Below are 57,671 nucleotides of genomic sequence, written 5' to 3' on the forward strand. Positions count from 1 at the left end.
CATGCCGTCGGCAGGGACGTTCTCGACCATATGTGAGATGTAGTCCTGCGGCAGGATCGCGCTTTCGAGGGAGGAGTCGAGCGGGCGCAGGTAGACGGTTCGCCCGGACTCGTTGCCGTCCCAATGGACACCGAGGACGTCGGCGATCGAGAAGTCAGCGGATGCAACGCCCTCATGGTTCACGATGCCGGTGTGGCCGCTGGCGTAGAGGCGGCCGCCGCGCTCGACGTAGCCACGGAACGCGGCCGCTTCAGCGTCGCTCATCACGTGCAGGTTCGGGAGCACGATGACGTCGAACCGATCGAGATCGTCGAGCTGGAATCGGGTGACGGCGCCGAACGGGATGTGCGCCCGCTGAAGGGCGCGGGCCGCACCGAGCCAAGACGTGAGGTGCGCCTGGTTCTCCGCGCGAAGTTCGCTCAGTGGAACGGACGGCAGAGTGGGATCGCCCATGGCCCGCTCGCTGAAGTAGACACCGACCTGCTCGACGTGCATTCCGCCGAGGAATTGCTCGTACGGCTCGAGCCGTGAGTACGCGCGCCCCATCTGCTTGTAGAGGTCGCGGTTGATGCTGCCGTCCGGGTTCACACAGTCCGTGTACAGCAGAGCAGAGTTGAGAACCATTGCGGCGAGAGCACGCTGGGTCATCGCGGATTCGCTCTTGACCTCGACATGCTCGCCGATCATCAGCACGCGGCCGGTGATGAACTCGGGCGAGGTGCCGGGAACGATCGCCGAGAACACCTTCGTCGCGAGCATCTGGTCCTCGCGGTTGCCGTATCGGTCGCCACCGACGAAGGTCTCGTTCCGCAGACTGTCGAAGTCACGGCCTGCGTAGGCAGGCGTGAACGTGAGCGTCGCGTTCGAGTAGAACGGCAGGCCGGGACTCACCTTCTCGACCGCGTCGTGCAGGAGGTCGCAGAACTCCGCGGACCAGCGCTCACGCGTGCGCTGGAAATGCACCCAGTCCGGATCTGTCCAGCCTTGGACCTCCGGCAGCTGACGGCCCTCTTCTTCCTCGTAGCGCCGCACACAGTGTGTGCACGAGCAGGTCCCGTCCCAGATCGCGATGTCGATGAAGAAGGCGTCGAAGGCGTACCCGGCGGCGAGCGCGGAGACCTGGGCGATCTCGTAATCGCGATACCCCGGGTTGTTCATGCAGAGGGTGCCGACGCGGCCAAAGAATGCGAATGGCGGGCTGCTGGACTCGGTCCGCCACTCGGGATGGTTGTGCCACGCCCAATTGTCCCAGGTCACCGACTGATAGGCGCAAACGCTGATGTCCCGGTCGTGCAGTTCGGTGACGAGTTCGCCGATCACGTCGCGGCCCTTGAGGCCCGGGTGCATCGGCCCGACCGGTGCGGGCCAGTTGTTCAGCCCCACGTGCGACTTGCAGTAGATCATCGCACCGCCCAGGTTCGCGTCCGCGTAGGCATCCGCAACTTCGACGGGGTCGAACTTGGTCATGAACAACGGATCCCAGTCCGGGATGTGCATGTCGAGCAACGCGCGACGGTAGGTCCGTGTGTACGGCAGGTGAGTCATCAGATGTTCGATCCCATCTCAGTGGTGCTTCCCAATCGTTTGGGACTCTATGACGCGAGACACACCGTTGGCAACCCCTCCCGCACACCCGTGCGTTCGGCTCGGTACACCCTTACTCATGCGTGCGCTACCATGACCTCGATGTGATCAATGAGATCGATTGGGGGATAACGGTGGACAACGCTTCCTCCAAGCAGGGGGGGTCGCGGGCCCGCCTCCGCGACATCGCCGCCCATGCAGGGGTACACATCTCGACCGCGTCCCGGGTCCTCAACGGCGATCCCCGCGGCGAGGTCAGCGCCGACACCACCGCTCGCGTCCTCGCCGCGGCGGACACACTTCAGTACAAGCCCAACTCCGCGGCACGCAACCTCCGACTGCGACGTGCGGGCGCTTTCGGCCTACTCATCCCGGACCTCACCCATCCCACGTACGCCACGCTGGTCCGCGGCGCACTCCAGGAGGCGGAAGGGCGCGGACTCGCCGTCCTCATCACCGAAGTCCCGGACGGCGCGGCAGCCATCGGACTGCGTCGACTGGTAGACGACCACCGCATCGATGGTCTGCTGATCGCCACGGCGAGCGACCGGTCCGCCCAGGCCGACTGGTTCGAGGGCCATGGCGTCCCCACGGTATATGTGAACCGGCGGGCAGAGGGAAAGCCGACGGTCACCGTCGACGACGAGGCGGGCGCAGCACTGGCGCTGAGGACCATGTACGACTATGGGCACCGCCGGGTCGGCGTGATCTCCGGCCCGCACGACGTGGACACCGCCCGTCGACGGCTCGACGGATTCATCTCCGCGGCAAATACTCTCGGCATTCCGGTTCCTGTCGAGTCCTGCGGCGAGTACACCGCCAACGGAGGCGCATCGGCACTCACCAGCCTGATGTCGGACCCGAACCCCCCGACGGCGATCTTCGCGAGCAACCTGATGTCCGGGATAGGCGCACTGTCGCGGGCCTCGGCGCACGGGATCCGTATTCCCGACGAACTGTCGCTCGTGGTGTTCGACGATGCGGAGATCGCGGATTTCACCGTGCCGGCGCTGACGCGCATCAAGATGCCCTTTGACGAGCTCGGCGCGCTTGCCGTGCGCAGCCTCATTGAAGTCCTCGACGGCCGGCAGGCACGCGATCTGCGCGTCGAAACTCCCCCACAGTTGATCGGCGGCGCGAGCCTCGGGCCCAACATGAACGTGGGCATGGCTCGGCAGTGACACACCCTCACGCGCGCCCCGGACAGCCGTCGTACACGGCCGGGGCGCGCGGCAGATCAGGCGAGCAGCTTGTGCCCGAGGGTGACGATCGTCTCCCGCGACAGCCCGAGGCCGGTGCGAAGGTAGTTGTCGACGGTCCCGTAGCGGGCCGACAGTTCGTCGAGTCCGGCCTGTAGGTAGCCGGCCTCCACACCCAGAAGCGGTCGGTAGATCTCCGCGACCGCTTCGCCCTGAGATGCGGTGAGCCCCTCGTAGCTCTTGGCAATCGACTCTGCCGTGTACTTGTTGGTCAGCAGGTAATCGCGCATGATCGTCTCCTCCGGCACCATCGCGATGCTCTGCAGCAGCGCCGACACCCATCCGGTGCGATCCTTGCCCGCGGTGCAGTGATAAATCTGCGCGCCAGGCGTCTCCGCCAGTTCGGTGAGCAGCTTCCCGAAGCTGGCACGTGCGGCCGGATCGGTCACGAAAGCACGGTTCGCGTCCGCCATGTACCGCCGAGCCTCGTCGGGGGACCGTAACTCCGCGATCTCGTTCAGGTTGCCGGAGTCGACTGGGACTCGGACATATGCGACGCCACCCGGGAGTCGGTCGGCCTTGTCGGCGACCTCGCCGTCGGTGCGCAGGTCATAGGCGGCCGTCAGGTTCAGTCCGGCGAGGACAGCGAGGTCGGGGTCGGACGGGCTGATGGCGTTGCTCCGGTAGAAGACCCCGGTCTGCATCCGAACACCGTACTTGTTCATGTACCCCCCGCCGGCGGCGTCACGGAAGTTGTCGAGCGACGCCAGCCGCGGGGTGTCGACTACATCCGGTGCACTGGAACCGAACCCGGACGACCCGAACGCCGGAAACGCGCCCGGGGCGGCCGCGGCCGTTCCGGCAAAGAGGAAGGAACCGGCGACCGCGATCGCGGCGGCGGTCCGAGCGGTGCGGAGCGGAATCGATGAGCGGTGCATCAGGATCGAGCCTTTCTGGTGTTGTCAGGGATCGACCAGCACCGCGATCGGCCCAATCGATTGGGCGATGCTAGGACGCAGACGTGAACGCAGCAAGTCCCGGTGGTGACGGCTCAGTGCCGTCACCACCGGGTCTGTTCCGACACCCAGGTTCCTCGTCGGCCCCGGCGAGTGGGATCTGTTCCAGCGCAGAAAGTCAGGTCACATCCGACTCGTCGTGCCACTCATCGGTCGGGACAGGTCGAATCCGCCCCGGTAGAAGAGCAACGGCCCCTTCGAATCGTCGACGCCGACATCGGTGACACTCGCCAAGACGATCACGTGATCCCCTGCGTCGTGCTCAGCGACAATCGTGGCTTCGATGTGCGCCAGCGCCCCACTCAGCCGGGGAGCAAGATTTCCCGCGGATTCCCACTCGACGTTGTCGAACTTGTTCTCACCACTGCGCGCAAAGCCCAGACATAGGTCCTGCTGGTCGTGCGACAGGATATTGATGCATAGACGTCGGCTCTTCTTCAGCAACGGCCACGTAGTGGAAGTCTTTGCCGGACAGAAGGACACCAGAGACGGATTCAGAGATACAGATGTGACCGACTGGCACGTGAAACCCAGGGGCGTATCGCCGTCGACGGCGGTGATCACTGTGACCCCAGTGCAGAAGTTGCCCATCGCGTTTCGCAGAATACGGCTGTCTACCGAGGGAGTATGGCCGACCATCACGTTCTCCTATCCGTATGCGATACGAGCACTCTGGCACCGTCGACTGATTGAGCACACGGCGGTTCCCGGTCCATGGGACTTCCCTGGTTAGGCCCCGCGATTGTGGAGCTGATCGTCGCCTTCCAGGCCCCCCTGGTGTGCCTGCCCCCGAATCATGAGGACAGGCACACCAGATCGACCGGGATCAGCGCGCCGCAGCAGGAACGGTCGTCGGCGGGTCCGTGACCTCAGTCCACCAGGGCGGTCGTGTCTGTCCGTACTTCAATACCGGAAACATCGACCTGCCTGATGTGCCGCGGCAGACAGAATGCAACAACGGCCGCGATGATCCCTGAGATTGCGACGATGATGAAAGCAGCTCGGTAGCCTTCAGACGTGTAGAACGTTGCGCCCTGGGTGATCTCATCTGCGAGCGGTGCGATGTACGAGTTGTTCAACACAGCGAACGCAATGACCGGAAGCACCGCGGGAAACACCGACTGCATGACGCCGACGATGCTGGCGGTACTGGCCTGCAACTGCGGCGGAACCGCCTCGAAGAGGAGGTTGGGAATTGTTGCGTATGCCATTCCCGTTCCGAGTCCGAACGCGGCAGAGAATGCGATCAGAAGCAGCTTCGGGTCGGATGAGACTGCCACACAGGTCGCCGCGGACGCCATCAGCAACGAGGCCAAGATCATCAGCGACCTGGGGCGGGTTCCACGACCGACCAACGTGCCGACCACGATTCCGCCGGCGACGACCATCGCGCCGATAGGTGCCTGGAAGATCGCGAAACCCTCTGCGCTGACGCCGTATCCGTAGCCGAGCCCGAGGGCCAGAGGCGTCATCGCCAGCATCGGAAGGAGCAACAGAAACAAGCCGCTGGTTCCGTAGACGAATCCGGCACCCAACGACGTGAGATAGACCGGCCGTTGCTTCAGCACGTTCAGGTCGATCAACGGTTCACGAATAACGCGGGCCGAAGCGAGCCAGCCAGCGAGCAGCACCACTCCGCCGAGCAGGAAGGCAAGTGTCGAGCCGGCCGCCCACCCCCATGTGGGACCGAAGCTGATCGCCACCAGAACGCAGGCGAGACCTGACCCCAGCACCACGGCCCCGAACAGATCGATACTCGCGCGAAGGCGAACCGGCGACTCGTCGGTGAAGGCTCGGATCGACACACCCAAGATGACGAGGACAATTGCCCCGAACCAGAACATGCTCCGAAAGCCGAAAGAGTCCAACAGCCATCCCGAGAGGAACGGAGCGGGGACTGCTACGAGGCCCATGCCACTCGTGGCAATGCTGACGGCCAGCGGGACGATCCTGGACGGATACACATCCCGAATCAATGAGTAGCTCAGGAAGAGTGTCGGCACCATCATGCCGGCGATCGCGCGCCCTACGATCAGTTGCCCGTAGTTCTGCGCGACGGCTGAGATAAGCCACCCGACCAACGAAATCGCCATACAGACCAAGAGCATCCGGCGTTTGCCGTGCGTATCGGCGAGCTTGCCGACAAGGGGTGCCGCAACAGAGCCGACGATCAGAAACGATGTGAGCAACCAGGCACCCTGTGTCGTCTGAAACTCCGCCGAGATCATGGGCATCGATGTCGAGATCATGATGTAGCTGAACGAGAGCAACTCGAGCAACAACACAATCGAGGCAAGCGAGAGCGCCAGCCGGGGTGTCCAACTTCCAGATCGACCATCGACCGGCATCGCGCCGGCCAGAGGTTCGGTGACCATATGTGACTTCCTTCCGAATACCCGGCAATCAGTGTCTCGCCCGCGTTGGTCCGACGAAGATGCCGTGAGTGATGGCAATGACGTGTTCCGCCAAACAGCGCCCCAGGCTCGACATGTCGCACACATCACACTTCCGCTGCCATGTGACGTGCCACGCCAGTTTCCGGAGAGTGGGAATTCCGGCTACCACCCGTGACTTCCGAGCAGGACGGAAGGGCTCAACCTCGCCAACAGCATGTCTCGGGTGTCGACGAACCACACAGATGACCGGGCAGGCACCTCGCACCGGGAACAACGGTTGGGGTCCCGCACAATGGAACCTGCGCAGAGAGCGCCGCCGCCGCTCGGCGCATCACAGACGCCACGACCTACCCGCGGCGGACCGCCGGGTCGAGTCACCCGGCCCTCGACCATTGGCCGGTGATCGCGCGGACCTCCCGCGAGCGCCGAGGACTCGGCAACGCTGGTGCGTTGGTCGAGGAAGGGTTCCGGGTCTCCGACCGAAGACGAGGCAATAAGAATTGCAGTGCAGAAGTATTCACATCCGCCGTGGCGACCGGTGGTGGGGGTTGGCCCGTATGTGACCACACTTCGCACTGCAGTGTTCAGGTGTGAGATACGCCAGGTATCAAAGGCCGAGTCCAGACTCGGACCCACTTGGTGGTCTGGTCAACCGGCGCTGACTCCACCATCCACGAGGAACTCGGCTCCGGTGGAGAAACTCGACTCATCGCTCGCGAGAAAGACGATCAAGGATGCGATTTCTTCCGGTTCGGCCAAACGAACCAGTGTGCTTGTCGCCTCCAGCATTTCCGGAGGGGCGGACTTGAGCTCCTCCGCCAGCATCGGGGTGCGAACACCCCCGGGATGCACCGAATTGACACGAACACCGGAATCGGCCAACTCGAGCGCACATGACTTGGTGAGACCGGTAACGCCCCACTTTGACGCCGTATAGGCGTGACGCCCAGCGACACCACGGATGCCGGCGTACGACGAGATGTTCACGATCGATGCCGGAGAAGATTGTTTCAACGTTGCGACGGCTGCCGAGATTCCGACCATGGACCCGGTCAGGTTCACATTCAGCATGCGGTCCCAAGCGCCACGGTCGAAGTCCTCGATGGGAGCGGGGGGACTCATTATGCCGGCCGCATTGACGAGGACATTGAGTTGTCCAAACGTGTGTTTCGCCGCGCTGACCGCATCCATCCACTGCGTAGCATCCGTGACGTCGAGGTGGGTGAACACCACCTGGTCGTCGAACTCTGCCGCCAGCGCGCGCCCCGGTTCGTCGACGATGTCAGCGATGACCACCTGTGCTCCTTCCGCAGCACACGCACGAACCGCGGCGGCACCGATACCCGAAGCGCCTCCCGACACTAGCGCGGTCTTGCCTTCTAGTCGTTTCACCTAGAAACCTTTCTGGGGTGGAGATGGACAATCGCGAACACCAGTCATCGCCCGCGAGAGTCAAGTGATATCGGATCTACATTCAGGCACTGAGTTCTGCAGACGGCAAGGAATGCAGGAGGTTTCGGCGCCGCTGTGCGTTCGTCGACTGACCCGAACACCGATCCAGGTTCTGCCAGATCGCCGCCGACGCCATTCGAATGGGTGCGACCGCTTTGTGATCGAACGACATGCGGGCTGTCGGACCACAGATCGAAATTGCCGCAACCGGTCGGCCCGGAGGGCCAACGGGAGCTGCGAGGCAGCTGAACCCTCGGATGTTCTGGCCACGCTCGATGGCGATGCCGGTTTCGCGGCTACGCTGCAACGAAGTGGTGAGGCTCTGGTCGATCCCGGTCTGCTCCTCATACGCGAGCAACGCATGGCCAATCGCCGACTTGTGGGCAGGAAAACGCCCTCCACGCCGAGTGGGCACACACGGACCGAGTCGGCCCTCGATCTTCTCCAAGTACAGCACGTCCGAGCCGGTCAGGACCCCGAGGTGGACGACCATCCCTGTGATCCGATGCAGTTCCTGCAGCAGAGGAAGGGCAGCTCGGTGCAGTTCATCTTGGTGAAGGGCCAGCGAACCGAACTCGACCAGTCGCAACCCCAACTGGTAATTCCTGCCGGTACGTCGCAACCAGCCCAGGCCTACCAAACGATCGAGCATTCGATGCGCCGAGGACCGAGGTAAGCCTGTTCGATTGACGACGTCTGTCAGGGTGAGCGCCTCCTCGTCGAAAGCTTCCAAGAGGAGAGCTACGCGCTCGAGAACAGTCGATGGCGACTCGGCGGAGCCGGCTTGTGGCGCGAGGGTGGTGACAGACATCTGGTACTCCCTAAAAGTAAGCGAACACGTGAGCTGGGGTGTTCCAATTTGGAAGTATGTCATAGCGGCGCCAGTCTGTGAAGTGGCGCACACTAAGTTGCCCAATCCCGGGCCATCACACCCGGTCGCCGACAGCCAGTTGTCTTACGATCGAGCCGTCACGGAACCACACGAGCACGGTGGCGAGGCCGAGGCGAGGTGCCTGTCAGCGGTGGCTGAACTTCGGCTCCCGCTTCTCGACGAAGGCCGCCATTCCTTCGGTCTGGTCGTCGGTGGCGAACGTTGAGTAGAACAAGCTCCGCTCCGCACGAATACCCTCGCCGAGGCCCGATTCGAAGGCGCGGTTGACGGCCTCCTTGGCCAGCGATGCCGCGATGAACGACTTGGACGCGATGGTCCCGGCGACTTCCTTGGCCGTAGTCAGGCAGTTCTCCTTGGGCACCACCCGCGACACCAGACCGAGCTTGTCGGCCTCGTCGACCTTCATGTTTCTGCCGGTGAGGATCAGGTCCATCGCCTTGGCCTTGCCGACCGCGCGGGTGAGGCGCTGGGAACCACCGATGCCGGGGATCACGCCGAGATTGATCTCGGGCTGACCGAAGACCGCATTGTCGCCGGCGATGATCACATCGCAGATCATCGCGAGCTCGCAGCCACCGCCGAGTGCGTATCCGTTGACGGCCGCGACGACCGGCGTGCGGACGCGGGACAGGCCGTCCCAGGCACTGAAGAACTGCTCGCCGACCACGTCGCTGTAGTCCTTGCCCGACATCTCCTTGATGTCGGCGCCCGCGGCGAACGCCTTCTCCGACCCGGTGATCACGATGGCTCCGATATCCGGATCATTGTCGAAATCGACAGCGGCGCCGACGACTTCGGTCATCAGAGTGGTGTTCAACGCGTTGAGCGCCTTGGGTCGGTTCAGCGTGATGATGCCGACCCGGCCGTCACGCTCGACGATGATGGTCTCGTGCTCAGACACTCGAATCCTCCTGAGGTGCAACGTTGATGGCGAGCTCCAGGCCGTCGGGCAGGGGCGCGAAGAAGGCGTCCACCTCCGCGGAGGTGACCGCCGCGTGGCCGGTGTGGCGCCACGCCGGGTTGCGGTCCTTGTCGATCACTTGAGCGCGAATCCCCTCGGCCATATCGGGATTGAGCAGGCTGCGCAGCGACACCCGGTACTCACGTTTGAGCGTCTCGACCAGCGACGGGGTCGCCTCGCGCAACGAGCGCAGTGTTACGGCCAGCGCGAGCGGACTCTTGGCGGCGATGGTGGCCGCGGTCTTGTCCGCCTCCTCCGTCCCGACGGCTCGGCAGCGATCGATGATCTCGCCGACCGTGTCCGCCGAGAAGGCCTCACGAATCCAGTCGCGCTGCGCCGCGATCTTCGACTCCGGCGGCTGTTGGGCGCACTTCGCGATCGACGCGTCGAGCGAGGTCTCACCGATCGCCTTCCGGAACGCGTCGAGGTCGTCGGCCGGTACGTAGTGGTCGGCCAGGCCGAGCGCAATGGCGTCCGGGCCGGACAGGTGGCCGGCGGTCAGTCCCGCGTAGATACCGAGATTGTCGGCTGCGCGCGCGAGGACATACGTCCCGCCGACATCGGGGACGAAGCCGATGCCGACCTCGGGCATCGCCAGGCGGGTGCGGTCGGTGACGATCCGGGTGTTGGCATGCGCCGAGATACCGACGCCACCTCCCATGACGATGCCGTCCATGATGGCGACGTAGGGCTTGGGGTAGCGCGCGATGTCGGCGTTGAGGCGGTACTCGTCGCGCCAGAACGCCGCCGACGGTGACGCAGCGGCCTCCGCGTCGTCGGCCGAACCACCGCTCAGCGCCGACGCGTCACGATGGATGGCGACGATGTCGCCGCCGGCACACAGACCGCGTTCGCCGGCTCCGGCCAGCACGACCGCGGTGACCTGCGGATCTGCCGCCCAGTCGCGCAACAACTCGTCCATCGCGGTGACCATGGACTGGTCGAGTGCGTTGATCGACTTGGGTCGGTTGAGCGTCAGGGTCGCCACCCCGGCGTCGATCGCGGACACTACGGACGGCTCATCCGCCATGGCTGATCTCCTCACAGATTCGTCCGGCTACAACTCAAATAGTTGCATATCCTAGTAAGTGAATCCAGGGCGGGTACCGGTAGCTCAGTCCCGGGCGCGCACGAACACCTCCATCGTCGTCGACAGGACCTCGCGGTCATCGCCGTTCACCAGGCTTCCGGCGCAGGTCACCAGCGCACGACCGGGTTTGTCGAAGGTGACGGTGTCGATGGTCATCGACCCGGTGAGGGTGTCGCCCGGCCGGACCGGGCGCAGGAAGGCGACGTCGACCAGACGGCGTCCGGCGATTACCTGCCAGCCGTCGAAGACCGCACGGACGGCCAGGCGCTGGAACACCGCGAGGGTGTGGATGCCGCTGGCGATGAGCCCACCGAACGCACCGACATCGGCCGTCGCGGCGTCGACGTGGAAACCCTGCGGGTCCCAGACGGTCGCGAAGTCGATCAGACCTGCCTCGGTGATGGTGAAACTGCCGAACTGGTAGCGATCTCCTGCCTGAAGGTCATCGGCGAAGGCGCGTCGGGTATCCGTGGTCACGGCGGCCACGCTATCCGGCGCCCGGAACCGGGCGATGCAGGCCATCGCAACCTCTGCTCGCCGAGAGGCCGTCACCCTCCGACCCCTGAGGAGACCCGGAGCCTGCGGAGGCCGTCACCCCCGACCCCTGAGGAGACCCGGAGCCTGCGGAGGCCGTCACCCCCGACCCCTGAGGAGACCCGGAGCCTGCGGAGGGTCGTCACGAAGGGCCGTCGAATTGGCCCCGTTCGCACCGAGGTGGCCGCAGATGCACTTGCCGCCAACCTCTTCCGACGATCCCGGCCCTGTCAGTCAGTCCCCCAACCTACGGTGAGCTCACCGGGACAGTGTCACGAGGTCCCACAGTCGATAAGGAGAAACCAGATGACCATCCGCGTCGCCGTCTGCTACGGACACCCCAGCGATCCCGCGGCCTTCGATCAGTACTACGAGCAGGTACACATTCCGCTCGCATCCAAGGTGCCCGGCCTGACCGAGTACACCTGGGGCAAGGTCGCCACCCTGGACGGTTCCGAACCGCCCTACTACGCCGTCGCGAATCTGTATTTCGCCGATCAGGACGCCCTGATCGCGGCCGCGGGCTCCGAGGAAATGGCTGCCGCCGGCGCCGACGTCGCGAACTTCGCCACCGGCGGGGTCACGATGTTCACCCAGGAGGAGGCGTCGGTTCTGCGGTAAACCGACCGGGCGCAGATCACGCGGCGGCAGGTCTCGTCCGTCGACCCGTAACGGGCGACGCCTCATCGCGACGACGACCTGAGCGCCGAGACCGTGCGGGATCGGCGCCGACCTGAGATCTACCCCGTCGCAGGTGCTTCGTCGGCGGCGTGGCGTCCGATGTGGATCTCGTCGTCGTCGACCTCATTCGAGCGCCGATTGCGCCAGACGCCGAGTAGATACAGCGCAAGCCCGCCGAGCATCCAGCACAGCAGCACCAGGATCGAGTGCAGGGCGCCGTTGCCGTTGAAGAACGCCACGTCGCGCAGCATGGTGCCGGTGGCGCCGGGCGGCAGGAGTTGACCGATGTAGCCCCACGGCGTGGGCAGCATCTCGGGCGCGCTCGCCAACCCCGACAACGGGTTTCCCAGGAAGATCAACAGGATTCCGGCAATCGCCAGGCCGGCCCCGCCGAGGAGTTCACGAAGTCCGAGAACGGCGAAGCAGGTGGCGGCGATACCGAGCATCGCGGCCAAGCTCGTCACCCAGTAGCTGCCGTCGAACGTGCCGATCACATACGTCAGAGTCGCCACCAACACCAGACCGCCGACCACCGACACCCCGAGCGCGGCGAGGATTCGCGCTCCAGGTGTGTGGATGAGCAGCATGATCACCATCGCGCTGATCCACCCGCCGAGCGCAAGGGGCAGCGCGCCCGCGGCCAGGCCCGCGCCTCTCGGATCATCGGGCGGGAACGAGCGGATGTCGACGGTCTGCGACGACCCGCCGGTGGCCTCCGCGACGTTGGTTCCAATCGTCGAGATCGCCGTGGCCACGGCGGGACTCGCGGCCGACGCGACCATCGCGTTCACGTCCTGGCCGTCGACGATCAGCGCACCGTATATGTCACGCTGCTCGATTGCGTCCTGAGCCGCGTCGGCGTCGTCATATCGCGTGACGTCGAAGCCGTTGAGCTGCTGACTCATCCGATCCGCCTGCGCCGAGGATGCGACCACCCCGATGGGGACGTCATGCGGCGCAGAGTTCGCGGCGGGAACCGCGAACGCCGTGACCATCGCGGCGAGCAGCGCCGCGACGCCCACGATGAGGCCGATGATCGTGCGGGGTGACGGCGATGTCGGTGCGCCGCCCGGTGAAGGGAGCATTGCCATGACAGGTCCTTAAGAAACGGTTCGTTTCCTAAAACCGTAGGCTAGTGTCATTGGAAACGCAACGTTTCTTATTGGAGAGTGTGAGATGGGCACGACGCGTCGGCGCGGCGAGGACCTCGAGGCGGCGATCCACGCCGCCGTCCAGGGCCAGTTGATGGAACACGGCTACGCGGCACTGACCTTCGAAGGCGTGGCCGCCGCCGCCGAGACAAGCAAGGCGGTCCTGTACCGGAGGTGGCCGACCAAGGCGGCGATGGTGTTCGCCTCGATGACCGACAAGGACAAGGCGCCGCTCGCCACACCGGACACGGGATCGCTCGTCGGAGATCTCACGCAACTCCTGCGCGACGGCAACGAATTGTTCTCCTACCGCGGTCGGGACATCATCCTGGGCGTCTTGTCCGATACGGACGAGGACACGGCGCATGCCATGCGCGAGATGATCTTCCGCCGCTCGGCCGAGATTGTCCGTCCGATCGTCGAGCGGGCCTGCGCTCGAGGAGAACTCGGCACCGACCCGATACCCACGCGCGCGCTGGCCCTGCCCATGGATCTGCTGCGGAACGAAACGCTGCTACGGCGCAAGCTCGACGACGACGGGATCGGGGAGATCGTCGGGGTGTGCGTGGTGCCGCTGTTCGAGAAGTTGAGCGGGCGGGATGCGGGCTAAGTGTGATCAGCCCTGAAGGAACCGATCGTCGCATCGAGCATCGCGAGTTGAGACTTGCGCGTCGTCGCCCCTCGATCGAGCACCGCGCTCACCTGCAGCCCGATCATCATGTTCATCAACGCATTAGCCTGCACCGCAGCGTCGCACGTGTTCGCCTCGCCGTCAGCGATCGCCTCATCGATGTGACGAGCCATCAGCGCGCGCCACTCCCGCACCGCGGTGTTGTTCACGGACTCCATCTGACGGTCGGTGAGCGCGCGTTGCCACAGTGAGATCGCGATCCGCGCTTCCAGCCGTGCCTCCTCGGTCGACGGCATGATCTCCAGGCACACTTTGCGCAACGCCCGCAACCCGCGTAATCCGCGCGAGGAGGCGGCGATCCGGTTGTTCGTGGCCACCAGGACGTGTTCGAAAGCACTCTGCAGGATCTCGTCCTTGCCCGAAAAGTAGTGACTGAGGGCACCGTTCGAGTAACCTGCCTCAGCCGCGAGGTCACGCATATTGATGCCGTCAATCCCGCGGGCGGCGATGAGCCGCCACGCCGCACTAATGATCGCCTCCCTGCGTTCCGCATGATCCACCAGCCGCGGCATCGCCCCTCCGTCGCATCCCGTTGTTTCTACAAGCGTACGGCAATGCGACGGCGCGCCGAGAGATCCGGCCGGCCCTCGTCAGCTACTCACCTGAGTAGCGCTCCGCCGTCCATCAGCACCGATGTCGACGGATGGCTCTGCGTAAACCGGTTCGGGAGGTCGGCGACGAATACATTCTCGGTTCGGGTCCGGGTGATCCGCCATCCGTCCGGGGTCAGGCGGAAAGCGTTGTTGAGCCGACTCGACCGCAATAGTCCGGTGCCGTCGGAGAACAGCCACGGCTGCATGTGTATCCACTGCCCGGAGGCCTCGTCCCCGTCGACGTGAATCTGCTCAGAGGTGAGGTAGTGCGCGTTGAGCGCCAACTTCGGATCGCGATTCTCATCCCAAAAACGCTGAAAGTGTTCACGAATGGCCTGTTTGCCCTCGGCGTGGCCGAACTGTCCGTCGTAATACTCGCCCACACCCTCCCAGACGGCGTCGTCGGTGTAGAGGTCGACGATGAGCTCGATGCGGTTCGCGTCGTCGTGCACACCGAACTCGGGACACGGTGTGTCGCAGAGGAACATGTACCGCGCCTGGATACGCCTGATCTCGGCCTCGGCCTCGAGCGTCGCAACCCTTCGGGCCAACGCGGCAACTGCGTCCGTGCTCACGCGTGAACCCCCTCTACCACAGAGTTCTCGAGAGTCACGACCACCTCACGTGCGCGCGCCAGCCACTGGTTCACCCGACGGCCGGTGTGACCCGCGGGCAGCTGCGCGAGCCGTAGCGTCATCGAATACGAACCATTGCCGTCGCGGATCGGCAGCACCAGTGAACCGATGTCGTAGGTCTCGTCGTCCGCGATCAGCCGCGGCCGGTAGTCGACGGCCGACCCGGCGATCGACTCACGGATTCGGCGTTCCTGTGATGGCGTGAGTCGTCCGGTATCGTATTCGCGCGTGGCACGGCGCAATTGGTCATAGGCCGAATCACCCTCGGAGGGGAGGAAGGAGACCAGATACCCGTGATCCCGGACGAACGTCAGACGGTCACGGTGCAGCTGTTTCACCTCATCGGGCACGCCTGCGAGTTTGCCAACCCAGCGATCCTGGAGTTCGCCGTCGCAGTCGAACAGGTAGGTGTCACCGATGGGTGGCACCATCGGGATGCGGCCGGCCAACCCGAGTTCGCGATCGATTCCGGGACCTGTCGCCGACAGCACTGTGGCCATCTCGTCGGAGCTCACCGCAGTGAACACCGATACCTCGCAACCTATCTCCGTTGCGAGTGCCTCCACCTCGGCGCGCGCCGAGTGCGCCGCATGGATGGCCGGGAGGATCTCGTGGTCCATTCGCGCCATCAGTGAGCTGCAGACGAAGCTGCCGTAGCCACCCTGGAAGAAGATCAGCGGCGACACCGGGTTCGTCACGGCCATGTCGTGGACCTCACACAGGGCTATCCAGTGGTCGCCCGCTTCGACGGTGTTCGCGATCCGGGCGTCGATCCACGCCACCGAGTCGGTCAGCACCGGGTCGCCCGACGGCGAGGGGAACCAGTCGATTCCGTCGAGCTTGTCCTCCCACCGCTGCGCGACGGTCAGCACTATGTCCTCCTGTTCGCCGCCGAGGATGTTGATACACAGCGACGAGCAGTCGAGCATCTTGGCGAAGGTGCGTGACGTCTTCATCGGCATGAAGGACACCAGAGGCGGGTCCAGCGACACCGAATTGAAAGTGCCGACGACCATCGCCAGGATCTCGCCTGTGGCATCCCTTCCGGTGACGACGACCACCCCGGTTGGGTAGTGGCCCAGAACGTCTCGGAACACTTTTCGGTCAACGGAACTGGCGGTGGATACAGAACTGGACATGAGAGACTCCTCGTACTCGTGGGAGGTCAGGCGCGAGCGAATCGCTGTTGCAGGGTGTGGGCCAGACGTTCCGGCCGGAGGAAGGCGATGCATAGCGCGCCACCGACGAGGAGCACGATGCCGGTGATGGTAAACGCTTGATGCACACCCTCCGCCATGTTGGCGGCCATGTCGTCGGAGGGCTTCTCGCCCTTCGGCGGGGAGACGTATCCGGCGCGACCCATCAACCAGCCCACCAGGATCGGTGAGATGACGGCGCCGAAGGAGGCGACACCTCCGAGTGTGGCCATCATGATCGGCCGCTGCTTGACACCGACCGCGTATCCGATCGCCGAAGCGGTCATCGGATATGCAAGACTGCAGCCTCCAGCGATACAGAGCAGCACGACGGCGACGGGTCCGGACGTCGCCTGGATCGAGATGAAGCACAGCCCGGCGACCACCGCGGCACATCCGAACGGGACGGCGATGGCGAGATGGGCGGTACGGCCGTTGCGCAGGAGACGATGGCCGAGCGCACCCAATCCGAGCAGCACGAGGGCACCGATCACCCATGGGAAGGTGGTCACGGTGCCCACCTCGGAGAGGGACATCCCGACGACGGTGCCGAGGTACTGCGGCAGCCAGGTGGTCAGGAAGCCCTGCACCCAGAAGTTCGATGCCCCGCCGATCACCGCGGAGATGAAGGCGATGCTGACCAGCGCTCGCCAGATCACGACCGGCTTCTGATCGTCGACTGCCTCGGTCGCGATCTCGGTGCGATCGTTGTCTCGCTCGTCATCGACCTCGTCCTGGTAGGACTCCGGTTGTTCGCGCTTGTCCTTACCGTGAGGGCCATCGGCACCGAGAAGCAGCCACGAAATCGTCCACAGGAGCCCGACTATGCCGAGGACGCCGAACGCCCACCGCCAACCCCACGCCGCGATCACCCACGCGAGCGCCGGTGCAGCGATGACGGGGCCGAGGGTCGACCCGGCGGCGACCAGATTCGACGGAAGCGCTCGCCGCGCCGGTGGGAACCAGCCCTGGGCGGACGTCAGCGACATCGCAGTTGCCGGGCCCTCCGCACCGCCGAGGACGATCCGTGTCACCAGCAAGACTGCGGCGCCGCCGCCGAGGAGCATCGGGAACTGCAGTACGGCCCAGGTGAGCCCCATTGCGAACAGAATCCACTTGACCGAGTACTTCGCGGCCAGAAACCCGGTCACCACGGATACGACCGCATAGAGGAAGAAGAACGAGCTGCCGATGAAACCGAACTCGACAGCAGTCAATCCCAGTTCTGGCATCGCATCCGCGGAGACGAGCCCGAGCACCGCCTTGTCGGCAAACGCCACGATCTGAAAGAGCACCAGCAGGGCGGTGACCAACCACGCGCGCCGGCTCATTCGTCGAAAATCGACGCGTCGCGGCGGCGCGGCGTCGACCGATCGGATCTCCGTTGTCTTGGTGGCCATCATGTTTCCTTTGGCAGTTCGACAGAGGACTCCTCCGTCACGGCTGATGAGCTGACGTGAATCTAGGTCGCGATCTCCCTACAGAGATAGGAGGGAAATCTTTACTGTTGCGGCAGGCACGATGCGGGCACACTGGTGTGCACCGGATGAAGGAGGATCGGTGAGCTCGGCCTACTGGACTCAGCCCATCAGCGACCAGGTAAGCGCTGTAAACTCAGGGCGCGTCTCATCGGAAAGCCTTGTCGTGCAGGTGCGCGACGAGATCGAACGTCGCGAAGCCGACCTGTCGGCGTGGGTCGGCCTGGTCCGCGACCACGCCGATGCCGCTCGCGCTCAGGATCATGCAGGTACGTCGTTGCCGATGCGCGGCATCTCGCTAGGCGTCAAGGACCTGATCGACGTCGCCGGAATGCCCACTCGTGCCGGTTCGGTGACCACATCGAACGCTCCGGCCGACACAGATGCCGACTGCGTCAGCAGGTTTCGAGATCTCGGCGCAATCATCCAGGGGAAGACGGTCACCACCGAGTTCGGATACTTTTCGCCCGGACCGACACGGAACCCGCACGCCCCCGACCACACCCCCGGCGGATCATCGAGTGGATCGGCTGCCGCAGTCGGTGCCGGCGTCATCCCCGTCGCGTTGGGAACCCAGACGGCCGGCTCGCTGACTCGGCCCGCAGCCTTTTGCGGTACGGCCGGAATGGTGCTGGCCCAAGGATCCACCAGCCTCGCCGGGATCACCGGCCTCAGCGAGTCTCTGGACAGTCTCGGCATCCTCACTCGAACGAGCGTCGACCTGCACTACGCCTACACGGCATTCGCGGGCGCGCCCACACGGACGGTGGCCCCCGCCAGAACCGCGCTCGTCTGGGACGGCAGCGAACTCGGCACCCTGCACCCGACCATGACCCGCCTGCTGCAGATCGTTCCCGACCTCCTCCGGGAGATCGACGTGGAACCGGCGACCCTAGATTGGGACGATCATGTTCGTACCCTGGCGGACGATCATGTGACCGTGATGTCGAAAGAGGCGGCCGCGACACTCCGTGCGGTGTACGACGAACAGGCAGATCAGCTCAGCCCGCAACTGCGTGAACTCGTCTCTGACGGGCAGCGCGTGCAGGCCGATGCCCACAAGGCAGCGCTCGTCCGGCGCGACCGCTCCCGCGCCGAACTCGACCAACGGCTCGGGATGGACACGATCATCGTTGGACCGGCAGCGCTGGGTCCCGCACCACGTGGGTTGACCGCCACGGGATCCCCGGTGCTCAGCCGCCCGTGGCAACTCCTCGGGTCACCGGTCGTCGTGGTTCCGGGACTGCGAACCGAGGAGGGGCTCCCGCTCGGCCTACAGCTCATCGCGCAACCGGGTCGAGAGGATGTCCTGTTGCAGACAGCAATCCGTCTCGAACGAGTACTGCGAGCGACACCAGCCATCCAGGAACAAGAGTGAAAAGGTCACGAAGAGAATGAGTACATCAACGGCGCCGACGAACGACCCGGTCATGAAGCCACGCCCGGTGACCCACCACCGCATGTTCCTGACCTGCTACGAGGACACCTTCAACTACGGGTGGCATCACGTCGATCTGTTCGTCCACGACGAGTACGGCCGCGAAGTCAACTGGGTGCACTGGACCGTCGAGGCCGACGGCCCGGAAGCTGCCGACGAGTCCGTGCGTAGTGAGGAGCCCTGGCTGCTGCGCACCAGCGAGTGGCAGCACCAGGTGAGTGCCCTCGGGATGAACTACTGGACCGCCGACGCCGCCTGGGCCGAGTAGATAGAATCGCGCCATGACTGAGTCATTGGCCGCTGCCGAGCGTCCGGCGACGGTCTATGTCGTCGATGACGATCCGGAGTTGTGCGAGTCCGTAGACTGGCTGCTCGACAGCATCGGGATCAAGCCCACGATCTGCCACAGCGCGGACCAGTTCCTCGCCGCCTACACCGGTGATCACCCGGCGTGCATCATCCTCGACGTCCGCATGCCGCAGATGAGTGGAACGCGACTGCAGGAGAAGCTCAACGAGTTCGCGCCGCATGTGGCGATCATCTTCGTGTCCGCTCACGGCGACATCCGGATGTCGGTGTCCACCATGCAGGCCGGCGCGATGGATTTTCTCGAGAAGCCGTACGACCCCCAGCGTCTCCTGGACGCTGTCCAACGTGGGGTTGAGGAGGCACGCAAGCGGTTTCAGGCCTTCGAGTCGCGCCAGTCGATTCAGGCGAAGGTCGATGTGTTGACACCGCGCGAACGGGAGATCCTCGCTCTGGTGATCGAGGGGTTGCCCAGCCAGAACATCGCCCGCCGCCTGGGGATGAGCGTGAAGACTGTCGACGTGCACCGGACCCGCATCAAGAGCAAGACCGACGCAGACAGCATCAACACGCTGGTGCGCGACATCCTGCGGTTCGACGTGAACGTTCCCGTCGATTCGGCGTAGAAGGTAGACCGTCGATCCCTGACGTGCGCTCGCACCCAGGAGCGAATCTCAGTAGTAGTCCAGCACGATCCGCTTCCCGAGCGCACGGGAGACGCAGACCGCCATGACCTCACCGGATTCCTTCTCCGCTTTCGAGAGAACATTGTCACGGTGCTCGGGCGAGCCTTCAACGACCTGCATGATGCACGTCCCGCAGATCCCTTCCTCACACGATGTGTCCACGTCGCAGTCGTTGTCGAGTAACACATCCGCGATGCTGCGGTCGGCAGGCACCTCGAACGTCTCGCCGTCGAGCTCGACCTCGAAGGCGGAGTTCTCGCTGGTCTCCGGTTGGGCGGCAGCATGGAAGTTCTCGGAGTGCACCGCGTCAGCAGGTACGAATCGTTCCGCTGTCGTGATCACCTTCGCCATGAACCCCTCGGGACCGCAGACGTACACGTGGGTGTCGGTGGGGATGTCGGCCAGCGCCGCCGACAGGATCACCTCCTGCTCGTCGCGCGGGACACCGACATGGGCGTGCAGTTTGTCCGGGCAGCGGTCTCGCAAAAGGGGCAGGAATGCGGCATCCTCTTCGGTCCGAGCGAAATAGTGCAGCTCGAAACTGATCCCGGTGACGTCCATGCAGCGCGCCATACTCAGCATCGGGGTTATCCCGATACCTGCCGCAACAAGGACGTGATGTGCTGCCGGCGAGACGATCTCGAGGAGGTTGCGTGGCTCACTGATCTTCAGAGCGTCACCGACGGCCAGTTCGTGTAGCGCCGCCGACCCACCGCGCGAGTTCTCTTCGCGCTTCACAGCCACCGCGAAGGTCTCCTGGCCATCAGGCCGGCTGCACAACGAGTACTGCCGCGTGATCGCGGTCGGGCCGACCACGTCGACGTGGGCTCCCGGTGAGTACTTCCCGATCGGTGTGCCATCGGGGTTGGACAGATAGAACGTCTTGACCGATGGCGTCTCCTGGACGATGTCCGAGACGATCACATCCATGAGGGCCATGGTGTCTCCTGATTTGGGTAGCGGGCGGGTGTGTCGAAGGTTCGAGATCTAGCGGACGTAGAGTCCACCGTTGACGTCCCAGCAAGCGCCGGTGACGAAGTGGGCGTTGTCCGCCGTGAGCAGAGCAACCATGTCCGCGACGAACGACGGATCACCCATCCGGCCGACCGGAATTCCGGCGATGACCGCGTCGAGACGATCCGGCGGAACGGTGGCCTTCACGATGGGCAGGTCGTGCGGCCCCGGGGCGATGGAGTTGACGGTGACGCCGTGGCCGGCGAGTTCGCGCGCGAAGATCTTGGTGACCGTGAGGATTCCACCCTTTGACGTCGCGTAGTGTGCGCCGGTCGCGGTACCACCGTTCTGCCCCGCGAGTGACGCCATGTTCACGATCCGGCCATACCCCTGTGCGGCCATCGCCGCCCCAATCACCTGGCAGCCGAAGAAGACGCTGTCCACGTTTGTCGTCAGGACTCGGTTGAAGTCGTCTTCCCCCAAGGTCATCAGGTCGGCGGCCTGTGTCACCGCCGCGTTGTTCACCAGGATCGTCGGAGTGCCCCACACCTGTTCGCAGTCTGCGAGGGTCGTGACGAAGTTCTCTCGATGTGCCACATCGAGTTCCACGGCGCGCGCCGTGGAACCGTCCGGAGACAGATCACGTGCTACCGCATCCGCGGCGTCCACCGCGATGTCGGTGAGGAGAACCCGGTGACCGTCGGCGTGCAGACGTCGCGCGATGTGGCTGCCCATACCGCCCGCGGCGCCGGTGACCACGGCGATTCCCTTGCTGCTGTATGTCATCGTGGCCGCCCTAGACCAGGTAGCCGGACGCGCTGACGGCGTCCTCGCTGTCGATGAGGCGGGCGACCTTCAGCGCGATCTTGTCACCGTCGTCGTCGAGCACGACCTTATGGGTCATCTCCGCACCGATCGTGGAGAACTTGTCACGCTTGAAAGCGTTGAGGATCTGCGCCGACTTGATGGTGACGGAGGTGTCACTGACCTCGTCGACCGTGAATCGGGAGACGATCCGGACGGTGCGTGCGGCGGCAACCGCGGACGGCGCGTAGCCCTGCATCATGCGCTGCACACGTAGTTCCCGCATCCGCTTGTCGTCGTACACCATGTTGAGCGACGACTCGAAGTCGTCGGTGTCCGGGTCGATGGGGATGACATAGAGGGCCTCGTCCGTGTACATGGTCTCCCACGTCCGATAGTCCTTGGCATCGAGGACTGCGGCCTCCTGCCAGACCAATTGGATCGCTCGCAGCACTCGCGGATCGGTAAAGGACAACACCTCAGTCATCGGTCATCATCTTCTTCCACATCTCGTAGGACGCACGCATGCCGGTCTCGTCGGTGACATGTGAGGTGGGCCAGCCCTCGTCGGTCAGGTACTCACGCTTCTCGCCACGGTTCACCAGGATCGGCATATTCGGATTTCCGCCGGCGCCGATCTGCACGCGATCCCAGCCCTCGGCGTCGTCGGGGCTGCCGAAGCCGAAGGGACCCTGGAAGTGCTCGTGGATGCGCAGCCGTTCGCGGTTGATGCTCTCCGGGCCGCCGTCCATGCCGATCGCCATATGCCACACCTCGGTCTCGTCGACACTGATCGGGATGAGAACCCGGAAGAACGACGACGACATCGCGATGTTCGGGAACATGTTGAGGTTGAAGCCACATCCGTGCATCGACCTCATGTACCGCCGGATGCGTTCGGGGCTTTCGCCGGCCTCCGTGAGCTCGTCGACGAGATGCTGGAAGCGCGGCTGGATCTCCTCGCTCCCGTCGTCGATGTCGAGGTCCGCGTGTGCGGCAGCCATGATCGCAACGCTGTGCCCGTTGCCGAGCGCATGGGTCTCGGCCGCGGGGTCGTCCATGAACGACATCATGCTGGCGGTCTCGGCGTCCACCGAGGCCATCCACGACTTGTGCACCATCGGGAAGTGGTAACCGTCGGTGGTGTTCTCCAGCTGGATCTTCCAGTTGCCCTTGAACCGGAACTTGTGGCTCCCCAGTACCTTGGTCGGAAACCCATTGGACTGCTTGAGGAATCGTTCCATCCAGATCTTCGCGTCGCCGAGGAAATCCTCGAGTGGCTCAGCGTCCAGATTGAAGGTCGCGAAGATCATGCCGAGGTAACTCTCGGTACGCAGCTTCTGCAGTGGGAAGTCGTTCTTCTCCACGACGCCCTCATAGCCGTCCGGGTACGGGATGCCTCGTAGCCGGCCGTCGAGAGTGTAGGACCAGTTGTGGTACGGACAGGTGAAGCCGTTGGCCTTGCCGCTGCGCTGATCACACACCGTCGCACCGCGATGGCGGCATCGGTTCAGAAGGGTGTTGAAGTTTCCCTTGCGATCGCGGGTCACGATCACGGGCTGATCACCCACCTGGGTGGTCTTGAACGAGCCGGCGTCGCGAACCTCACTCTCATGGGCGACCCACACCCAACTGCGATGAAAGATCTTCGACATCTCCTCGGCGAAGATCTCCGGGTCGGTGTACAGGCTGCCCGCGACCCGATCGTGCTGGGCCAGATCGGCAAACGCCCGGGTGGGCCGTTCGGTGGTGGTCATGTGTAGTCCTCGTCTGATGGCGGCCACGGGTGGCTGCGCACGGGTTGATGGCTGTGGTCAGAGTTCGACGTCGTCGCGGATGGTCAGTTCGCGTCCCATCCGGGCTTCGATCTTGAAGTACTTCCACAGGGCGTAGTCGCCGATCATGGTGGTACGCAGCAAGTTGCAGGCTTCGCGTACAGTCGGCTGATCGCGGACATCGGCAAGGACGTAGCAGGTCCACGGCCAGCCGTCGGAGGGGCCCACCATGTGTGCGTCGTCGTCGAATGTGCCGATGATGTCGACGCCGTCCATCTTCTTGAGATTCGACAGCATCGTGGAGATACCCACCCACACGGGGCCGATCTCCGCCTTCGGCAGATCGAAGAAGTTCTGGTTGTTACCGATGCAGAACAGTGTGCGTAGCGGTTCGGTGGCCATGTGGTGGCTCCTCGTGTTCGGTGCGGTTTGCGTCAGGTCAGCGGGATGGGATCAGGGAAAGCTCGGGATGCCGGCGTCGAGTCCGAGCAGTAGCGATCCCGAGGCTTCGAAGGTGTTGGAGGCCAACATGGCGTGCTGAGCAGGGACGAGCCCGTCCTGCAGGAAACGTTGCAGGGGGTGGGTTTCGTAGATCGCACCGGTGCCGGCAAGGTCGAAGGCACGCAGCACGACTCGACGTCCGGCGTGCGCCGCGTGAGTCGCGCTGAGCCGCAGGAGCGCCTGGTCCTCGGTGGAGATCTCCAGACCGTCCACAGCCTTCGCCCAGACCGATTCGGTGGTCTCGTAGAAGAACGCTCGGGCTGAACGCAGCTCGGCCTCGGCCTCGGCGACGCCGACCTTGTACACCGGCCGGTTGCCCTTGCTCGCGCCTCCGGTGATGGAGGTTCGGCTGGATCCGACCTCGATGGCGTAGTCGAGGGCGCCGCGCGCGGCACCGAGGGTGACCACGGCCAGCACCTGGGCCGCATATGCGAGCGCCGGGTACCGATTTAGCGGCTCATCGATCTGCGGGGCACCGCCACGTACGAACGTCATCTCGGTTGGAACGAACAGCCGGTCTGCGCGGATCGCGTGCGAGCCCGTCGCTTTCATTCCCGCGACGTCCCAGTTGTCGATGATCTCGACATCGGCGGGGTCGACGAGCGCGGTGAGGGGCTTGCCCGCCGATTCGGGTCCGCCGGCCAGGCCGATTCCGAGGATGTCGGCGCCACGGCATCCGCTGGCGAACTGCCACAGTCCCGAGCAGATGTAACCTCCGTCGACCTTCTCGGCCTCCTGCATCGGGAACAGACCACCGGCGTATGCGACGTCGGGACCGGCGGCGTAGATCTTCTGCTGGGTCGCGGCCGGCAGAGCGGCGAAGTAGACCAGTGACGAACCGAAGCTCGACACCCAGCCGGTGGCCGGATCCACCGCCGAGACCCGTTCCACCATCTTCATGAATGCGGCCGGCGGCATCGGCTCCCCGCCGAACGCGGCCGGCGTCGACGCGCGATACATACCGGCCCGCTTCAGGAGCGCAATGAAGTCTCGCGGCACGAATCGCTGTTCCTCGAATTCCTCGCGGCGATCGCGAAGCACGTCGAGTGCGTGATCGAACGCGGCTGCCCGCTCCGGACCCGCAGGTGCGGCAACCGCGCGATCGGCGATGCTCTCCGTGGTCATCAGGTGTCTCCATTCAGATTCGAGAATCCTTATGGGCGTTACACTATGGACGAGTCGTGATCGGCGGTATCGGGAGTTCCTCCGCGAGGGCTAAGCAATTCCTTACTTGCACCATCGGGCGAACCGGTCGAGGCTCGGTGTTCAGACTGGTTCGAAGGCGAGGTGAGCGATGTTCCCGGCACGCCGTGACTTCGAGCAGATGATCCTGAACACCGGGACCGGAATCCTCATTCACGAGGCGGCGTCCAAGAACATCCTGTGGGCCAATCCGGCGGCCTGCCGAATGTTCGGCTTCACCCTGGAAGAGCTGAAGCCCTTGAAGGCACATCACATGAGTGCGCAGGAACGCCAATACCGACGTGAGGTCGGGGTCGCATGGCTGCAATCGGCAGTCGTCCACGGTTCGAGTCGAAAGCAGTGGAAGTACCGCACCAAGGATGGTGTCGATTTCCTGACCGACGCCCGTGCGACGCTGGTGCGATGCGAGGACGGACCGGTGGTGATGGTGGAGTTCCGCAATATTTCGGACGAGGTCGAACTCCAGGAAGAGCTCACCTGGGTGTCGGAGTCGCTCCAGCGGATCATGACGCATACTGCGGCCGGTCTGGTGATACTCGACGACGACAACTGCATCGATGACATCTCGCCGCTGGCGGCCCGTCTCTTCGGACGTACACCGGCCGAGCTCTCTGGTGTCCACCTGGAGGACCTCGGCAAGTGCGAACCCCGGCTGACCAGCGATCATGTGGTCGAGCGCCTGGCCGCCGGAGCCGGCTCCGTCAGCATCCTCCAGGAGATCGGGAAGGACGACGGAACCACTTCCTGGCTGGCCGGCGAATTGGAGATCGTCGCGCACGACGGCATCCGGTCTCGCGTGTTGACGATGCGCGATGTGACCGACCGGGTGGAGTGGGAACGGCGGCATGCCTACCAGGAAGCCAACCTCCAGTACCTCAGCCGTTACCACGCGATGGGTGACATGGCGATGATCCTGGCCCACGAACTCGGACAACCTCTGGCAGCTTCCACCAACTACCTGAGCGGCTTGAAGTCGCGGCTGGCAGCCGAGACAGTCGACGCGCGGAGCCTGTCGTACGGCATCGATCAGATCGAGCGGCAGCTGAAGCGGGCCGGTGAGATCGTCACCTCTGTGAAGCGCTACGTGCGACGGATCGAGAGCACCGCGGTCCTGATGGACCTCAACGAGACGATCGAGGAAAGCCTCTACTTCGTGCGACTACGCGCCGCTGAACAGGGCGTTCGTGTCTTCGCCGAGATTCCCGAGCGCGACCTGTACGTCCACGGCGAAAGCGTGCTCATCGGGCAGGTGATCATCAATCTCTGCGTCAACGCGATCGAGGAGATCGTCAGACCGACCACCGAGGTCAAAGAACTCGCCATCGAGACCGGCCAGGCCGACGGGCACGTATTCGTGTCCATCCGCGATCAGGGTCGCGGAATGGGCACAGCGCCCACCAATCGGCTCGCCTCCGGCGCCTTCTCCGCCAAACAAGACGGCGCCGGCATCGGGCTGATCATCTCCGAGCACATCGTCGAGCGGCACGGCGGCGCCATCGAGTACCTCCCGAACGACCCTCGCGGAACCGAGGTACGCTTGGTTCTACCATTGGCAGATAATAACGTCTGATCAGCGACTCGAAGCTGCGGTAAAGGTACCTGTAGCACAGCGTTGGTTTGATCTAGTGGTCGCCACACGCGCACGCGATTAGGTTTGGCTGCACCGACAACGACGTCGTGATCAATCGGCCGCACCGACGTCCAAACCTGCTCCCGACCAGAGACATTCGCCGTCGCTCAGTGACGCGGGTCACGAGGGAGGGGCACAGCGGTGCCACATCAAGGAGATGTCATGTCCACTCCCGAAGTACTCGTCCTCGGATCCGGCACCGCCGGTTCGGTGGTCACCCGCAGGTTGATCGATGCCGGACACTCGGTGACCTTGGTGGAAGCCGGTGGACTCGACGCCAACACGGCGATCCATGACCTGTCGCGTGTCGGCGAACTGTGGCTCGGCCCGGAGGACTGGGGGTACTTCTCGGCACCTCAGGAGCAGGCACTCGGTCGCCGACTACACGTGCCCCGCGGAAAAGTGGTCGGCGGCTCCAACCAGCTCAACGGCACCATCTGGGTGCACGGCTCGCCCTGGGACTACGACCAGTGGGCGGCTGCGGGCAACACCGGGTGGGACTGGGAATCGGTGGCACCGCTGTTCAAGCGGCTCGAGCGCGGAAGCACCGCGGAAGGTCTCGTTGACGCTGTAGAGCCCGATCTCTCGCCGATCCAGCAGGCCATCCTTGACGCGGCGCAGGCGTGGGGGCTTCCGCTCAACGCCGACTACAACTCCGGCGACCAAGAAGGCGTGTCGCGGATGAAGCTGAACCTGCGTGACGGGAAGCGGTTATCGACGTGGGCGGCCTACATGCGGACCCAGTTGGAGCACCCCAAACTCACCCTCGAACTCAACGCACTGATCGACTCCCTCATCGTCGACGATGGCTCCGTGGTGGGAGTTCGGATCATTCAGGATGGCCGGCAACGCGAGTTGCGTGCCGACAAGGTCGTGCTGTGTGCCGGTGCACTGGGTTCGCCCGGGATCCTGCTACGCAGCGGTATCGGACCAGCCGACGAACTGCGGGCGCTCGGGATCGACGTCGTCGCCGATGTCCCCGGCGTCGGCAAGAACCTTCAGGACCACTTCCTGGTGCCGGTCATCTTCGGCACCGAACGGCCGATCGCGCCGCCGAACCCGTTCCAGCCGGTGACCCAGACGCACTGGTTCTGGAAGAGCCGCCCAGACCTCGAGGTGCCCGACACCCAGCCGATCAACTTCAGCATCCCCTTCTACTACGACGACGGAATGACCGGACCTGTTTCGGGTTTCACTTTGCACGCCGGCTTGATCCGGCCGCACAGTGCGGGCAGCGTCACTCTGTCGAGCACCGATCCGACCGCCCACCCGGTGATCGATTTCAACGTGCTGGCAGACCGACGTGATCTCGACGCCCTCATCGCGTCGGTGCGTCAGTGCCGCGAAGTCGGCCGGCAGTCACCGCTCGCCGACGAGTGGGGCGCCTATGAGGCCCTGCCGGGCACAACCGCCGACGATTCCGACGAGGCCATCGAGAAATGGGTTCGCCGCGGCGTCAACACCTACCACCACCAGGCCGGTACATGCCGGATGGGCACCGACGAGATGGCAGTGGTATCACCAGATCTCCACGCGATGTGCGTCGAGAACCTCGTCATCGCGGACGCCTCCGTGATGCCCGCGGTCACCACCGGCAACACCAATGCGCCGACCGCGATGATCGCGGAGCGCGCCGCCGAATTGATCAGCGCTTCCTGAAACACAGTCCCCAACAAGGAGTACCGGAAATGATCGACCTGTCCACCCTCAACACCGGCCTGTTCGTCGGCGGTGAATGGCGCGCTGCCGCCGAATCGTTCACCACCTTCAACCCGGCCACCGGGCAGCCGCTCGCCGAGCTCGGGTCGGCGAATGCCGCCGAGGTCGACGCCGCGGTTGCCGCCGCCACTGCCGCGTTTCGTGGCGAATGGGGCGCACTCGCCCCGTCGCGAAAGGGACAGCTGCTCAACAAGTTGGCCGATCTCGTCGAGCGTGACCTCGACCAGCTCGCCGCCCTCGAATCGCTGGACATGGGACGTCCGGTCGGCGCGAGCGCCGCCCTGATGATCCCGAATCTGATCGGCACCCTGCGGTACTACGCGGGCTGGGCCGACAAGATCAACGGCGAGCTGATCTCCAATGACGGCTACATGGGTGGCCCGGTGCCCACCCACGCCTACACGCGTCGGGAGCCGCTCGGCGTCGTCGCCGCGATCGTGCCGTGGAACGCCCCGCTGATGATCCTGGGCTGGAAGCTCGCACCAGCGCTAGCGTGCGGTAACACCGTCATCATCAAGCCGGCAGAGGACGCCTCGCTGTCGATCCTCCGCCTCGCGGAGCTGATTGCCGAAGCCGGCTTCCCGGCCGGCACGGTCAACGTCCTGCCCGGACTCGGCAAGGTCGCCGGCGAAGCCCTCGCCGTCCATCCCGGCATCAAGAAGATCTCGTTCACCGGATCGACCGAGACCGGCCGCGCGATCCTGCGCAATTCCGCCGGCAACTTCAAGCGGACTGCGCTCGAACTCGGCGGCAAGGCACCCCAGATCATCTTCGACGACGCCAACCTCGAGGCAGCAATCCAGGGTGCCGCGATGGGCCTGTTCTTCAACCAGGGCGAGGTATGCGCCGCCGGAACGCGAATCCTCGCGCACCGCAGCGTGTACGACTCGGTGCTCGGTGGACTGAAGGGCGCGGCAGAAGCCCAAGTCATCGGCGACCCGTTCGATTCGGCCACCACCATGGGCCCGCTGGTCAGTGCACGCCAGCGTGATCGCGTGGTCGAGTACCTGAAGAAGGGCGCCGACGAGGGTGCCGAGCTGATCGCAGGTGGTTCCGCACCGGACCGTCCGGGCTACTTCGTCGAACCGACAGTGCTCGCCGGCGACAACAGCATGACCGTGGCCCAGGAGGAGATCTTCGGACCGGTCGGCATCGTCGTGCCGTTCGACTCCGACGACGAGGCCGTCGCGCTCGCCAATGACAACCAGTACGGACTGTCGGCGACCGTGTGGACCAATAATGTGTCTCGAGCACACACGATCTCGGGGCAGATCGAGGCCGGAGCCATCGGTGTCAACGGTTGGTCGCCGCTCGCGCCACAGCTCCCATGGGGCGGCGTCAAGGCCAGTGGCGTGGGCCGCGAGCTCGGCTACGAGGGCATTCTCGCCTACACTGAGACCAAGACAGTCACCGTGGTGCTGTAAGGAACCGACTTCTCCGAAACACGACCGGGGTGCGCGACGGCGACAAGCCATCGCCCACCCCGGTTTTCGTCGCTATCGGTCGTTGTAAAGGTATTCCCGACTCCACAGACCTTCCGGAGAGCTGCTCGAAGCAGTAGCGTGCATCACAACACTTCGTTCTACGTTCGTAGAACTACAGCCCTCCGCGCTCGAAGGAAGCCTCGATGATCGACCACTCCCTCACCAACTCCCCGCCGTCATCCGGTACCTCGCTCCGCGGCTCGATCGGCGTCGCCGGGATCGTGTTCCTCGTCATCGCGGCCGCCGCACCGCTGACAGCGGTGGCCGGATCACTTCCGGTGATGATCGCGATCGGCAACGGCGCCGGTGCACCGGCTGCGTACATTCTCGCGGCAGCCGTCCTGCTGGTGTTCAGCGTCGGCTATGCGGCGATGAGCAGCTCCGTCACCGACACCGGCGCGTTCTACGCCTACGTCAGCAAGGGCCTGGGCCGGTCCACCGGTCTCGGTGCAGCCGCGCTGGCCCTACTCGCCTACACGACCATCCAGGCCGCGATCTACGGCCTGGCGGCATCCACCATGCAGAGCGTCGTCGTCCGCTTCGGTGGTCCCGACCTCCCCTGGTGGTTCTGGGCGTTCATCCTGATGGCACTCGTCGCGGTGCTCGGTTATCGCAGCATCGATCTGGGCGCCAAGGTGTTGGGAGTGCTGCTCATCGCCGAGATCGCACTCATCGTCGCGCTGATCGTCGGGGTCGTGGTCAAGGGAGGTGCGCACGGCGTGGACGCCGTCTCGTTCACCCCGGATGCCTTCCTGTCCGGCTCGCCGGGCATCGCGCTGATGTTCGCCATCGGCTCCTTCGTCGGCTTCGAGGCCACCGCCATCTATGGCGAGGAGGCCCGAAATCCGAAGCGCACCGTGCCCATCGCGACCTACACCGCCGTGATCTCGATCGGGGTGCTCTACGCGCTGGCCAGCTGGGCCGTGGTGCTGGCATTCGGCAGCGACAACGTGGCCACCGAGGCCCAGTCGGACACCGCCGACCTCACTTTCATCGCCACCTCGGAGTTCCTTGGTTCGGTCGCCGCCGACATCCTGATGGTGATGCTGGTGACCAGCCTCTTCGCCGCACTACTCGCCTTCCACAACGCCATCGCCCGGTATACCTTCGCGCTGTCGCGCAACGGCTTCGCACCGCAAAGGTTCATGTCCGTGCACAGCCGGCACGGATCACCGCACGCTGGCTCGGCGCTCCAGACGATCACCGCATTCCTGCTCGTCGGCGTATTCGCTCTCGCCGGGGCCGATCCCGTCCTGCAACTGTTCACCTGGATGGCCGGCGTGGCGATTGTCGCGATCCTGCTCCTCATGATCCTCACCAGCATCGCGATCATCGCCTACTTCCGTCACTCCGACACCGACAACCGGCTGTGGCACACCAAGGTGGCCCCGGTGCTCGGTACCGTCGGACTGCTCGGCATCACCGCACTCGTGATAGCGAACTTCACCACGCTGATCAGCGGGTCCGCCGCTCTCGCCGGAGTCTTCCTGGCAATCATCGCCGCCACATTTGTCGGCGGTTGCCTCGCCGAGCGGGTGATCAGGCGCCGCGAGCTGGCCTCCGCCTGATGCCAGGCCGACCTACGACTCAGCCCGCCCCGTAAACCCGAACACAGCAAGGACTTACCTCATGACCACCAACCGCCCCTCGGTCGTCGTCGTCGGCGCCGGCTTCGCCGGACTGATCGCAGCACGCGAACTCGAAGCCGCCGGCGTCAGCGTGCGAATCGTCGAAGCCCGCGACCGCGTCGGCGGCCGAGCATGGACCGACGAACGGCTCGGCGGGCATCCGCTCGAGATGGGCGCCACCTGGGTGCATTGGATGCAGCCGTTCGTCTGGACAGAGATCACCCGCTACGGGCAGGAGATCTATCCGAGCCCTGATATCGCCGACGCCTATTGGGTGAGCCAGGGAACAGTCCACCGCGGGACCGAGCACGACCTCGACCAGGCGCTGACCCGCCTCCAGGACAAGATCTTCGAAGGGTCGCGTGAGTTCTTTCCCTACCCGCACAATCCATTCGCCCTATTGCAGGACCCGACCGCCGATCCGGAACTGCTGGATCGCTTCCGCCGAGCCGATGAGGGAAGCGTTCTCGACTGTCTGCGCAACGGCGACTTCACGCAGGAGGAGATCGACCTCGCCGATTCGTACTGGTCGGCCGGCTACCAGGGTTCGACGAAGACAGCATCACCGCTCATGGCCAAACACTGGGCGGCACTGAGCGACCACCGCAGCTCGCTGATGGACGAACAGACGCTACGGTTCAAGCTCACCAACGGCATGCGCGGCCTGTATGAATCCATCACCGCTGACCTTCGCACCGAGGTGTCCCTTAACACCGCCGTTGAGCGGATCTCTCACCGCAACTCTGGTGTCGAGGTGACCCTCAGTGATGGCAGGGTGGTGCCCGCTGACGCTGCGATCGTGACCGTGCCCATCGGAGCGTTGAAACATGTTGCGTTCGATCCGCCGCTTCCATCAGCCCAGCAGAAGGTCATCGACGAGGGCACCAACTCCGTCGGCTTCAAGATCTGGATCAAAGTCCGGGGACACCACTCGATCATTGCCGGAGCACCCGGCGGCCATCCGATCTCGTTGCTGCGCAGCGAATATTTCCTCGAGGACGAGGACGCGACCATTCTGGTCGGGTTCGGCTCCGACCACACTGCCATCGACCTCGACGACAAGGCATCCGCGCAGAAGGCAATCAACGTCTGGCGCGACGACCTGATCGTCATCGACTGCGGCGGGCACGACTGGGTGGCCGACAAATGGTCGGGCCAGACCTGGGCGACCTTGCGTTCCGGCCAGTTCTTCGACGGTTGGAGCAACTTCGACACGGACGACGCCAGCCGACTGCGCTTCGCCGGTGCCGACTACGCCAAAGGGTGGAACGGCGTCGTCGTGGACGGTGCGATCGAGTCCGGTATCACCAATGCGCGCAAGGTCATCAAGACCCTCGCCCGCGAACAGTTCACAAGACTCTGACCTGATGGGACGCACGAAGCAGGCGGCACTACAACGCCCCGTCGCTGGTTTGTGTCCTCGCCATGTCGACGGTAGCAGTAGGCCGTCGGGCCCTTGCTCGCGTTCGGGTTGTCTGCGCAGTCGACGACCCCCTCGCCCGAGACCGGCCCGTTTGCCGATCGCGTCGCGTCACCAAGGCGACCACCAGCGCGACGAACGAGCAGATCGGAATGGGCTGTCCAACAACGACGAAGATCGCGACATCTCCGAGCACGGCGGCCGGGGCGGCCACGATCACACCCGTGGGGGGCATCGGCGCTCGGCCGGGCGAACCACCGCGAACCAGGAACCACACGCGACCCCATGGCTTGCCGATCGAGAGCCAACCCTGAAAGGCGATCAGTGAGGCCATGATCACGGTCCCGGCGATCAGCTGGGGTGGTGGCGAACCGCCCGCGTCGTTGAGCGCCGGTGACAGGATCGCGATACCCACGAAGAGTTGGACCACGGTGATTGCGAACTTCACCGCCACCCACCAGTGGTGGAAGTATCCCCACGACGTCGTCGCGCAGAGCAGGAATCCGGTGGCGGCAGAGGCGTTGGCCGACACCACCAGGACGGTGGTATCCAGGAGATGAGCGGCGGCGGAATCGGCACTGTTGTGCTGCAACAGCAGGACCATCAGCGCAAGAGCCTGGCTCATCCAGCTCACGGATGAGAGCACATGTAGCCATACCAGGACCTGTCGGGCCCGGCGGATCGGAGTGGAGACAGCCATGCGAACACGGTCGCACGCACTCTGGCGCAACACATCCGGGTCCGACCCTGGATGATCCCTGAACTCTTACCTGGCAACCGCATGGGGAACCGGGCCATCCACGTAGGGAACCTCCCTGGTGAATGTCAGTTCTCATGCGGTTGGGCGGGCGGGTTCTACTCGGTGTATCCGAGCGCCTTGCGAATCAGCAGCGCCTGCTCGAGGCTCGGCTCCGTCGGAGTTCCGTCGAGCATGATGTATTGACCGCCGGCGCACCCGATGCGCTCCACCTTCCCCGCATCGAGAATGTCCTCATCGATCGGGATCCGGTCGGAGATGTACGTGTACCAGCCCACGTACACCTCACCGGGGACACGCTTGATCGGCTGCTGCTTGTTGAACTCCGGGGTCCCCGCTTTCAGCCAGTCCGGGTCCCAGGCCTTGACGATCGCCTCCACATAACGGATTACGCTGGCGTGCAACTCCTCTGATTCACGACTTGTGGACACATCGACGTAGACGATGATGCGATTACGCGATCGGATGTTTCCCGCGACCACGCGCACATCGACAGGAAAATCTTCGGGCCCGGCTTGTCGAAAGACAGCGAGTTCATGGATCTCGTCGCATGCGCTGACGATCTCGATCGCGGTAGCCAGTGATGCATCGTCGCAGATATCGATGGGCTCAGCATCAACCAGCGGACTGTTGGCACGTGGGGTGACCTTCGTCCACCGTCCTGCCGGGTACTCCGGCATCGCCGCGAGCATTCTCCGACTGGCGGCGAGGATCTCGGCAACCGAGGCCGGACGCGCACTCCATCCGCCGATGAGGGCGATCTGCGTCATGACATTCATCCTATTTGTTGGGCGGCTTTAGGCGGACGGTGATCCGGTCGTTGTACTCTTTGTCGTCGATTTCGTCCTGGACATCGCGTAGTTGCCGTTCGTCCGACACCACCCACTCGACGACGGCGTCGTGCTGTTCGGCAGCGCGGTACTGGGCTTCTAGCTGGTTCCGCATCTCGATGGCCGGCGGCGACCAGCGGTTGAGGTCCCCGTTCTTGTCGTATGCGATCTTCGGACGGCTGTACTTGGCCTCGATCCACTTCTCCTGAGTCGTCGCTGTCGGCGGCTCCATACTGTCGACCTTGACTGTGCCCGTCTTGCGGGTCTCCGAGGGCACTTCGTATGTCACGCCTGGCGGGATCCCCGTCACCTGTTCCTGATAGTCCTTGGCTTCTTGCGACCACCCGTTCGTCGACTCGGTCACCCACGTGCCGCTGCCTCCTCCCGATGTGCCGATCGTGGGCGGCGGAGCCGCCGGCGGCGCCGGTTGGGTCGGCGTCGGTGTCGGATCGAGCGGCGGTGCAGGCTGAGTCGGCGCAGGAACCGCCGGCGAACCGGTTGCCGGCGGTTCAGGCGCCTGCTCGGTTCCGGGCGTCGACGGCTCCGCAGGTTCCGCCGGTGTCGACGGCGCCGGGACTTCCGCGGGCGCATTCTCAGGTGCCGGTGCCGGAGAAGTGGGATCGTCTTCGAACTGCTCGACGATCCATTCGATGGCATCGATGCCCTTGCTGATCCCATGGCCGATGGTGTTGATGAGGTCCCAGTACGCTCCCCAGCCGCGCCCAGTTCCGAGTTGCTGCGCCGACGGATCAGGCGGCGTTTGTGCCTCCGGTTGTTCAGCCTCGGGCCGCGGCTTCCCCGTGATGTTCGGTTGCCTCGGCGAGGGTTCGTTCGGGTCCGCCTGCTGCATCGGCGGTGACAGAATCCGGGCCGGTGGGTCCTCGTCGCGCTTGGGTTCCTGCGGCGTCGGTGTCGGCGTCGGAGTGGGGGCCGGCTCCGGATCGGGCGCGGGCGTCGGGTCGGCCTCTTCCGGTTCCTCCTCCTCGTCCGAATCCTTGCGCTTGTCAGAGTCTTTCGACTCGCGCGACGAATCGGGGTCATCCGACTCGCCTGCCTCGGGCTCGGAGGGCGACGTCGGACGGCTCGGAAAGCGCGGTGTTGTCGGGCTCGGTGTCTCGGCCGTCGGCGGAGACGCACGCCGCTCACGTTGCTCTTGCCGTTCCTCGCGCTCTTCCCGCTTCTTCCGCCCCGAGTCGCGGTTGGGGCGGTCCCGGTCGTCGGGTGTCTTCGCGTTGGGCGAGTATTTGTTCGGTCCTCGGTTCTGCGAGGGGCCTGTCGACCGGTCAGGCCTGTCGTCGCGATCGTCGTCCAGTTTGTCGCGGCTGCTGCCGTTGGGCGACTTGGTGTTCGGCGAGTATTTGTTCGGCCCTCTGTCCGGCTTCGGGGTCGACTGGCGCGGGCTGTTCGGCTTCGCCGGCGTATCGCCGCCGGGCGAGCTCGTACCCGGTGAGCCGGACCCTGCTCCCGGCGAGCTCGGTGAGCTGTCGCTGGGTGGCGACGAGTTGCGCGGAGCCGAATCGCGCGGTGCGGACGGCTGCGGCCGCGGGTTGATGGTGCGGGCGTCACCGCCGCCACCCTGGGACGGGCTGTTCGAACCGTTGTCGCGGTCCCCTGGCTGCGAGGTGGGAGCATTGGGGGTTCCGTTCGTCGTCGCCGCGATCGAATGGGTCGTCGGCAGCACGACGACCAGGACCGCTGCGATCGCGGTGAGGATGAGACGAACCAGGACAGCCTTCGATCGATTCTCGCGCAACATAGTGCCCGCCTTCGTATTTCGCCATCTTGAGTCGCTCTGACCGTAGGTGGCCCCGGGCTGCACGACCGCCGGCAGACAGGAAGGTTCGGATGCGCGAATGACATCGTCCGGCCGATGTCGAAGCAGCGGGAACATTTGGGGATCTGACGCGGATCCAACAGGTACGGGTGGACCACGCCCCGAGGCTTGGAACGGTTTGCACCCGGGCACGGGTACGCGATGTCATGATCGAGCTGATTCGCCCTGAGCCGAGGAGAGCTGATGGAATCGTCGTTCGTCGCCGTGGGACTGCCCATCGCCCTGGCGGTCATCATGTTCGGATTGGGGTTGTCGCTGACTGTGGCCGATTTCCGGCGGGTTGCTCACAACACGCGCGCAATCGCGGTCATCCTGGGCTGCCAGATGCTGCTGCTGCCGCTCGTGGCGTTCGGCTTGACGGTCGTGTTCGACCTCGAGCCCTATCTCGCTGTCGGCTTGATGATCCTGGCCGCGTCTCCCGGCGGCACCACCTCGAGCGTGTACAGCCACCTCTTCCGCGGTGACGTCGCACTGAATGTGACGCTGACGGCGATCAACTCGCTCCTCGGCCTCATCTCCCTGCCGATCGTCGTCAACCTAGCGCTGAACCACTTCGTCGGCTCCGACGAATCCGTCGGCATGCAGCCTGCCAAACTCCTGCAGGTCTTTGCCGTCGTCCTCATCCCGGTGATCCTCGGCATGGTCGTCCGACACCGCCGTCCCGAGTTCGCCGCACGGGCCGACAAGCCGGTGCGGATCGTGTCGATAGTGCTGTTGATCGGCGTCGTCCTCGGGGCACTGCTGGGCGAGGAGAAGGCCATGGAGTACCTGGCCCGCGTCGGAGTCGTCACGACCCTGTTCTGCGTACTCTCGCTACTCCTCGGCTACCTCGTGCCGCGAGTTGCCGGACTGACCCGCGGCCAGTCGATCGCCAGCGGTTTCGAAGTCGGAATCCACAATTCGACGCTGGCCATCGCCGTGGCGCTCACCGCGCTCGACAACTCGGAGATGGCAATCGCCCCGGCGGTCTACGGCATCCTGATGTTCCCGCTGGCCGCTCTGTTCGGGTTCGCGGTGCGGAAGCTGACGCGGCCTCGCGAACCGGTCGGCGCCGAAGGGACTCGATCCTGATTCGCTACCGCGTCGGCCGGAAGTCGACTTCCATCTCCGGCCCGCCCCGCTCGAGGTAAGCCGCGAGATTCTCCGGATCGTAGGTGTCGACCTGTGCTCTGCGCTGGGTCGCGCTGCTCGCCGCGAATTCGTGCTCTTCGTCGGCGTGCGCCATCGTCCGCGAGAAGGGCTTGAACACCTTGTAAAAGCCCTTCCGGGATTCCTGCAGCGGTGTGGCGAACGCGTTCGTGCCGAGGAGGAACGTCGTGATCGCGTCGACCACGGTCGCCCGGATCCTGGTGGCACCCGAAAGACCTTCGGACTCGCCTTCGGTGAAGCAGAGTCCGTGTCGGCGTGCGCGATCCATCATCCACACCAAGGGGATGTCGCTGATCTGGCTGTCCTCGTACCCACCACCGACGCTGCAGTGAACACCGGAGAACCAGACCTGTTCGATGATCTGGTCGGCGGGCCGGTCCGGCTTCGGGGACCACAGCGTCGGCTCGAACGGTCGGCGCTTCTCGTCGATGGCCAGTGCGTGGTAGGCCGCCTTCACCGTGGAACTCAGTTGGGTGTCGTGGAATGCCCAGCGCTTGTTGATCCTGTCGAAGAGCTTCCATCCGTCGATCGGGATTCCCAATGATCCGACCGTGTCCCACACCCCGATGAACTCGATGGGTGTCTCATACGAGTAGGCAGCTCGGAACTCCGAGGCCCGCTGCTGCGCGGGCGCCGACGATCCGTCACGGTCGCGGTAGAGTTCGAAGGCCTCATCGATCCGGTCCTTGTACTCCCGCTTGAGTATTCCGCTGTTCCGGATGAATCCGGCGAGGCTGCGGGCGGTGTAGGCGCCGCGGCTGAATCCGAACAAGAAGATCTCGTCACCGGGCTCGTAGAGGTCGACGAGTTCGCCGTATCCCTTCTTGAGGTTCTTGGACAGACCCCATCCAAGCGCTCCGCCGCGGATCTTCTGCCACGGCTTGGTCCCGACTCCGGCGACGTACATCGGCTTCTGGGTGACGCCATTCCGATCCGTGGGCGCGATCGCATTGTGGATCTTGACGACATTCGTCGGGTTCTTCTGCCCGAAGGCGTTCCACGTTCCGTCGCAGCACACGATCAGGCGCTTGGCCATGGTGTTCGATACCCCCGTCTCAGGCGTGTCCGATTGGCTTCGGAAATCCTATGCCCTGGCAGCCTCGCCCCGCGTCCGGTGAACGGTCGACGCTCACGAGGAACTCCTGCCGGCCATTGCGTTCGCACGCTCGAGCACGGCGTCGCGGATCGACTCGGGTGCCACGATGTCGCACGAGACGTCGAAGCACGCGGCCCAGATCAGGGTCGCGGCACGGGAGCCGTCGGCGAATCGCAGACCGACCCGCACCGCGTCGCGGTCACCAACTGCTTCCACCTCCGTCAGGGTCGCGATCCGGCCGAGACGGTCGATGTCCGCGCGGGCACATTCGACGATGACGTCGACCGATTCGAACGACGCCCGGAACTCCCGCCGGTGCCGTTGCCAGATCTCCTCCAGATCGACCTCCGCCTCGCGCTGAGCCGGCTCATCCAGAACCTCGACGTCGGACATGCGCGAGACTCGATACATTCGTTCGCGGCCTTCGGAATTCGCGACGAGATACCACGTGTCGCCTGCGACGATGAGCCCGACCGGATCGAGGACTCTTCGACGCGGCTCCGCATCGGGCCGCTGATAGGTCAACCGGATCCGCCGTCCCTCGAAAACCGCTTGCTGCAGCTGCCCGAGCGCGTCCTGACGTTGCGGACTGCGGACAAAGCCCTCCGGCCGCACCAGAACGCGCTGCGCCGCACCGACCGCCCGATCCCGATGCGCCTCCGGCAGAGCCGCGGCGACCTTGCGCATCGCGCTCGCGAACGCCGGCGAGTCGAACCGGCCCGTCCCGGCCAGCAGCGACGTCGCCTCGTCCACCGTCAGTCCCGTCAGATCCGTGCGATATCCCGACAGCAACGCGAACCCACCATGCCGCCCGCGCTCGGCGTAGACGGGTACCCCGGAGAGTGACAGGGCGTCGATGTCACGCAGAACGGTGCGTTCGGAGACCCCCAGTTCTTCCGCGATCGCCGCCGCGGTCATTCGACCGTGCCTCTTCAACAGCATCATCACCGCGATCAGTCGTTCCGCCCGCATGTCCCCAATCTTCGCCCAAAACATGACAGGAGATGTCGTGATTAATGCCTTCACTGGTAGTCACCAGCCACAACGAGAGGAATCGTCATGACCGCACCAGCCGATCCGCGACCCGCCTACGCAGCAGCCACCGCCTGGGTGGGTGAGCTGCTGTCCGCGGTGTCCGACGACCAGCTCGACTCCCCGACTCCATGTGAGGACTTCGACGTCCGGACTCTGGCCGCACACCTCGTCGCGACGGCGAACAAGGCTGTCGCCCTGGGGTCGGGAGCCGACGCCTTGGCCTTGCCGTCGTTCGCCGACCGGCACGATGCGGCTGCATATGTCGAGACCGTCGGACGTGCCGTCGACATCTGGTCCGACGACGCCTCGCTCGCGCGCACCGTCACGGTGCCGTGGGGCGAGGTACCGGGAGCCGCAGCGCTGTGGGGGTACGTGAGCGAGACGTTGGTCCACGGGTGGGATCTGGCGGCCGCCACCGGGCAGCCGGCCGAGGCCGACCCGGCGATCGTGGAGCCGGTGCTCGCCGTCGCGCAGCAGTTCATCCCGGCCGAGATCCGCGGGGATGACGCCGTGCCGTTCGGTGCGGTCGTCGAATCCCGCACCGAGGCCGGGCCCACGGAACGCCTGGCCAACTGGACCGGGCGGGAGTCGTCGAAATGGGTGAGTGCGGTGGCGTGAGGGGGGTTCGCGGCCCCACCGCGGATCGAGTAGCCGGCGAGCGGCAGCGAGTCGGCGTATCGAGATCACTGACCAGCACAAACACCACAGCGGCATACAGTGGAACCTTGTGTCCACCGAACGTACGCCCCGACTGAGTACGGGCGGCGGACCCGCGACGGGAGTCTTCGCGTCCCTCGCGAATCCCAACTACCGGCTCTACTTCGGTGGCCAGACGCTGTCCATGACGGGCACGTGGATGCAGATGACCGCGCAGGCGTGGCTGGTCCTCGAGCTCAGCGGGTCGGCGTCGGTCCTAGGTGCCATCGTCGCGCTGCAGGCATTGCCGATCCTGCTCCTCGGACCTTACGCGGGGGTCATCGCGGACCGTGTCGACCGCCGCCGCCTGATGATCGCCCTACAGACCATCATGGGTCTGCTGGCCGGTGTGCTCGCGGTGCTCACCGTCGGCGGCTGGGTGCAGATCTGGCACGTCGCCGTCCTCGCGCTCCTACTCGGACTCAACAACGCATTCGAGAACCCCGCCCGACAGGCATTCATCCACCAGGTCGTCGGTGAGGACCTGATCCGCAATGCGGTGACGCTGAACTCGGTGATGGTCAACGCCGCCCGGGCCGTCGGACCCGGGGTGGCCGGCATTCTGGTCGCGACGATCGGCGCCGGATGGTGTTTCGCGATCAACGCAGCGAGTTTTGTCGCGGTCGTCGTCTCTCTGGTCGCGATGAACACGGCCACCATCGAGTACGAGGCGCCGGTCGCGCGGGCCAGAGGCCAACTCCGAGAGGGCCTGCGGTACGTGCGTGGTTCGCCATCGCTGTGGATTCCACTCGTGATGATGGCTCTCGTCGGCACGCTGACCTACGAGTTCCAGGTGTCCATCCCGGCCGCCGCGGAAGGCACCTTCGCCGGTGGTCCGCAGGCTCTCGGTTACATGACCTCCGCGATGGGCGTCGGAGCCGTGGTCGGCGGGCTGTTCGTGGCGGCCCGCGGCACCACCGGCCTGCGACCGTTGACCATCGCGTCCGCAGGGTTCGGTGTCACGATGACCGCGACCGCGCTCGCCCCGTCGCTGCCCTTCGCGATCGTCGCGCTGTTCTTCGTCGGCTGGCTCAGCGTGACGTTCATGTCCACCGGTAACGCCACCTTGCAGCTCACCGCGACCCCGCAGATGCGTGGCCGCGTGATGTCGCTGTGGTCGGTGGCGTTCATGGGTTCGACGCCGATCGGCGGCCCGATCATCGGCGCGATCTCCGAGGCCACCGACGCACGAGTGGGTCTCGGCGTCGGTGCGGCAACGTGTTTTGTGGCGGCGTTTCTCGGAGCTATCGCGTGGCGGCGACAGGGCGGCAATCGCCCCGTACGACTCCGCCCGACCGGGGAGCCACGCTGATACAGCGTCGTCAGACCGGCTCGAGAATTCCCATTCCCGCGAGACGGATCGAGCTTTCCGTCTAGTGTGATCCCCCACACAGGTCCAATTCCAGGGGGGAGTCGGCATGTCTGACCGATCGGTGCTGCCCGGCGACGAGCATCGAGGACGGCCCCGCGGCCGAAACGGCATGTCATGCCTGATCGCCGTGATCGCGATGGTGCTGTCGATCCTCGGCACTGCGCCGGCCGCCGCGGCCACCCACTACTTCCCCGACATCTCCGAGGTCGCGGTACCCGAGGCCGAGTGCGGTCCGGGTTCGCTGCCCGAGCCCGGCCTACAGGGCGACGTCAGCGCCGAGGACCGCAATTCCGGACGGAGCCGACAAGGCTATCGGTGCAACATGTCCGAGGTCGGGCATGTGCGTGGCGCAGGCGGCGGAATCCTCTCCGTCACATTCGATCACTGCAGCTACACCGGCAGCCTCTTCCCGGGCACCAACCTGGTTCCGCAGCCCGGTGTGCAGGTCGTCGACGTCAAGAATCCGCGTAAGCCGCGGATCGTGGGATCCCTCACCGAACCCGCCATGCGCGGCGGCACCTGGGAGACCCTCAAGGTCAACAAGGAACGAAAGCTACTGGCCGCCACGTCCGTTCCGCTGCTGTGGGGTGGCGGATTCATCTCGATCTACGACATCTCCGATTGCGACAAGCCGAAGCTACTCAACCGCGGACCGGGCACCGCCACACCTCTACCCTTCACGTCACACGAGGGCGGCTTCTCCCCCGACGGCCGCACCTACTGGGCGTCGGGGATCTTCCCGGGCCACCTGACCGCCATCGACATCGCCAACCCGGCCGCTCCGAGGGTGATCTGGCAGGGCCTCCACAGTTTCCTCGGGCACGGCTTCGGCATCACCCCGGACGGCAACCGGATGTATCTGTCCAACGCCGCCGGCGTGACCGTGCTTGATATCAGTGCGGTGCAACGACGTTCGCCCTATCCGCAGGTGCCGCATGTCGCCGCTTATCTGTGGCCGGACGGCCAGGTCAATCAGCACACCATCCCGGTCACCTACCGCGGCCGACCACACATCATCACCGTCGACGAACTCGGCTCCGGTGGCGTCAAGTTCTTCGATGTCAGCCGGGTGAACAAGCCCGGTTACGTCGCACAGATCAAGCTGGAGATCAACCTGCCGAGCAACCTCGACACCAACCTGCGGTCCTCGATGGGCGGCAGCATCTTCAGCAGCAACCCGCACTACTGTGCGGTGGACCGACCGGAGAACCCGACCGCACTCGCGTGCGGCTGGGAGTCCTCCGGAATCCGGGTGTTCGACATTCGGAACATCAAGCAGATCAAGGAGATCGGCTACTTCAATCCACCGGCACAGAAGAACGCGACAATCGTCGACCTGCCGAACTCGCCGCACGTTCTCGCGTCGGCGTCGGGCGTTCCGGCGGTGGAGTTCCTGAGCCTCGGCATGTCGATCGCCAACGGAAAGGTCGCATTCCACGAGATGATCGGGCCCCGCAGCCACATGCTCGTCGGCGGCGACATGTCCACCGACTGGTGCATGTCCCCACCAGAGTGGCACGGCAACCAGATCTGGACGACCTGCTCCGACGGCGGATTCTATGCCCTGCAACTGAGTCCGCGGGTCTACACCCCACCCGACGATCAGGATTCGAACATCGGATGAGCACCACTGCGGTACGGATCGTCGGAGTTGTCGGCGTCGCCGCGCTCCTCCTCGCGATGGGCGTTGCGATCGGCGTGGCCTGGGAGAATCATCGCGACTCGGGTGAGCACCGCACGCCGAGTGTCACCGACATCGGGTTCGCGCAGGACATGGCGACTCACCACGACCAGGCGATCCTGATGTCCCAGAGCCTCTCCCGTGACGTGACACCGCAGGTGCGCGGGCTCGCCGACCGCATCGTCGCGGCGCAGACCGCCGAGGTCGCGACCATGCGCGGCTGGTTGACCTGGTTCGCCGCGCCGATGACGTCCGACGAACCGATGTCGTGGATGGGCGATGGTCCCAGCCATCGACACGGCCCGACCGACCCCGACGGGCCTCCCATGCCCGGGATGGCCAGCACCGACGAACTCGGCCGGCTGGCCGCCGCCCACGGTCGCGCTGCGGAAGTCTTGTTCCTGCAGTTGATGATTCGACATCATCACGGCGGCCTCGACATGGCACAGGCCGCCTACAACGACCCGCGATCGAGCTCGGCAACCAAACAGCTCGCGCTCACCATGATCGGCGAGCAGGGCGACGAGATCGGCCAGATGACCCTGATGCTGCGCGAGCGCAACGCACAGCCCCTGCCGATGTAGGACCCGAACCGCCTAGAAGATCTCCGGCAGGTCCGTCGACACACGATCGGTGAACGTCGCCGGCCGTTTTTCCAGGAACGAGGTGACGCCCTCGGCGACGTCGGCCATGGTGCCGCGGTAGTAGATCGCCTTGGAGTCGGCGCGGTGGGCGTCCCAGGGGCTCGCTGCGCCGGCCATCCGCCACAACAGTTGCCGGGTCAACGCCACCGATACGGGCGCCGTCGTCGACGTCATCTCCCGGGCCACCGCGACGGCCGTCGAGAGCACCTCGTCCTTGGGCACCACCTGCTGCACAAGCCCTTGTTCGTGGGCCTCGGCCACCGGCACCATCTTCGCGCCCATCGTCCACTGCAGCGCGGTGGGCAGACCGACGAGTTTCGGCAGGAACCATGTCGATGCCGCTTCCGGGACCAGACCGCGCTGCGCGAAGACGAAACCGAACTTGGCGTCGTCGGAGGCGATGCGAACGTCGGCGGGCAAGGTCATGGTCACGCCCACGCCGGCGGCCGCGCCGTTGATGGCCATCACCACCGGTTTGAGTGATTCGAAGATACGCAGCGTGACCTGCCCGCCCATGTCGCGGGGGATCTCGCCCGACTCCTGCTGCTCGAGTTCGAAAGTGGTTGCACCGCCACCGAGGTCGGCGCCCGCACAGAAGGCACGGCCGGTCCCGGTGATCACCACCGCACGCACCGAGTCGTCGGCGTCGGTCTCGTCGAAGACGGCGATCAGCTCCTCCCCCATCTGGTGGGTGAAGGCGTTGAGCCGGTCGGGCCGGTTGAGGCGGATGATCGCGACGTCACCGTCACGTTCGAGAACGATGTGCTTTTCGGCGGTCTGCTCGGTCAGAGAGGTCACCGATCCAACGTACTCGACGACCGAGCGATCGTTCGTGAAGTCTCGCGAACGCGGACCCATTCAGGCGTGCATCGGCTGTCCGGTCGGACCCATCTGACCACTGTCGAAAACTATTCTGAGCGCAGTGTCGATTTCACTCGACCTCGTTCGACGTCAGGGTAGAGGGTTTCGACAGGGACCCCGTTCCGCACGACAATCCGAGAGAAAGGCAACACGATGAAGTACATGCTGATCATGCGCGCAACCGAGGCTGCCGAAGCCGCTGCCGCCGAGGTCGACTTCCAGGAGATCATCAACGCGATGGGGCGCTTCAACGAGGAGATGATCAACGCAGGGGTGCTTCTCTCCGGCGAGGGACTCGCGGATCCGTCCGAGGGATTCGTGGTGAGCTTCTCCGCAGACGAGGACCCGCTGGTCACCGACGGTCCATACGGTGAGGTCCACGAGATGTTCAACGGATTCTGGATTCTGCAGGTCTCCAGCAAGGAAGAGGCCGCGCAGTGGGCCAAGAAGGCCCCGCTCGGCCCGGGCACCAAACTCGAGGTGCGCCGCGTCACCGACGAGTCCGACTTCGAGGACTACGCCGACAACGAGTACGTCCAGAAGGAGAAGGGGTGGCGGGAGGAACTCGGCACCAAGTGAGCGACGACGACATCCGGCGGTCCGTCGATGCGGTGTGGCGTATCGAGGGCGGCCGGATCGTCGCGACGCTCGCACGCGTCGTCGGAGATGTGGGATTCGCGGAGGATCTCGCACAGGAGGCGATCGCCGAGGCACTCGAGAAATGGCCAGGCGCCGGCGTTCCGCGGAACGCCGGCGCCTGGCTGACCGCGGTCGCCAAGCGCCGCGCGATTGATGGGTGGCGACGGCAGGAGCGCCTCGACGACCGCTATCAGATGATCGCCCGCGATCTCACCGACGTGGCCGAGGAAGAGTGGGAGCCGGTTCGCGACGACGTCCTCAAACTGGTGTTCGTCGCATGTCACCCGGTCCTCAAGCGGGACGCTCAGGTCGCGCTCACGCTCCGTGTCGTCGGCGGCCTCAGCACCGAGGAACTCGCGCGCCTGTTCCTCACGACGGTGCCGACCATCCAACAGCGGATCGTGCGGGCCAAGAAGACCTTGTCGGCGGCTCGGGTGCCCTATGAGGTACCCGAGCCGGCTCAGTGGCCGGAGCGCCTCACGGGCGTGCTCGGTGTCATCTACCTGATCTTCACCGAGGGGTATTCCGCGACCTCGGGCGACACCTGGATGCGCCGGGACCTGGCCGCGGAGGCATTGCGGCTCGGCCGTGTGCTGTCCGCGCTGGTGCCGTCCGAACCCGAAGTGCATGGGCTGGTCGCGCTGATGGAGCTGCAGTCGTCGCGGTTCGCGGCGCGCGTCGGCGCCGACGGGCGTCCCGTTCTGCTCGCCGATCAGGACCGGCGACGTTGGGACCGTGGCCAGATCTCCCGCGGGCTCGCCATCCTCGACCAGGTCGACACCCTGGGTCGCGGCCGCGGACCGTACGCCCTGCAGGCCGCGATCGCCGCCTGCCACGCGCGCGCCACGTCGGTCGATGCCACCGACTGGGCGCAGATCGTGATCCTCTACGAGGCCCTGGAAGAGCTGACCCACAATCCGGTGGTGACGTTGAACAAGGTGGTCGCGGTGTCGATGGCAGCGAGCGCCGACGACGCGCTCCTCCTGCTCGACACCGAGGTCGATACGAAGAAGCTGGCCAGTTCACACCTCGTGCCGAGCGTGCGCGGCGAACTGCTGGCGCAGCTGGGCCGCACCGAGGAGGCACGATCCGAACTGCGCCGGGCCGTCGAGCTGACCGCGAACGGCGACCAGCGCCGGGTGTTGGAGGAGAAGATCGCGGCGCTGTGACGGCCCACCCCGCCGATCGAGAAGCCCGAGCCCCACCAACCGCTGATCGAGTAGGCCGAGCCGCTAGGCGAGGCCGTATCGAGATCCGGTGCGGCTCAAGCGGTCTCGATACGCCGCTCGCCTAGCGGCTCGCGGCTACTCGACCACCGGGTGGGGGCGGGGGCTCGCGACTACTCGACCATCGATGAAGCAGCTACTCGACCAGCGAGGAGGCGACCATTACCCAGGAACGACGAAACCACCTTGCTTCGAAAGCAAGGTGGTTTCGCCGTTGTGGAGTATCTGAGCGGAGCTAGCTCGCCTCGCCCTGGCTCTCGCCGGCCTTGGTCAGCTCGGCGGGAGCGTCCGGGAGCTCACGCGGCTTCTCCGAGCCCGTGAAGACGAACTTCGCGTTCTCGCCGTCGTCCTCGCCGTCCCAGCCTTCGACGTCGACCAGCACGATCTGACCCGCGGTCAGCTCGTTGAACAGGATCTTCTCCGAGAGCTGATCCTCGATCTCTCGCTGGATGGTGCGACGCAGCGGCCGGGCACCGAGCACGGGGTCGAAGCCGCGCTTGGCGAGCAGCCCCTTCGCCTTGTCGGTGAGCTCGATCGCCATGTCCTTGTTCTTCAGCTGCGTCTCGACGCGGGTGATCATGAGATCGACCATCTCGATGATCTCCTGCTGCGTGAGCTGGTGGAACACGATCACGTCGTCGATACGGTTCAGGAACTCCGGCCGGAAGTGCTTCTTCAGCTCGTCGTTGACCTTGAGCTTCATCCGCTCGTAGTTCGACGTCGAGTCGTCACCGGACGTGAAGCCCAGACCGACGGCCTTGGAGATGTCGCTCGTGCCGAGGTTCGAGGTGAAGATCAGCACGGTGTTCTTGAAGTCGACCGTGCGTCCCTGACCGTCGGTGAGACGGCCGTCCTCGAGGACCTGCAGCAGCGTGTTGTAGATCTCCTGATGCGCCTTCTCGATCTCGTCGAACAGCACCACCGAGAACGGCTTGCGGCGCACCTTCTCGGTGAGCTGGCCGCCCTCTTCGTAGCCGACGTAGCCGGGAGGGGCACCGAACAGCCGCGACGCGGTGAACCGGTCGTGGAACTCACCCATGTCGATCTGGATGAGCGCGTCGTCCTCGCCGAACAGGAAGTTCGCGAGCGCCTTGGACAGCTCGGTCTTACCGACACCGGACGGGCCGGCGAAGATGAACGAACCGGACGGGCGCTTCGGGTCCTTCAGGCCGGCGCGGGTACGGCGGATCGCCTTGGACACGGCCTTGACCGCATCCTCCTGGCCGATGATCCGCTTGTGCAACTCGTCCTCCATGCGGAGCAGACGGGTGGTCTCCTCCTCGGTGAGCTTGAACACCGGGATTCCGGTCCAGTTGCCGAGGACCTCGGCGATCTGCTCGTCGTCGACCTCGGCCACGACGTCCATGTCGCCGCTACGCCACTGCTTCTCCCGCTCGGCACGCTCGTTGACCAGCTGCTTCTCCTTGTCGCGGAGATTGGCGGCGGCCTCGAAGTCCTGCGCGTCGATCGCGGACTCCTTCTCCTTGCGCGCGTCGGCGATGCGATCGTCGAACTCACGCAGGTCCGGCGGCGCGGTCATCCGGCGGATACGCATGCGCGCGCCCGCCTCGTCGATGAGGTCGATCGCCTTGTCCGGCAGGAACCGGTCGTTGATGTACCGGTCGGCCAGCGTCGCGGCCGCGGCGAGTGCACCGTCGGTGATGGACACCCGGTGGTGGCTCTCGTAGCGGTCGCGCAGCCCCTTGAGGATCTCGATGGTGTGTTCCACCGACGGCTCACCGACCTGCACCGGCTGGAACCGGCGTTCGAGGGCGGCGTCCTTCTCGATGTACTTGCGGTACTCGTCGAGGGTGGTCGCGCCGATGGTCTGCAGCTCGCCACGGGCCAGCTTCGGCTTGAGGATGCTGGCTGCATCGATCGCGCCCTCGGCGGCACCCGCCCCGACCAGCGTGTGCAGCTCGTCGATGAACAGGATGATGTCGCCGCGGGTGTTGATCTCCTTGAGCACCTTCTTGAGGCGTTCCTCGAAGTCACCGCGGTAGCGGCTGCCCGCGACCAGCGAACCGAGGTCGAGGGTGTAGAGCTGCTTGTCCTTGAGCGTCTCGGGCACCTGGCCATTGACGATGGCCTGCGCAAGGCCCTCGACGACGGCGGTCTTGCCGACGCCGGGCTCGCCGATCAGCACCGGGTTGTTCTTGGTGCGGCGGCTCAGCACCTGCATGACCCGCTCGATTTCCTTCTCGCGCCCGATGACGGGGTCGAGCTTGGCCTCGGCGGCGGCCGCGGTCAGGTTGCGGCCGAACTGGTCGAGGACGAGCGAGGTCGACGGGGTGCCGGACTCGCTGCTGCGACCGCCGGTGCCGGCTTCCTGCGGCTCCTTGCCCTGGTAGCCACTCAGCAGCTGGATGACCTGCTGGCGGACCCGGTTGAGGTCGGCACCCAGCTTGACCAGCACCTGAGCGGCAACACCCTCACCCTCACGGATGAGGCCGAGCAGGATGTGCTCGGTGCCGATGTAGTTGTGGCCGAGCTGCAGCGCCTCGCGCAGCGAGAGCTCCAGGACCTTCTTGGCGCGCGGCGTGAACGGGATGTGACCCGACGGTGCCTGCTGGCCCTGGCCGATGATCTCCTCGACCTGGCTGCGGACACCCTCCAGCGAGATCCCGAGCGACTCGAGCGCCTTGGCGGCCACGCCCTCACCCTCGTGGATGAGACCCAGGAGGATGTGCTCGGTGCCGATGTAGTTGTGGTTGAGCATCCGCGCTTCTTCTTGCGCCAGGACGACGACCCGGCGTGCGCGGTCGGTGAACCGTTCGAACATTGTTCTCCCTCGTTTGCTAGCGCCCCGGCCGTCGGTGGCAACCGCAGTGGCGACAACTGCGGAAGCGGTGTCGGAAACGTCGTGTCCCTGTGTGACGACCAGCCTGCTTCCACTCTAGTGGTCGCTCGAGGTGCATCCACAGTTAACGCCCGTCAGCAACGATTCATCTGTCCGACATGGCGGGGGTCTGCGCAGTACAACCGCGCACGTCGGCGCTGTGTTCCGTGTCTGATACGCCGAGAGCGAACGGGCCGCCCGAACGCCGAAATGGCCCGTTCAGGGACTTGGCGTCGAACCCGCGCCGGACGCGGTGAACAACGGTAGCCTTCCAGAAATGAGTGATGGCGCTCGGCCGCATCCCTCCGACCGGGACACCGGTCCGCATCCGGAAGCCTCCACGGGCTCCGTCAACAAGGTCGTCTTCGCCGCGTCCGCGGTCATCGTCCTCGCGTTCGCGATCTGGGCGTTGGCCGCCCCGGAGGCCGCCGAGAGCGTGATCGGCGACGTTCGCGATTTCATCACCCGCTGGTTCGGGTGGTGGTACTTCATCCTGGCCACCGGCATCGTCGCGGTCGTGGTGTTCGTCGGGGCCAGCAAGTACGGCCGCTACCGCCTCGGGCCCGAGGAGTCGCGCCCCGAATACAGTCTGTTCACCTGGACCGCGATGTTGTTCGCGGCCGGCATCGGCATCGACCTCATGTTCTTCTCGGTCGCCGAGCCGGTGACCCACTTCCTGGCTCCGCCGACCGGACCTCCCGAGACCAACTTCGCCGCCCGCGAGGCCGTGACCTGGACGGTGTTCCACTACGGCGTCACCGGCTGGGCGATGTATGCCCTGATGGGTGGCGCGCTGGCGTACTTCGCCTTCCGCCACAACCTGCCGCTGACCATCCGGGCCGCGCTGTATCCGATCTTCGGCCGGCGCGTGGAGGGCCGCTGGGGTGACGCCATCGACGTCGCAGCTGTGCTGGGCACCATCTTCGGGATCGCCACGTCGCTCGGCATCGGGGTGGTGCAGCTCAACTTCGGGCTGGAAGAGATCTTCGGGATCTCGCAGGGCAAGGGAGCGCAGATCGGGCTGATCATCCTGTCCGTCGTCGTCGCGACCGCATCGGCGATCTCGGGTGTGGACCGCGGAATCCGCCGACTCTCCGAGATCAACGTGATCCTGGCGATCTTCCTGCTCGTCTACATCCTGATCGCGGGCCGCAGCGACTTCCTGCTCAACGCGCTGGCGCTCAACGCCGGCGACTACGTGTCGACCTTCCTCGACCGCACGCTGGACACGTTCGCGTGGGATCAGATCAATCCGCCCCCGAACAATGACGCGCAGGCGTTCGTCGACGGCTGGACACTGTTCTTCTGGGCGTGGTGGGTCGCGTGGGCACCGTTCGTGGGATTGTTCCTCGCCCGCATCTCGCGGGGTCGCACGCTTCGGCAGTTCATGTTCGGTGTGCTCGTGGTGCCGTTCAGCTTCATCCTGTTGTGGGTGTCGATCTTCGGCAACAGCGCCCTCGAGGTGGCGCGCGGCAACGCCGACTTCGCCGAGATCACCGCCACGGCGCCTGAGGCGGGTTTCTATTCGCTGCTCGAGGAGTACCCGGGGTCGACGCTGCTGATCGGGGTCGCGACCATCACGGGTCTGCTGTTCTACATCACCAGCGCCGACTCCGGGTCCCTCGTGATGGGTAACTTCACGTCACGATTGCCCGACCCGATGGCCGACTGCGCACGCTCGATCCGCGTCTTCTGGTCCCTGGCGATCGGTCTGCTGACGTTGTCGATGCTGTTCGCCGGCGGCGGCGACGGGTCGATCCTGACCCTGCAGGCCGCGACCGTGATCATGGGCCTGCCGTTCTCCTTCGTCCTCGCGCTGATCTGCATCTCGCTGCTCAAGGCGCTTCGTACCGAGTCGTACAAGCTGGACAGTTTCCGGACGACGCTGCCGAACCTGATCGCCGCGGGGCGTGGGGCGGCCGATCAGGGCGGATGGCGCCAACGTCTGTTGGGCACCCTGCGTCATCCGGGTCCGGCGGCGACCCAGCGGTTCATCACCAGCTCGGTGGTCCCGGCGATGCACGAGGTCGCCGGCGAGTTCGCCAAGGAGGGCATCACCGCAACGGTGGACGAATCCGGCAGCAACGAAGGGGTGTCTTCGCCGCGGCTGGTCGTGGACCTCGCGGAGGAACCGCGTTTCGACTACTGCGTGTGGCCGACATCGGCGCCGACACCGACCTTCGCGGTCCGCACCCAGTCGCACGACGACAGGTACTTCCGCTGCGAGGTGTACCTGTCGGAGGGCTCGCAGGGTTACTCGCTCAACGGCTACAGCCGCGAACAGATCATCGGCGACATCCTCGATCAGTACGAGCGCCATCTCGGATATCTGCATCTGCGACGGTCGGCCACCGGGAACGTCGAGTCCGACGGTGTGGTCGAAGCGCCCACCGACGATCCGGAAGGAGCCCCCTCCCCATGACCGACACCCTCTACATCGACGGTCAGTGGAGACCGTCGATGTCCGGGGAGAAACGCGAAATCCGCTGTCCCGCAGACGGTTCACTGGTAGGTGTGGTCGCCGAGGCCGATCGCGACGACACCGAGGCCGCGATCGCCGCGGCACGCCGCGCCTTCGACGACGGACCGTGGCGGGCCACCTCGGCCACCGAACGCGGCGATCTGCTGCTCCGGGTGTCGGCCGAGATCGACTCGCGGCGCGACGAGTTCGTGCGCGCCGAGACCGACGACACCGGCAAGCGGCCGTACGAGTCGGACATCGACATGACCGACATCGCCAACTGCTTCCGCTATTTCGGCAAACTCGCCGCCGAGGAGGCGGGCCGCATCGTCGATGCCGGGTCCGCCGACGTCGATTCCCGGGTGGTGTACGAACCGATCGGTGTCTGCGGGCTGATCACGCCGTGGAACTACCCACTGCTGCAGGCCGCCTGGAAGATCGCACCGGCACTCGCCGCCGGGAACACATTCGTCCTGAAACCCGCCGAACTGACCCCGCACACCGCGATTCTGATCATGCGGGTCCTGCACGATCTCGGGGTGCCTCCCGGGGTCGCGAACCTTGTTCTGGGCGCGGGCGCCACCGCCGGGGCTCCCCTCTCCTCACATCCGGACGTGGATCTGGTGTCGTTCACCGGCGGCCTCGCGACCGGACGCATCATCGCGCGTGAGGCTGCCGCGACGGTCAAGAAGGTGGCGCTCGAATTGGGTGGGAAGAACCCGAATGTCGTCTTCGCCGACGCCTGCGACACCGACGAGCGTCTCGCCGCGTCCGTGGACAACGCGCTCAACGCGGCATTCCTGCACTCGGGTCAGGTCTGTTCGGCGGGAGCGCGTCTGATCATCGAGGAACCCGCCCACGACTGGTTCGTCACCGAACTCGTCCGCCGTGCCGAACAGATCCGGCTGGGACTTCCGTACGCGGAGGGCACCGAGACGGGACCGCTCATCTCGGCGCAGCATCGCGACAAGGTGCACGCCTACGTCGAGCAGGCCCGCGCCGACGGTGCCGAGATCCTCACCGGCGGCGCATTCGCCACCGGCGATCACGGTTCAGGCGCGCTCGACGACGGGTACTTCTATCCACCGACCGTCATCGACCGTGCGGACGCCACGATGGCCTGCGTCCACGACGAGGCGTTCGGGCCGACCGTGACCGTCGAGACGTTCACCGACGAGGACGAGGCGGTCACCATCGCCAACGACACCGAGTATGGACTGGCCGGTGCGGTGTGGTCGTCGGATTCCGCGCGGGCACGCCGGATCGCCTCCCGACTTCGACACGGAACGGTCTGGGTCAACGACTTCGGACCCTATCTGCCACAGGCGGAATGGGGCGGTTTCGGACACTCCGGGATCGGCCGCGAACTCGGACCGTCCGGACTCGACGAATACCGTGAGGCCAAACACGTCTACGAGAACCTCCGACCCGGTGTGACCGGCTGGTTCAGCGAGAGAGGAAGCAACGGTGAGTGACGCGGACCAGGCCTACGACTACCTGATCGTCGGCGGCGGATCCGCGGGCGCCGCGGTCGCGGCACGGCTCTCCGAGGACGCGGACGTCAGCGTGTGCCTGCTCGAGGCGGGTCCGTCCGACGTCGGCGACGACGCGATCCTGCAACTCGACCGGTGGATGGAGCTGCTCGAGTCGGGCTACGACTGGGATTACCCCATCGAGCCGCAGGAGAACGGCAACGACTTCATGCGGCACGCCCGGGCGAAGGTCCTCGGCGGATGCAGTTCCCACAACAGCTGCATCGCATTCTGGGCACCACGCGAGGATCTCGACGACTGGGAGAACGAGTTCGGCTGCACCGGTTGGGGTTCTGACTCCGTGTACCGTCTTTATCCGCAGATCGAGACCAACGACGCCCCCGGCGATCACCACGGACGCAGCGGGCCCGTGCACCTGATGACCGTGCCTCCCGATGACCCCTGCGGCGTGGCCGTCCTCGACGCCTGCGAGGCAGTCGGCATCCCGCGCGCCGAATTCAACAGCGGCGCAACGGTGATCAACGGCGCCAACTTCTTCCAGATCAACCGACGACCCGACGGTGTGCGGTCGTCGTCGTCGGTCAGCTACCTGCATCCCATCCTCGACCGCCCCAATCTGACGGTCCGTACCGGGGCGTGGGTCAAGCGAATCGTCATCGAGCACAGCGACGGCGCCCCACGAGCCGTGGGCGTGGAGCTGACCGACAATGCGTTCGGTCGCACGGTCACGCTGCGTGCCGACCGCGAGGTCATCATCTCCGCCGGCGCCATCGACACACCGAAACTGTTGATGCTCTCCGGGATCGGTCCGACCGTCCACCTGCGTGAGCACGGGATCGACGTCGTCGTCGACGCGCCGGGAGTCGGCGCGAATCTGCAAGACCACCCCGAGGGGGTCATCGGATTCGAGACCACCCGGCCGATGACCCGGGAATCCACCCAATGGTGGGAGGCGGGGATCTTCACCACCACGGTCGACGGCCTCGATCGCCCCGACCTGATGATGCATTACGGCAGCGTCCCGTTCGACATGCACACCCTCCGGCAGGGTTACCCCACCAGCGAGAACACCTTCTGCCTCACACCCAATGTCACGCATGCCCGTTCGCGCGGGACCATCCGGTTGCGGTCGCGGGACTTCCGTGACAAACCACGCGTCGACCCGCGGTATTTCACCGACCCGGACGGTCACGACATGCAGGTGATGATCGCCGGCATCCGCAAAGCGCGAGAGATCGCAGCGGCGGCCCCACTCGCGGATTGGGTTGCACGCGAACTGTATCCGGGACCAGACACCACGTCGGACGACGAGCTCGCCGACTACATCCGCCGAACACACAACACTGTGTATCACCCGGTCGGCACCGTCCGCATGGGACCCGCGGACGACCCGATGTCGCCGCTGGACCCCGAATTGCGGGTGAAAGGTGTCAACGGGCTCCGGGTGGCGGACGCCTCGGTGTTCCCGGCGCACACCACGGTCAATCCCAACATCACGGTGATGCTGGTCGGCGAACGATGTGCCGAACTGATCGCGGCGAAAGGATGACGGTGTCGAACGAGTCCGGATGGCCCACGATCCCGGTCAGCGAGTGGGCCGACACCCGTGACACGATCCAGCTGATGACGCAGGTCGTCGGCAAGGTCCGGATGGTCAACACCGAGGTGATGAGCCATTGGTGGAATGTCGTCCTCTACGTCTCGAGCCGCGGCATGACGACCGGACTCATCCCGTACGGGAACCGTGGCTTCAGCATGGATTTCGATTTCGTCGACCATCAGCTGGTCGTCCTGACGACCGATGGCCGCCGGCAGTCGATCCCTCTGCGCGAACGGCCGATCGCCGATTTCTATCGCGACGTCATGGCCACGCTCGACGACCTCGACCTCTCGACGGACATCTGGACCATGCCCGTCGAGATCCCCGGCGCGATCCCGCTCGACACCGACCGCGACCATTCGGCGTACGATCCCGATGCGGCCCAACGCTTCTGGCTCGCGTTGGTACAGATCAACCGGGTGTTCGACAGCTTCCGATCGCGCTATGTCGGCAAGGTCAGCCCCTCCCACTTCTTCTGGGGCGCTTGCGACATCGCCGTCACACGCTTTTCGGGCCGTCCGGCGCCGAAACATCCCGGCGGCGCCCCGAACTGCGGCCCCCACGTGATGTGGGAGGCCTACTCGCACGAGGTGTCGAGCGCCGGCTACTGGCCCGGCCCCGACGGCGAGGGCAGCTTCTACTCGTATGCCTATCCCGAACCCGACGGTTTCCGGACCGCCCGGGTTGGGCCTGCGGCCGCCTCGTTCGACGAATCGCTCGGCGAGTTCCTGTTGCCGTACACGGCCGTTCGCGAAGCGGCCGACCCGGATGCGGTTCTGCTCGAGTTCCTGCAGGACACCTACGCCGCGGCCGCCGATGCGGCGGGATGGGATCGAGGCGCGCTGGAACGCTGAGGCTTCAGACTCGCGGCAACGGTGCGTGATGCGTCGCCGCTACCCGCATCGCGCGGCGGTAGCTCACCTGTGGAATCCCGTCCTCGAGCGTCACCTGCGCCCGGACGTGATAGACGTGCGAGACGAGTTCCTCGGTGATCACATCGGCCGGTGTTCCCATCGCCACAATCGATCCGCGATCCAGGACGACGACACGATCGCAGAACATCGCGGCGAGATTCAGGTCGTGAATGGCGATGTAGCTGGTCATCGGCAACTCGGAGACCAGCGCGAGTAGCTCGAGTTGGTGCGAGATGTCGAGGTGATTGGTCGGTTCGTCGAGGAGCAGTTCATCGGGCTCCTGGGCGAGCGCCCGCGCGATCTGGACACGTTGCCGCTCACCGCCGGACAACGTATGCCACCGTCGGTGCCGGTGGTCGAGCATCCCGGTGTGCCCGAGAGCCCGTTCGATCGCGACGGTGTCCGCGGCCTCGTCACCGCCGAACGCGCCCCGATGCGGTATCCGGCCGAGCCGAACGACATCGGTCACGGTCACGTCCAGCTCGGTGTCCGCGTGCTGTTCGACTGTGGCTACCCTCCGCGCGATCTGCCGGCGGCGCAAGGAGCGGATGTCCGTGTCGTCGAGCAACACCTCACCGGAGTCCGGCTTCTCGACTCCCGCCAGCACGGTGAGCAGCGATGACTTCCCCGAGCCGTTGGGCCCGAGGAGCCCCATCGTCTCGCCCGGCGCAGGTTCGACCGTCACGCCGTCGAGGACGAGGTTCCCACCACGGCTCCAGCCGATGTGCTTGGCGTGCAGCGGCATCAGCAGCACCCCCGATCAGATACATGTCTCATGATCGACCCCGCATACGGAAGAGGATCAGCGCGAAAGCGGGGACACCGATCAACGCCGTGACGACACCGACCGGGATCTCCTGGGGCGCGAACAGGGTTCGGGCCACCGCGTCCACCCACACCATGAACACCGCACCGACCAGCGCGGTCGCGGGCAACAGGCGTCCGTGCCGCGGACCCACCAGGAACCGCGCCGCATGCGGCAACACCAGACCGACGAAACCGATTGCACCGGCGGCACTCACGAGCGACGCCGTGACCAGTGCGGTCACAGTGAGCAGCAGGATACGGATCTGCCGGACCGACACACCCAGCGACGCTGCCGCGGAGTTTCCGAACGTGAACGCATCCAGCGACGACGACACCGTCAGGCAGACAACGATTCCGAACAATGTCACCGCGCCGCACAAGACGACGTCGGTCCAGTCCGCCCCGCTGAGCGAGCCGAGCAACCAGAACAGGACGCCGCGAGTCTGCTCGGCGTCGGCCGACGACATCACGATGAATGACGTCAGGGCCGAGAACAGCTGCGTCCCTGCCACTCCGGCGAGGATGACCTTCGCCGTCCCGCCGCCGGCGCCGGCCGCGAGCGCGAGGACACACACGAAGGCCACCACCGCCCCGACGAATGCGCCGGTCGACAACGAGATCAGGCCACCGCCGATTCCCA

51 protein-coding genes (2 of these 51 only partly in view) are annotated in these 57,671 nt (G+C 65.2%); 22 read left to right on the plus strand and 29 right to left on the minus strand.

Annotated elements, in window-relative coordinates:
* On the minus strand, positions 1-1,545 hold the 5' portion of the coding sequence (locus VZC37_RS05065) for an alpha-amylase family protein (protein ID WP_330431310.1). Its footprint begins 576 nt before the window's first position; 1,545 of the gene's 2,121 nt are visible here — the first part of the coding sequence; its start codon is at positions 1,543-1,545; the stop codon falls past the left edge of the window.
* Positions 1,546-1,667: 122 nt separating this feature from the next.
* Between VZC37_RS05065 and VZC37_RS05070 the strand changes: the two genes are divergently transcribed.
* Positions 1,668-2,765: a LacI family DNA-binding transcriptional regulator gene (locus tag VZC37_RS05070; protein ID WP_330431311.1), complete on the plus strand. Its 1,098-nt coding sequence runs from the start codon at positions 1,668-1,670 to the stop codon at positions 2,763-2,765.
* 56 nt (positions 2,766-2,821) lie between these two features.
* Here the strand turns inward: VZC37_RS05070 and VZC37_RS05075 are convergent, their stop codons facing one another.
* From VZC37_RS05075 to VZC37_RS05110, 8 genes are all read right to left on the minus strand, one after another.
* Positions 2,822-3,721, minus strand: a complete 900-nt coding sequence (locus tag VZC37_RS05075) for a tyrosine-protein phosphatase (RefSeq protein ID WP_330431312.1) — start codon at positions 3,719-3,721, stop codon at positions 2,822-2,824.
* Positions 3,722-3,922: 201 nt separating this feature from the next.
* Positions 3,923-4,438: a flavin reductase family protein gene (locus VZC37_RS05080; RefSeq protein ID WP_330431313.1), complete on the minus strand. Its 516-nt coding sequence runs from the start codon at positions 4,436-4,438 to the stop codon at positions 3,923-3,925.
* Between the two features lie 230 nt (positions 4,439-4,668).
* On the minus strand, positions 4,669-6,174 hold the full coding sequence (locus tag VZC37_RS05085) for an MFS transporter (protein ID WP_330431314.1): 1,506 nt from the start codon (positions 6,172-6,174) through the stop codon (positions 4,669-4,671).
* 669 nt (positions 6,175-6,843) lie between these two features.
* Positions 6,844-7,587, minus strand: a complete 744-nt coding sequence (locus VZC37_RS05090) for a glucose 1-dehydrogenase (protein ID WP_330431315.1) — start codon at positions 7,585-7,587, stop codon at positions 6,844-6,846.
* An 82-nt stretch (positions 7,588-7,669) separates the two neighbouring features.
* Entirely contained in the window at positions 7,670-8,458 is a 789-nt protein-coding gene (locus VZC37_RS05095; RefSeq protein WP_330431316.1) for an IclR family transcriptional regulator, read from the minus strand.
* Positions 8,459-8,663: 205 nt separating this feature from the next.
* On the minus strand, positions 8,664-9,440 hold the full coding sequence (locus VZC37_RS05100; RefSeq protein WP_330431317.1) for an enoyl-CoA hydratase: 777 nt from the start codon (positions 9,438-9,440) through the stop codon (positions 8,664-8,666).
* Positions 9,433-10,530 (minus strand): enoyl-CoA hydratase/isomerase family protein, encoded by a 1,098-nt coding sequence (locus VZC37_RS05105; protein WP_330431318.1) that lies wholly within the window; start codon positions 10,528-10,530, stop codon positions 9,433-9,435. Before VZC37_RS05105 ends, VZC37_RS05100 begins: the two co-directional genes overlap by 8 nt.
* Before the next feature lie 84 nt (positions 10,531-10,614).
* Positions 10,615-11,067, minus strand: a complete 453-nt coding sequence (locus tag VZC37_RS05110; protein ID WP_330431319.1) for a MaoC/PaaZ C-terminal domain-containing protein — start codon at positions 11,065-11,067, stop codon at positions 10,615-10,617.
* Positions 11,068-11,430: 363 nt separating this feature from the next.
* Between VZC37_RS05110 and VZC37_RS05115 the strand changes: the two genes are divergently transcribed.
* Complete coding sequence (locus VZC37_RS05115; RefSeq protein ID WP_330431320.1) at positions 11,431-11,745, plus strand: EthD family reductase; 315 nt, start codon at positions 11,431-11,433, stop codon at positions 11,743-11,745.
* Positions 11,746-11,864: 119 nt separating this feature from the next.
* On the opposite strand, the gene VZC37_RS05120 is transcribed toward VZC37_RS05115, so the two are convergent.
* Positions 11,865-12,896, minus strand: coding sequence for an ABC transporter permease (locus tag VZC37_RS05120; RefSeq protein ID WP_330431321.1), 1,032 nt, complete (start codon positions 12,894-12,896; stop codon positions 11,865-11,867).
* Between the two features lie 85 nt (positions 12,897-12,981).
* Here VZC37_RS05120 and VZC37_RS05125 point away from each other — a divergent pair, with 85 nt between their 5' ends.
* Positions 12,982-13,566: a TetR/AcrR family transcriptional regulator gene (locus VZC37_RS05125; RefSeq protein ID WP_330431322.1), complete on the plus strand. Its 585-nt coding sequence runs from the start codon at positions 12,982-12,984 to the stop codon at positions 13,564-13,566.
* Here the strand turns inward: VZC37_RS05125 and VZC37_RS05130 are convergent.
* From VZC37_RS05130 to VZC37_RS05145, 4 genes are all read right to left on the minus strand, one after another.
* Complete coding sequence (locus VZC37_RS05130; protein ID WP_330431323.1) at positions 13,563-14,159, minus strand: TetR/AcrR family transcriptional regulator; 597 nt, start codon at positions 14,157-14,159, stop codon at positions 13,563-13,565. The two genes, VZC37_RS05125 and VZC37_RS05130, sit on opposite strands and share 4 nt — an antisense overlap.
* Positions 14,160-14,245: 86 nt before the next feature.
* Positions 14,246-14,815, minus strand: a complete 570-nt coding sequence (locus VZC37_RS05135) for a nuclear transport factor 2 family protein (RefSeq protein ID WP_330431324.1) — start codon at positions 14,813-14,815, stop codon at positions 14,246-14,248.
* Positions 14,812-16,014, minus strand: a complete 1,203-nt coding sequence (locus VZC37_RS05140; RefSeq protein WP_330431325.1) for a flavin reductase family protein — start codon at positions 16,012-16,014, stop codon at positions 14,812-14,814. The genes VZC37_RS05135 and VZC37_RS05140 overlap by 4 nt, the downstream gene beginning before the upstream one ends.
* A gap of 26 nt (positions 16,015-16,040) precedes the next feature.
* On the minus strand, positions 16,041-17,471 hold the full coding sequence (locus VZC37_RS05145) for an MFS transporter (RefSeq protein ID WP_330431326.1): 1,431 nt from the start codon (positions 17,469-17,471) through the stop codon (positions 16,041-16,043).
* 160 nt (positions 17,472-17,631) lie between these two features.
* On the opposite strand from VZC37_RS05145, the gene VZC37_RS05150 reads away from it, so the two are divergent.
* Genes VZC37_RS05150 through VZC37_RS05160 form a run of 3 tightly spaced genes read left to right on the plus strand, consistent with a single transcriptional unit; the run spans position 17,632 to position 19,919 of the window.
* Positions 17,632-18,927: an amidase gene (locus VZC37_RS05150; RefSeq protein ID WP_330431327.1), complete on the plus strand. Its 1,296-nt coding sequence runs from the start codon at positions 17,632-17,634 to the stop codon at positions 18,925-18,927.
* Between the two features lie 52 nt (positions 18,928-18,979).
* Positions 18,980-19,255: a hypothetical protein gene (locus tag VZC37_RS05155; protein WP_330431711.1), complete on the plus strand. Its 276-nt coding sequence runs from the start codon at positions 18,980-18,982 to the stop codon at positions 19,253-19,255.
* Positions 19,256-19,268: 13 nt separating this feature from the next.
* Entirely contained in the window at positions 19,269-19,919 is a 651-nt protein-coding gene (locus VZC37_RS05160; RefSeq protein WP_330431328.1) for a response regulator transcription factor, read from the plus strand.
* Between the two features lie 48 nt (positions 19,920-19,967).
* Here the strand turns inward: VZC37_RS05160 and VZC37_RS05165 are convergent, their stop codons facing one another.
* Genes VZC37_RS05165 through VZC37_RS05190 form a run of 6 tightly spaced genes read right to left on the minus strand, consistent with a single transcriptional unit; the run spans position 19,968 to position 25,138 of the window.
* Positions 19,968-20,918 carry a PDR/VanB family oxidoreductase gene (locus tag VZC37_RS05165; RefSeq protein WP_330431329.1) on the minus strand — a complete coding sequence of 317 codons (951 nt, stop codon included), beginning with the start codon at positions 20,916-20,918 and terminating at the stop codon, positions 19,968-19,970.
* A 48-nt stretch (positions 20,919-20,966) separates the two neighbouring features.
* Positions 20,967-21,719: an SDR family NAD(P)-dependent oxidoreductase gene (locus VZC37_RS05170; protein ID WP_330431330.1), complete on the minus strand. Its 753-nt coding sequence runs from the start codon at positions 21,717-21,719 to the stop codon at positions 20,967-20,969.
* Positions 21,720-21,729: 10 nt separating this feature from the next.
* The gene (locus VZC37_RS05175) at positions 21,730-22,224 is read right to left on the minus strand and encodes an aromatic-ring-hydroxylating dioxygenase subunit beta (protein WP_330431331.1); all 495 of its coding nucleotides are present in this window, start codon (positions 22,222-22,224) and stop codon (positions 21,730-21,732) included.
* The gene (locus VZC37_RS05180; protein ID WP_330431332.1) at positions 22,217-23,494 is read right to left on the minus strand and encodes an aromatic ring-hydroxylating oxygenase subunit alpha; all 1,278 of its coding nucleotides are present in this window, start codon (positions 23,492-23,494) and stop codon (positions 22,217-22,219) included. Before VZC37_RS05180 ends, VZC37_RS05175 begins: the two co-directional genes overlap by 8 nt.
* 57 nt (positions 23,495-23,551) lie before the next feature.
* Positions 23,552-23,914, minus strand: a complete 363-nt coding sequence (locus VZC37_RS05185) for a hypothetical protein (protein WP_330431333.1) — start codon at positions 23,912-23,914, stop codon at positions 23,552-23,554.
* A 51-nt stretch (positions 23,915-23,965) separates the two neighbouring features.
* Positions 23,966-25,138: an acyl-CoA dehydrogenase family protein gene (locus VZC37_RS05190; RefSeq protein WP_330431334.1), complete on the minus strand. Its 1,173-nt coding sequence runs from the start codon at positions 25,136-25,138 to the stop codon at positions 23,966-23,968.
* 169 nt (positions 25,139-25,307) lie between these two features.
* Here VZC37_RS05190 and VZC37_RS05195 point away from each other — a divergent pair, with 169 nt between their 5' ends.
* From VZC37_RS05195 to VZC37_RS05215, 5 genes are all read left to right on the plus strand, one after another.
* Positions 25,308-26,786 carry a PAS domain S-box protein gene (locus VZC37_RS05195; protein WP_330431335.1) on the plus strand — a complete coding sequence of 493 codons (1,479 nt, stop codon included), beginning with the start codon at positions 25,308-25,310 and terminating at the stop codon, positions 26,784-26,786.
* 222 nt (positions 26,787-27,008) lie between these two features.
* Positions 27,009-28,505: a GMC family oxidoreductase gene (locus tag VZC37_RS05200; RefSeq protein WP_330431336.1), complete on the plus strand. Its 1,497-nt coding sequence runs from the start codon at positions 27,009-27,011 to the stop codon at positions 28,503-28,505.
* Between the two features lie 29 nt (positions 28,506-28,534).
* Positions 28,535-29,989 carry an aldehyde dehydrogenase family protein gene (locus VZC37_RS05205; RefSeq protein ID WP_330431337.1) on the plus strand — a complete coding sequence of 485 codons (1,455 nt, stop codon included), beginning with the start codon at positions 28,535-28,537 and terminating at the stop codon, positions 29,987-29,989.
* 203 nt (positions 29,990-30,192) lie between these two features.
* A complete protein-coding gene (locus VZC37_RS05210; RefSeq protein WP_330431338.1) occupies positions 30,193-31,617 on the plus strand; it encodes an APC family permease in 1,425 nt (474 codons plus the stop codon).
* A 61-nt stretch (positions 31,618-31,678) separates the two neighbouring features.
* Positions 31,679-33,040 carry an NAD(P)/FAD-dependent oxidoreductase gene (locus VZC37_RS05215; protein ID WP_330431339.1) on the plus strand — a complete coding sequence of 454 codons (1,362 nt, stop codon included), beginning with the start codon at positions 31,679-31,681 and terminating at the stop codon, positions 33,038-33,040.
* Positions 33,041-33,068: 28 nt separating this feature from the next.
* Here the strand turns inward: VZC37_RS05215 and VZC37_RS05220 are convergent, their stop codons facing one another.
* The 3 genes from VZC37_RS05220 to VZC37_RS05230 form a co-directional block, all read right to left on the minus strand.
* Positions 33,069-33,797 carry a hypothetical protein gene (locus tag VZC37_RS05220; protein ID WP_330431340.1) on the minus strand — a complete coding sequence of 243 codons (729 nt, stop codon included), beginning with the start codon at positions 33,795-33,797 and terminating at the stop codon, positions 33,069-33,071.
* Positions 33,798-33,952: 155 nt separating this feature from the next.
* The gene (locus tag VZC37_RS05225; RefSeq protein WP_330431341.1) at positions 33,953-34,534 is read right to left on the minus strand and encodes a hypothetical protein; all 582 of its coding nucleotides are present in this window, start codon (positions 34,532-34,534) and stop codon (positions 33,953-33,955) included.
* A 100-nt stretch (positions 34,535-34,634) separates the two neighbouring features.
* Positions 34,635-36,440 carry a Tox-REase-5 domain-containing protein gene (locus VZC37_RS05230; protein ID WP_330431342.1) on the minus strand — a complete coding sequence of 602 codons (1,806 nt, stop codon included), beginning with the start codon at positions 36,438-36,440 and terminating at the stop codon, positions 34,635-34,637.
* 261 nt (positions 36,441-36,701) lie between these two features.
* On the opposite strand from VZC37_RS05230, the gene VZC37_RS05235 reads away from it, so the two are divergent.
* A complete protein-coding gene (locus VZC37_RS05235) occupies positions 36,702-37,589 on the plus strand; it encodes a bile acid:sodium symporter family protein (RefSeq protein ID WP_330431343.1) in 888 nt (295 codons plus the stop codon).
* Positions 37,590-37,593: 4 nt separating this feature from the next.
* Here the strand turns inward: VZC37_RS05235 and VZC37_RS05240 are convergent, their stop codons facing one another.
* Both VZC37_RS05240 and VZC37_RS05245 read right to left on the minus strand, forming a co-directional pair.
* Positions 37,594-38,703, minus strand: coding sequence for a T6SS phospholipase effector Tle1-like catalytic domain-containing protein (locus VZC37_RS05240; protein ID WP_330431344.1), 1,110 nt, complete (start codon positions 38,701-38,703; stop codon positions 37,594-37,596).
* Between the two features lie 93 nt (positions 38,704-38,796).
* On the minus strand, positions 38,797-39,735 hold the full coding sequence (locus VZC37_RS05245) for a helix-turn-helix transcriptional regulator (protein WP_330431345.1): 939 nt from the start codon (positions 39,733-39,735) through the stop codon (positions 38,797-38,799).
* Between the two features lie 87 nt (positions 39,736-39,822).
* On the opposite strand from VZC37_RS05245, the gene VZC37_RS05250 reads away from it, so the two are divergent.
* The 4 genes from VZC37_RS05250 to VZC37_RS05265 all read left to right on the plus strand — a co-directional run bounded on the left by VZC37_RS05250 (position 39,823) and on the right by VZC37_RS05265 (position 44,131).
* A complete protein-coding gene (locus VZC37_RS05250; RefSeq protein ID WP_330431346.1) occupies positions 39,823-40,416 on the plus strand; it encodes a TIGR03086 family metal-binding protein in 594 nt (197 codons plus the stop codon).
* Positions 40,417-40,525: 109 nt separating this feature from the next.
* Positions 40,526-41,806 carry an MFS transporter gene (locus tag VZC37_RS05255; RefSeq protein ID WP_330431347.1) on the plus strand — a complete coding sequence of 427 codons (1,281 nt, stop codon included), beginning with the start codon at positions 40,526-40,528 and terminating at the stop codon, positions 41,804-41,806.
* Between the two features lie 169 nt (positions 41,807-41,975).
* Complete coding sequence (locus tag VZC37_RS05260) at positions 41,976-43,490, plus strand: LVIVD repeat-containing protein (protein WP_330431712.1); 1,515 nt, start codon at positions 41,976-41,978, stop codon at positions 43,488-43,490.
* Entirely contained in the window at positions 43,487-44,131 is a 645-nt protein-coding gene (locus VZC37_RS05265; RefSeq protein WP_330431348.1) for a DUF305 domain-containing protein, read from the plus strand. Before VZC37_RS05260 ends, VZC37_RS05265 begins: the two co-directional genes overlap by 4 nt.
* 12 nt (positions 44,132-44,143) lie before the next feature.
* On the opposite strand, the gene VZC37_RS05270 is transcribed toward VZC37_RS05265, so the two are convergent.
* On the minus strand, positions 44,144-44,989 hold the full coding sequence (locus VZC37_RS05270; RefSeq protein WP_330431349.1) for an enoyl-CoA hydratase-related protein: 846 nt from the start codon (positions 44,987-44,989) through the stop codon (positions 44,144-44,146).
* Positions 44,990-45,205: 216 nt separating this feature from the next.
* On the opposite strand from VZC37_RS05270, the gene VZC37_RS05275 reads away from it, so the two are divergent.
* A complete protein-coding gene (locus tag VZC37_RS05275) occupies positions 45,206-45,631 on the plus strand; it encodes a YciI family protein (RefSeq protein ID WP_330431350.1) in 426 nt (141 codons plus the stop codon).
* A complete protein-coding gene (locus VZC37_RS05280) occupies positions 45,628-46,860 on the plus strand; it encodes an RNA polymerase sigma factor (protein WP_330431351.1) in 1,233 nt (410 codons plus the stop codon). Before VZC37_RS05275 ends, VZC37_RS05280 begins: the two co-directional genes overlap by 4 nt.
* A gap of 292 nt (positions 46,861-47,152) precedes the next feature.
* Here the strand turns inward: VZC37_RS05280 and VZC37_RS05285 are convergent, their stop codons facing one another.
* A complete protein-coding gene (locus VZC37_RS05285) occupies positions 47,153-49,699 on the minus strand; it encodes an ATP-dependent Clp protease ATP-binding subunit (protein WP_330431352.1) in 2,547 nt (848 codons plus the stop codon).
* Between the two features lie 334 nt (positions 49,700-50,033).
* Between VZC37_RS05285 and betT the strand changes: the two genes are divergently transcribed.
* Genes betT through VZC37_RS05305 form a run of 4 tightly spaced genes read left to right on the plus strand, consistent with a single transcriptional unit; the run spans position 50,034 to position 56,164 of the window.
* On the plus strand, positions 50,034-52,178 hold the full coding sequence (betT, locus tag VZC37_RS05290) for a choline BCCT transporter BetT (RefSeq protein WP_330431353.1): 2,145 nt from the start codon (positions 50,034-50,036) through the stop codon (positions 52,176-52,178).
* A complete protein-coding gene (locus VZC37_RS05295; RefSeq protein ID WP_330431354.1) occupies positions 52,175-53,692 on the plus strand; it encodes an aldehyde dehydrogenase family protein in 1,518 nt (505 codons plus the stop codon). The genes betT and VZC37_RS05295 overlap by 4 nt, the downstream gene beginning before the upstream one ends.
* Positions 53,685-55,259: a GMC family oxidoreductase gene (locus VZC37_RS05300; protein ID WP_330431355.1), complete on the plus strand. Its 1,575-nt coding sequence runs from the start codon at positions 53,685-53,687 to the stop codon at positions 55,257-55,259. Before VZC37_RS05295 ends, VZC37_RS05300 begins: the two co-directional genes overlap by 8 nt.
* A complete protein-coding gene (locus VZC37_RS05305; protein ID WP_330431356.1) occupies positions 55,256-56,164 on the plus strand; it encodes a DUF5996 family protein in 909 nt (302 codons plus the stop codon). The genes VZC37_RS05300 and VZC37_RS05305 overlap by 4 nt, the downstream gene beginning before the upstream one ends.
* Before the next feature lie 4 nt (positions 56,165-56,168).
* Here VZC37_RS05305 and VZC37_RS05310 read toward each other — a convergent pair whose 3' ends face one another.
* Both VZC37_RS05310 and VZC37_RS05315 read right to left on the minus strand, forming a co-directional pair.
* Positions 56,169-56,969, minus strand: a complete 801-nt coding sequence (locus VZC37_RS05310; RefSeq protein WP_330431357.1) for an ABC transporter ATP-binding protein — start codon at positions 56,967-56,969, stop codon at positions 56,169-56,171.
* A 28-nt stretch (positions 56,970-56,997) separates the two neighbouring features.
* Positions 56,998-57,671, minus strand: partial view of a FecCD family ABC transporter permease gene (locus VZC37_RS05315; protein ID WP_330431713.1) — the 3' portion only. It continues 331 nt past the right edge of the window; only the last 674 of its 1,005 coding nucleotides appear in the window; the start codon falls outside the window, past its right edge; it ends in the stop codon at positions 56,998-57,000.

This window comes from Gordonia sesuvii, from assembly GCF_036350415.1.
Taxonomy (GTDB): domain Bacteria; phylum Actinomycetota; class Actinomycetes; order Mycobacteriales; family Mycobacteriaceae; genus Gordonia; species Gordonia sesuvii.

Excerpts from the sequence above, each read along its gene's own strand:
- VZC37_RS05160 (WP_330431328.1), top strand. The coding sequence starts at position 19,269 with ATGACTGAGTCATTGGCCGCTGCCGAGCGTCCGGCGACGGTCTATGTC.
- VZC37_RS05180 (WP_330431332.1), bottom strand. The coding sequence starts at position 23,494 with ATGACCACCACCGAACGGCCCACCCGGGCGTTTGCCGATCTGGCCCAG.
- VZC37_RS05170 (WP_330431330.1), bottom strand. The coding sequence starts at position 21,719 with ATGACATACAGCAGCAAGGGAATCGCCGTGGTCACCGGCGCCGCGGGC.
- VZC37_RS05095 (WP_330431316.1), bottom strand. The coding sequence starts at position 8,458 with ATGTCTGTCACCACCCTCGCGCCACAAGCCGGCTCCGCCGAGTCGCCA.
- VZC37_RS05155 (WP_330431711.1), top strand. The coding sequence starts at position 18,980 with ATGAAGCCACGCCCGGTGACCCACCACCGCATGTTCCTGACCTGCTAC.
- VZC37_RS05215 (WP_330431339.1), top strand. The coding sequence starts at position 31,679 with ATGACCACCAACCGCCCCTCGGTCGTCGTCGTCGGCGCCGGCTTCGCC.
- VZC37_RS05210 (WP_330431338.1), top strand. The coding sequence starts at position 30,193 with ATGATCGACCACTCCCTCACCAACTCCCCGCCGTCATCCGGTACCTCG.
- VZC37_RS05085 (WP_330431314.1), bottom strand. The coding sequence starts at position 6,174 with ATGGTCACCGAACCTCTGGCCGGCGCGATGCCGGTCGATGGTCGATCT.
- VZC37_RS05145 (WP_330431326.1), bottom strand. The coding sequence starts at position 17,471 with ATGGCCACCAAGACAACGGAGATCCGATCGGTCGACGCCGCGCCGCCG.
- VZC37_RS05195 (WP_330431335.1), top strand. The coding sequence starts at position 25,308 with ATGTTCCCGGCACGCCGTGACTTCGAGCAGATGATCCTGAACACCGGG.
- VZC37_RS05265 (WP_330431348.1), top strand. The coding sequence starts at position 43,487 with ATGAGCACCACTGCGGTACGGATCGTCGGAGTTGTCGGCGTCGCCGCG.
- VZC37_RS05250 (WP_330431346.1), top strand. The coding sequence starts at position 39,823 with ATGACCGCACCAGCCGATCCGCGACCCGCCTACGCAGCAGCCACCGCC.
- VZC37_RS05165 (WP_330431329.1), bottom strand. The coding sequence starts at position 20,918 with ATGGCCCTCATGGATGTGATCGTCTCGGACATCGTCCAGGAGACGCCA.
- VZC37_RS05275 (WP_330431350.1), top strand. The coding sequence starts at position 45,206 with ATGAAGTACATGCTGATCATGCGCGCAACCGAGGCTGCCGAAGCCGCT.
- VZC37_RS05305 (WP_330431356.1), top strand. The coding sequence starts at position 55,256 with ATGACGGTGTCGAACGAGTCCGGATGGCCCACGATCCCGGTCAGCGAG.
- VZC37_RS05140 (WP_330431325.1), bottom strand. The coding sequence starts at position 16,014 with ATGTCCAGTTCTGTATCCACCGCCAGTTCCGTTGACCGAAAAGTGTTC.
- betT (WP_330431353.1), top strand. The coding sequence starts at position 50,034 with ATGAGTGATGGCGCTCGGCCGCATCCCTCCGACCGGGACACCGGTCCG.
- VZC37_RS05080 (WP_330431313.1), bottom strand. The coding sequence starts at position 4,438 with ATGGTCGGCCATACTCCCTCGGTAGACAGCCGTATTCTGCGAAACGCG.
- VZC37_RS05220 (WP_330431340.1), bottom strand. The coding sequence starts at position 33,797 with ATGGCTGTCTCCACTCCGATCCGCCGGGCCCGACAGGTCCTGGTATGG.
- VZC37_RS05285 (WP_330431352.1), bottom strand. The coding sequence starts at position 49,699 with ATGTTCGAACGGTTCACCGACCGCGCACGCCGGGTCGTCGTCCTGGCG.
- VZC37_RS05245 (WP_330431345.1), bottom strand. The coding sequence starts at position 39,735 with ATGCGGGCGGAACGACTGATCGCGGTGATGATGCTGTTGAAGAGGCAC.
- VZC37_RS05240 (WP_330431344.1), bottom strand. The coding sequence starts at position 38,703 with ATGGCCAAGCGCCTGATCGTGTGCTGCGACGGAACGTGGAACGCCTTC.
- VZC37_RS05125 (WP_330431322.1), top strand. The coding sequence starts at position 12,982 with ATGGGCACGACGCGTCGGCGCGGCGAGGACCTCGAGGCGGCGATCCAC.
- VZC37_RS05120 (WP_330431321.1), bottom strand. The coding sequence starts at position 12,896 with ATGGCAATGCTCCCTTCACCGGGCGGCGCACCGACATCGCCGTCACCC.
- VZC37_RS05225 (WP_330431341.1), bottom strand. The coding sequence starts at position 34,534 with ATGCCGGAGTACCCGGCAGGACGGTGGACGAAGGTCACCCCACGTGCC.
- VZC37_RS05075 (WP_330431312.1), bottom strand. The coding sequence starts at position 3,721 with ATGCACCGCTCATCGATTCCGCTCCGCACCGCTCGGACCGCCGCCGCG.
- VZC37_RS05200 (WP_330431336.1), top strand. The coding sequence starts at position 27,009 with ATGTCCACTCCCGAAGTACTCGTCCTCGGATCCGGCACCGCCGGTTCG.
- VZC37_RS05260 (WP_330431712.1), top strand. The coding sequence starts at position 41,976 with ATGTCATGCCTGATCGCCGTGATCGCGATGGTGCTGTCGATCCTCGGC.
- VZC37_RS05235 (WP_330431343.1), top strand. The coding sequence starts at position 36,702 with ATGGAATCGTCGTTCGTCGCCGTGGGACTGCCCATCGCCCTGGCGGTC.
- VZC37_RS05175 (WP_330431331.1), bottom strand. The coding sequence starts at position 22,224 with ATGACTGAGGTGTTGTCCTTTACCGATCCGCGAGTGCTGCGAGCGATC.
- VZC37_RS05230 (WP_330431342.1), bottom strand. The coding sequence starts at position 36,440 with ATGTTGCGCGAGAATCGATCGAAGGCTGTCCTGGTTCGTCTCATCCTC.
- VZC37_RS05105 (WP_330431318.1), bottom strand. The coding sequence starts at position 10,530 with ATGGCGGATGAGCCGTCCGTAGTGTCCGCGATCGACGCCGGGGTGGCG.
- VZC37_RS05295 (WP_330431354.1), top strand. The coding sequence starts at position 52,175 with ATGACCGACACCCTCTACATCGACGGTCAGTGGAGACCGTCGATGTCC.
- VZC37_RS05185 (WP_330431333.1), bottom strand. The coding sequence starts at position 23,914 with ATGGCCACCGAACCGCTACGCACACTGTTCTGCATCGGTAACAACCAG.
- VZC37_RS05130 (WP_330431323.1), bottom strand. The coding sequence starts at position 14,159 with ATGCCGCGGCTGGTGGATCATGCGGAACGCAGGGAGGCGATCATTAGT.
- VZC37_RS05190 (WP_330431334.1), bottom strand. The coding sequence starts at position 25,138 with ATGACCACGGAGAGCATCGCCGATCGCGCGGTTGCCGCACCTGCGGGT.
- VZC37_RS05115 (WP_330431320.1), top strand. The coding sequence starts at position 11,431 with ATGACCATCCGCGTCGCCGTCTGCTACGGACACCCCAGCGATCCCGCG.
- VZC37_RS05205 (WP_330431337.1), top strand. The coding sequence starts at position 28,535 with ATGATCGACCTGTCCACCCTCAACACCGGCCTGTTCGTCGGCGGTGAA.
- VZC37_RS05310 (WP_330431357.1), bottom strand. The coding sequence starts at position 56,969 with ATGCCGCTGCACGCCAAGCACATCGGCTGGAGCCGTGGTGGGAACCTC.